49 protein-coding genes and 3 pseudogenes (1 of these 52 only partly in view) are annotated in these 57204 nt (G+C 61.6%); 35 read left to right on the top strand and 17 right to left on the bottom strand.

Features of this window, described 5'->3' with window-relative positions:
• The 4 genes from P3T42_RS10705 to P3T42_RS10690 form a co-directional block, all read left to right on the top strand.
• On the top strand, positions 1-877 hold the 3' portion of the coding sequence (locus tag P3T42_RS10705; RefSeq protein WP_429306007.1) for an LLM class flavin-dependent oxidoreductase. Its footprint begins 446 nt before the window's first position; the window shows 877 of its 1323 coding nt (coding positions 447-1323); the start codon falls outside the window, past its left edge; its stop codon occupies positions 875-877.
• Between the two features lie 31 nt (positions 878-908).
• Positions 909-2735, top strand: a complete 1827-nt coding sequence (locus P3T42_RS10700; protein ID WP_429306006.1) for an amino acid ABC transporter permease/ATP-binding protein — start codon at positions 909-911, stop codon at positions 2733-2735.
• 75 nt (positions 2736-2810) lie between these two features.
• On the top strand, positions 2811-3851 hold the full coding sequence (locus P3T42_RS10695) for an LLM class flavin-dependent oxidoreductase (protein ID WP_429306005.1): 1041 nt from the start codon (positions 2811-2813) through the stop codon (positions 3849-3851).
• A gap of 49 nt (positions 3852-3900) precedes the next feature.
• Positions 3901-4467, top strand: a complete 567-nt coding sequence (locus P3T42_RS10690; RefSeq protein ID WP_429306004.1) for a GNAT family N-acetyltransferase — start codon at positions 3901-3903, stop codon at positions 4465-4467.
• A gap of 34 nt (positions 4468-4501) precedes the next feature.
• Here P3T42_RS10690 and P3T42_RS10685 read toward each other — a convergent pair whose 3' ends face one another.
• The gene (locus P3T42_RS10685; protein ID WP_429306003.1) at positions 4502-4864 is read right to left on the bottom strand and encodes a VOC family protein; all 363 of its coding nucleotides are present in this window, start codon (positions 4862-4864) and stop codon (positions 4502-4504) included.
• Positions 4865-5083: 219 nt separating this feature from the next.
• Here P3T42_RS10685 and P3T42_RS10680 point away from each other — a divergent pair, with 219 nt between their 5' ends.
• A complete protein-coding gene (locus tag P3T42_RS10680) occupies positions 5084-6742 on the top strand; it encodes an ABC transporter substrate-binding protein (RefSeq protein ID WP_429306002.1) in 1659 nt (552 codons plus the stop codon).
• Positions 6743-6779: 37 nt separating this feature from the next.
• Here the strand turns inward: P3T42_RS10680 and P3T42_RS10675 are convergent, their stop codons facing one another.
• Together P3T42_RS10675 and P3T42_RS10670 are read right to left on the bottom strand one after the other, a co-directional pair.
• Positions 6780-7850 carry an LLM class flavin-dependent oxidoreductase gene (locus P3T42_RS10675; RefSeq protein ID WP_429306001.1) on the bottom strand — a complete coding sequence of 357 codons (1071 nt, stop codon included), beginning with the start codon at positions 7848-7850 and terminating at the stop codon, positions 6780-6782.
• A gap of 24 nt (positions 7851-7874) precedes the next feature.
• On the bottom strand, positions 7875-9062 hold the full coding sequence (locus P3T42_RS10670; RefSeq protein WP_429306294.1) for an ABC transporter substrate-binding protein: 1188 nt from the start codon (positions 9060-9062) through the stop codon (positions 7875-7877).
• Positions 9063-9399: 337 nt separating this feature from the next.
• Between P3T42_RS10670 and P3T42_RS10665 the strand changes: the two genes are divergently transcribed.
• Positions 9400-9801: an IS5/IS1182 family transposase gene (locus P3T42_RS10665; RefSeq protein ID WP_074295356.1), complete on the top strand. Its 402-nt coding sequence runs from the start codon at positions 9400-9402 to the stop codon at positions 9799-9801.
• Positions 9802-9832: 31 nt separating this feature from the next.
• On the opposite strand, the gene P3T42_RS10660 is transcribed toward P3T42_RS10665, so the two are convergent.
• Complete coding sequence (locus P3T42_RS10660; protein WP_074295357.1) at positions 9833-10738, bottom strand: LysR family transcriptional regulator; 906 nt, start codon at positions 10736-10738, stop codon at positions 9833-9835.
• 116 nt (positions 10739-10854) lie between these two features.
• Between P3T42_RS10660 and P3T42_RS10655 the strand changes: the two genes are divergently transcribed.
• Entirely contained in the window at positions 10855-14391 is a 3537-nt protein-coding gene (locus tag P3T42_RS10655) for an ABC transporter ATP-binding protein (protein ID WP_429306000.1), read from the top strand.
• A 6-nt stretch (positions 14392-14397) separates the two neighbouring features.
• Here P3T42_RS10655 and P3T42_RS10650 read toward each other — a convergent pair whose 3' ends face one another.
• Positions 14398-15417 (bottom strand): zinc-dependent alcohol dehydrogenase family protein, encoded by a 1020-nt coding sequence (locus P3T42_RS10650; protein WP_429305999.1) that lies wholly within the window; start codon positions 15415-15417, stop codon positions 14398-14400.
• A gap of 125 nt (positions 15418-15542) precedes the next feature.
• On the opposite strand from P3T42_RS10650, the gene P3T42_RS10645 reads away from it, so the two are divergent.
• Positions 15543-16451 carry a LysR substrate-binding domain-containing protein gene (locus P3T42_RS10645; protein ID WP_074295360.1) on the top strand — a complete coding sequence of 303 codons (909 nt, stop codon included), beginning with the start codon at positions 15543-15545 and terminating at the stop codon, positions 16449-16451.
• Between the two features lie 93 nt (positions 16452-16544).
• Here the strand turns inward: P3T42_RS10645 and P3T42_RS10640 are convergent, their stop codons facing one another.
• The gene (locus tag P3T42_RS10640) at positions 16545-17183 is read right to left on the bottom strand and encodes a TetR/AcrR family transcriptional regulator (protein ID WP_429305998.1); all 639 of its coding nucleotides are present in this window, start codon (positions 17181-17183) and stop codon (positions 16545-16547) included.
• Between the two features lie 53 nt (positions 17184-17236).
• Between P3T42_RS10640 and P3T42_RS10635 the strand changes: the two genes are divergently transcribed.
• Positions 17237-18730: an FAD-dependent monooxygenase gene (locus tag P3T42_RS10635; protein ID WP_429305997.1), complete on the top strand. Its 1494-nt coding sequence runs from the start codon at positions 17237-17239 to the stop codon at positions 18728-18730.
• 163 nt (positions 18731-18893) lie between these two features.
• On the opposite strand, the gene yghU is transcribed toward P3T42_RS10635, so the two are convergent.
• Positions 18894-19775 carry a glutathione-dependent disulfide-bond oxidoreductase gene (yghU, locus tag P3T42_RS10630; RefSeq protein ID WP_429305996.1) on the bottom strand — a complete coding sequence of 294 codons (882 nt, stop codon included), beginning with the start codon at positions 19773-19775 and terminating at the stop codon, positions 18894-18896.
• Between the two features lie 370 nt (positions 19776-20145).
• Here yghU and P3T42_RS10625 point away from each other — a divergent pair, with 370 nt between their 5' ends.
• The 7 genes from P3T42_RS10625 (at position 20146) to P3T42_RS10595 (ending at position 27363) form a co-directional block, all read left to right on the top strand.
• On the top strand, positions 20146-20517 hold the full coding sequence (locus P3T42_RS10625) for a DUF6697 family protein (RefSeq protein ID WP_074295364.1): 372 nt from the start codon (positions 20146-20148) through the stop codon (positions 20515-20517).
• A 295-nt stretch (positions 20518-20812) separates the two neighbouring features.
• A complete protein-coding gene (locus tag P3T42_RS10620) occupies positions 20813-22477 on the top strand; it encodes a fatty acid--CoA ligase (RefSeq protein ID WP_429305995.1) in 1665 nt (554 codons plus the stop codon).
• A complete protein-coding gene (locus P3T42_RS10615; RefSeq protein WP_429305994.1) occupies positions 22474-23001 on the top strand; it encodes a MaoC family dehydratase in 528 nt (175 codons plus the stop codon). The genes P3T42_RS10620 and P3T42_RS10615 overlap by 4 nt, the downstream gene beginning before the upstream one ends.
• Positions 22985-24691, top strand: coding sequence for an alpha/beta fold hydrolase (locus P3T42_RS10610; RefSeq protein WP_429305993.1), 1707 nt, complete (start codon positions 22985-22987; stop codon positions 24689-24691). The genes P3T42_RS10615 and P3T42_RS10610 overlap by 17 nt, the downstream gene beginning before the upstream one ends.
• Before the next feature lie 61 nt (positions 24692-24752).
• A complete protein-coding gene (locus P3T42_RS10605; protein ID WP_074295367.1) occupies positions 24753-25175 on the top strand; it encodes a phasin family protein in 423 nt (140 codons plus the stop codon).
• Positions 25176-25246: 71 nt separating this feature from the next.
• Positions 25247-26080 carry a poly(3-hydroxyalkanoate) depolymerase gene (gene phaZ, locus P3T42_RS10600; RefSeq protein WP_074295368.1) on the top strand — a complete coding sequence of 278 codons (834 nt, stop codon included), beginning with the start codon at positions 25247-25249 and terminating at the stop codon, positions 26078-26080.
• Positions 26077-27363, top strand: a complete 1287-nt coding sequence (locus P3T42_RS10595) for a DUF445 domain-containing protein (RefSeq protein WP_429305992.1) — start codon at positions 26077-26079, stop codon at positions 27361-27363. Before phaZ ends, P3T42_RS10595 begins: the two co-directional genes overlap by 4 nt.
• An 18-nt stretch (positions 27364-27381) precedes the next feature.
• Here P3T42_RS10595 and P3T42_RS10590 read toward each other — a convergent pair whose 3' ends face one another.
• The 4 genes from P3T42_RS10590 to P3T42_RS10575 all read right to left on the bottom strand — a co-directional run bounded on the left by P3T42_RS10590 (position 27382) and on the right by P3T42_RS10575 (position 33060).
• Positions 27382-30114 (bottom strand): LuxR C-terminal-related transcriptional regulator, encoded by a 2733-nt coding sequence (locus tag P3T42_RS10590; protein WP_429305991.1) that lies wholly within the window; start codon positions 30112-30114, stop codon positions 27382-27384.
• A 555-nt stretch (positions 30115-30669) separates the two neighbouring features.
• Positions 30670-31569, bottom strand: a complete 900-nt coding sequence (bufB, locus tag P3T42_RS10585; RefSeq protein WP_429306293.1) for an MNIO family bufferin maturase — start codon at positions 31567-31569, stop codon at positions 30670-30672.
• An 88-nt stretch (positions 31570-31657) separates the two neighbouring features.
• Positions 31658-31969 carry a BufA1 family periplasmic bufferin-type metallophore gene (locus tag P3T42_RS10580; RefSeq protein ID WP_074295371.1) on the bottom strand — a complete coding sequence of 104 codons (312 nt, stop codon included), beginning with the start codon at positions 31967-31969 and terminating at the stop codon, positions 31658-31660.
• Between the two features lie 170 nt (positions 31970-32139).
• Positions 32140-33060 (bottom strand): LysR family transcriptional regulator, encoded by a 921-nt coding sequence (locus tag P3T42_RS10575; RefSeq protein WP_074295372.1) that lies wholly within the window; start codon positions 33058-33060, stop codon positions 32140-32142.
• A gap of 164 nt (positions 33061-33224) precedes the next feature.
• On the opposite strand from P3T42_RS10575, the gene P3T42_RS10570 reads away from it, so the two are divergent.
• From P3T42_RS10570 to P3T42_RS10545, 6 genes are all read left to right on the top strand, one after another.
• The gene (locus P3T42_RS10570) at positions 33225-34583 is read left to right on the top strand and encodes a Rieske 2Fe-2S domain-containing protein (protein WP_429305990.1); all 1359 of its coding nucleotides are present in this window, start codon (positions 33225-33227) and stop codon (positions 34581-34583) included.
• Positions 34580-35068: a benzoate 1,2-dioxygenase small subunit gene (benB, locus tag P3T42_RS10565; protein ID WP_074295374.1), complete on the top strand. Its 489-nt coding sequence runs from the start codon at positions 34580-34582 to the stop codon at positions 35066-35068. Before P3T42_RS10570 ends, benB begins: the two co-directional genes overlap by 4 nt.
• 40 nt (positions 35069-35108) lie before the next feature.
• Positions 35109-36131: a benzoate 1,2-dioxygenase electron transfer component BenC gene (benC, locus tag P3T42_RS10560; RefSeq protein ID WP_429305989.1), complete on the top strand. Its 1023-nt coding sequence runs from the start codon at positions 35109-35111 to the stop codon at positions 36129-36131.
• Positions 36128-36922, top strand: coding sequence for a benzoate diol dehydrogenase BenD (benD, locus tag P3T42_RS10555; RefSeq protein WP_429305988.1), 795 nt, complete (start codon positions 36128-36130; stop codon positions 36920-36922). The genes benC and benD overlap by 4 nt, the downstream gene beginning before the upstream one ends.
• 232 nt (positions 36923-37154) lie before the next feature.
• On the top strand, positions 37155-38216 hold the full coding sequence (locus tag P3T42_RS10550; protein WP_074295377.1) for a catalase family peroxidase: 1062 nt from the start codon (positions 37155-37157) through the stop codon (positions 38214-38216).
• Positions 38213-38776, top strand: coding sequence for a cytochrome b (locus P3T42_RS10545; RefSeq protein WP_429305987.1), 564 nt, complete (start codon positions 38213-38215; stop codon positions 38774-38776). The genes P3T42_RS10550 and P3T42_RS10545 overlap by 4 nt, the downstream gene beginning before the upstream one ends.
• On the opposite strand, the gene P3T42_RS10540 is transcribed toward P3T42_RS10545, so the two are convergent.
• Positions 38773-39702: a cation diffusion facilitator family transporter gene (locus P3T42_RS10540; RefSeq protein ID WP_429305986.1), complete on the bottom strand. Its 930-nt coding sequence runs from the start codon at positions 39700-39702 to the stop codon at positions 38773-38775. The two genes, P3T42_RS10545 and P3T42_RS10540, sit on opposite strands and share 4 nt — an antisense overlap.
• Positions 39703-40324: 622 nt before the next feature.
• Here P3T42_RS10540 and P3T42_RS10535 point away from each other — a divergent pair.
• On the top strand, positions 40325-41638 hold the full coding sequence (locus tag P3T42_RS10535) for an Nramp family divalent metal transporter (protein WP_074295380.1): 1314 nt from the start codon (positions 40325-40327) through the stop codon (positions 41636-41638).
• A gap of 78 nt (positions 41639-41716) precedes the next feature.
• Here the strand turns inward: P3T42_RS10535 and P3T42_RS10530 are convergent, their stop codons facing one another.
• The 4 genes from P3T42_RS10530 to P3T42_RS10515 all read right to left on the bottom strand — a co-directional run bounded on the left by P3T42_RS10530 (position 41717) and on the right by P3T42_RS10515 (position 43849).
• Positions 41717-42256 (bottom strand): phosphate-starvation-inducible protein PsiE, encoded by a 540-nt coding sequence (locus P3T42_RS10530; protein ID WP_429305985.1) that lies wholly within the window; start codon positions 42254-42256, stop codon positions 41717-41719.
• A gap of 325 nt (positions 42257-42581) precedes the next feature.
• Positions 42582-42857 carry a BrnA antitoxin family protein gene (locus P3T42_RS10525; protein WP_429305984.1) on the bottom strand — a complete coding sequence of 92 codons (276 nt, stop codon included), beginning with the start codon at positions 42855-42857 and terminating at the stop codon, positions 42582-42584.
• Positions 42829-43110, bottom strand: a complete 282-nt coding sequence (locus P3T42_RS10520) for a BrnT family toxin (RefSeq protein WP_429305983.1) — start codon at positions 43108-43110, stop codon at positions 42829-42831. The genes P3T42_RS10525 and P3T42_RS10520 overlap by 29 nt, the downstream gene beginning before the upstream one ends.
• Before the next feature lie 409 nt (positions 43111-43519).
• Positions 43520-43849: a helix-turn-helix domain-containing protein gene (locus P3T42_RS10515; RefSeq protein WP_137957722.1), complete on the bottom strand. Its 330-nt coding sequence runs from the start codon at positions 43847-43849 to the stop codon at positions 43520-43522.
• Positions 43850-44486: 637 nt separating this feature from the next.
• Here P3T42_RS10515 and P3T42_RS10510 point away from each other — a divergent pair.
• From P3T42_RS10510 to P3T42_RS10470, 9 genes are all read left to right on the top strand, one after another.
• On the top strand, positions 44487-44708 hold the full coding sequence (locus P3T42_RS10510; RefSeq protein WP_429305982.1) for a hypothetical protein: 222 nt from the start codon (positions 44487-44489) through the stop codon (positions 44706-44708).
• Positions 44709-45093: 385 nt separating this feature from the next.
• On the top strand, positions 45094-45264 hold the full coding sequence (locus P3T42_RS10505) for a hypothetical protein (RefSeq protein ID WP_429305981.1): 171 nt from the start codon (positions 45094-45096) through the stop codon (positions 45262-45264).
• A gap of 98 nt (positions 45265-45362) precedes the next feature.
• A complete protein-coding gene (locus P3T42_RS10500; RefSeq protein WP_429305980.1) occupies positions 45363-47153 on the top strand; it encodes a replication endonuclease in 1791 nt (596 codons plus the stop codon).
• A complete protein-coding gene (locus P3T42_RS10495; RefSeq protein ID WP_429305979.1) occupies positions 47132-47431 on the top strand; it encodes an ogr/Delta-like zinc finger family protein in 300 nt (99 codons plus the stop codon). Before P3T42_RS10500 ends, P3T42_RS10495 begins: the two co-directional genes overlap by 22 nt.
• On the top strand, positions 47428-47640 hold the full coding sequence (locus P3T42_RS10490; protein ID WP_408469087.1) for an ogr/Delta-like zinc finger family protein: 213 nt from the start codon (positions 47428-47430) through the stop codon (positions 47638-47640). The genes P3T42_RS10495 and P3T42_RS10490 overlap by 4 nt, the downstream gene beginning before the upstream one ends.
• A gap of 953 nt (positions 47641-48593) precedes the next feature.
• Positions 48594-49178: a helix-turn-helix domain-containing protein gene (locus P3T42_RS10485; RefSeq protein ID WP_408469085.1), complete on the top strand. Its 585-nt coding sequence runs from the start codon at positions 48594-48596 to the stop codon at positions 49176-49178.
• Positions 49169-51004 (top strand): KGGVGR-motif variant AAA ATPase, encoded by a 1836-nt coding sequence (locus P3T42_RS10480; RefSeq protein WP_429305978.1) that lies wholly within the window; start codon positions 49169-49171, stop codon positions 51002-51004. Before P3T42_RS10485 ends, P3T42_RS10480 begins: the two co-directional genes overlap by 10 nt.
• An 891-nt stretch (positions 51005-51895) precedes the next feature.
• The gene (locus P3T42_RS10475) at positions 51896-52873 is read left to right on the top strand and encodes an SIR2 family protein (RefSeq protein WP_429305977.1); all 978 of its coding nucleotides are present in this window, start codon (positions 51896-51898) and stop codon (positions 52871-52873) included.
• 41 nt (positions 52874-52914) lie between these two features.
• Positions 52915-53685, top strand: coding sequence for a hypothetical protein (locus tag P3T42_RS10470; protein ID WP_429305976.1), 771 nt, complete (start codon positions 52915-52917; stop codon positions 53683-53685).
• A 225-nt stretch (positions 53686-53910) separates the two neighbouring features.
• Here the strand turns inward: P3T42_RS10470 and P3T42_RS10465 are convergent.
• Positions 53911-54864: pseudogene (locus tag P3T42_RS10465) on the bottom strand (phage portal protein); the annotation flags it as partial.
• On the opposite strand from P3T42_RS10465, the pseudogene P3T42_RS10460 reads away from it, so the two are divergent.
• From P3T42_RS10460 to P3T42_RS10450, 3 genes and pseudogenes are all read left to right on the top strand, one after another.
• Positions 54858-55043: pseudogene (locus P3T42_RS10460) on the top strand (phage tail assembly protein); the annotation flags it as partial. The pseudogenes P3T42_RS10465 and P3T42_RS10460 overlap by 7 nt on opposite strands.
• Positions 55044-55051: 8 nt before the next feature.
• On the top strand, positions 55052-55165 hold the full coding sequence (locus tag P3T42_RS10455) for a GpE family phage tail protein (protein WP_429305975.1): 114 nt from the start codon (positions 55052-55054) through the stop codon (positions 55163-55165).
• A 15-nt stretch (positions 55166-55180) separates the two neighbouring features.
• Positions 55181-56863: pseudogene (locus P3T42_RS10450) on the top strand (hypothetical protein); the annotation flags it as partial.
• Positions 56864-57204: the final 341 nt, after the last annotated feature.

The raw sequence follows: 57204 nt of genomic DNA, 5'->3' as shown, positions 1-57204 counted from the left end.
CGCCGACGAATATCTCGAAGTGGTGCAGGGCCTGTGGGACAGTTGGGACGATGGCGCTTTCGTGCGCGAGCGCGACAGCGGACGTTTCTTCGACCGCGAGAAGCTGCATACGCTCGATCACAAGGGCCGCTTCTTCGAAGTGGCAGGGCCTATCAATATCCAGCGCTCGCCGCAGGGGCAGCCGGTGATTTTCCAGGCCGGCGCATCGGATTCCGGCATCGCGCTAGCCGGCAAGTACGCGGATGCGGTGTTCACGCATTCGCCGTCGCTCGAAGAAACGCGGGCGTTCTCGGAGAGCGTGCGGCAAAGCGCGCTCGAGCATGGGCGCGCGGCCACCGACGTGAAGATTTTCCCGGGCATCGGCCCGATCGTCGGCGCGACGCTGGAGGAAGCCGAGGCGAAGTATCGTGTGATTCGCGACCTGATCACGGTGGACGAAGCGCTCGCGTATCTGGGCCGTTTCTTCGAACATCACGACTTCACGCAATATGCGCTTGACGAGCCGTTCCCCGATCTCGGCGAGCTGGGCAAGAACAGCTTCCGTTCGACCACCGATCGCATCAAGTCCGAAGCGCAGAAGAAGGGTTCGACGCTGCGCGAGGTCGCGCTGGAAGTAACGACGCCGAAGCCGCAATTCATCGGCACCGGCGAGCAGGTCGCGGACGAATTGATCCGCTGGTTCGACGCCGGCGCGGCCGACGGCTTTATCCTCGGTTTCCCGGTGCAGGCCGAGGGCTTCGACGATTTCGTTCGCTACGTGATTCCGGCGCTGGAGGCGCGCGGCCGCTACAGCCGCACGCTGGCCGGCGCCACGCTGCGCGATCATCTCGGACTGCCGCGACGAGAAAGCCGCTACGCGGCCGCGGAAACGGCATGACTGACGGCGCGCAGCGCAGGAGGACGGAATCATGAGCGACACCACTCAGCCGTTTGTCGGCCCTGGCCACGCGGGCCGCGTGAGCGACGATGCAGCCGGTCCGGAGTACGCACACTACCGGATCGTTCCGGCTCGACATCATGCGCGCACGGCAGGGACCGTGCTGGCGATCGCGCTGATCGTGATCGTGCTGAACTCGGTGCTGGGGAACCCGCGCTGGGGCTGGGGTGTCTTCGCGCAGTGGTTTTTCGCCGCGCCGGTGCTCGAGGGGCTCGGGCGCACGCTCGTGTTGACGGGGCTGGGCGCGCTGTTCGGCTTCGCGTTGGCCACGCCGCTGGCGCTGGCGCGCGTGTCGCGTTCGCCGCTGCTGGCCGGCTGTGCGTGGGCCTTCATCTGGCTGTTCCGCTCGATTCCGCCGATCGTGCTGTTGCTCCTGCTGAACAATCTCGGCTATCTGTACGAGACGATCTGGATCGGCGTGCCGTTCACGCATATCGCACTGCTGAACGAATCAACCACCGATCTCATCAGTCCGTTCTTTGCGGCCGTGCTGGGCCTCACGTTAAACCACGCGGCGTTTTCGGCCGAAGCGATCCGCGGCGGAATTCTCTCCGTCGACCACGGACAGCGCGAGGCGGCCGCGGCGCTCGGTTTGCCGGGCGCCCGCCAGGTACGCCGCATCGTGCTGCCGCAGGCGATGCGCGCGATCCTGCCCACCGCGTTCAACGACATCATTGGTCTCGCCAAAGGCACCTCGGTGGTCTACATCCTCGCGATGCCGGACCTGTTCTACACGGTGCAGATCATCTATCACCGCAATCTGGAGGTGATTCCTTTGCTGATGGTCGCGACCATCTGGTATCTGATCATCCTCACGGCCTTGTCGGCGATTCAGGTTCATATCGAACGCTACTACGCACGCGGCGCGACACGCGAGCAGGTGGCGGTGTCGCGGTTGAGCGCGCTGTTGAGGCGGTGGCGGAGCGTGCGCGCCGCGCGGCGGGAAGATGCGCTGAAAGCGGGGCCGCAAGCCGGCTCTGCAGCCGCTGCCGGTGCCGATGCCGATGCTGGCATTAGCGGCTGGGCGCAGCGGCGTGTCGGCGGCAAGGTGGGTATTCATAACGTGTCGAAGAGCTTCGGCACGCTGAAAGTTCTCGACGATATTTCGCTCGCGTTTCCGTCCGGCAGCGTCACGGTGATTCTCGGCCAGTCGGGCTCGGGCAAGTCGACGCTGCTGCGCTCGATCAACCATCTCGAACGTGTCGACGACGGCTTCATCGACATCGACGGCGAGCTGATCGGCTATCGCCGCGACGGACGCACGCTCTACGAGCTCAAGGAGAAGGATATCCTGCAGCGGCGCCGCGCCGATGTCGGGATGGTGTTCCAGAGTTTCAACCTGTTTCCGCATCTGAGCGTGCTCGACAATCTTGTCGAGGCGCCGCTGGCCTCGGGCGTGCCGCGCGCGCAGGCTCAGGCCGAAGCGCGTGCGCTGCTGGCGCGCGTGGGACTCGCCGACAAGGCCGATGCGTGGCCGCGCCAGTTGTCGGGTGGCCAGCAGCAGCGGGTGGCGATTGCGCGCGCGCTGGCGCTGAAGCCGAAGGTCCTGCTGTTCGACGAACCGACCTCGGCACTCGATCCTGAGCTGGTCAACGAGGTGCTCGACGTGATTCGCCAGCTCGCGCGCTCGGGCACGACGCTGATCATTGTCACGCACGAGATCGGCTTTGCGCGGGAAGTCGCCGACACGATCGTGTTCATGGACGACGGACGCATCGTCGAATCCGGTCCGCCGGCACGCGTGCTCGGCAATCCGGCTCAGGCGCGCACCCGCGAATTTTTGTCGAAGGTGTTGTGAGCGTATGCGCTACGAGAAAGGCCGCGACCAACCGGCTGCTTCGATGCTTCTCCAGAACAACCACCGAGGTAGCGTATGTGTGCTGTCCGCATTGATCACCTTGCTTTCCTGACGCCGGGCAATTACCCGGACGATGCGCCGCTCGCCGGCTTTGAGCGATCGCTCGATCTGTTCGGCGTCGGCGAGGCCCTTGGTTACGACAGCGCGTGGGTGCGTCAGCGTCATCTGGAACGCGCGGTGTCCTCGTCGGCCACCTTCCTCGCCGCTGCGAGCCAGCGTACTTCGCGCATCGGACTCGGCGCGGCGGTGATCCAGATGGGCTACGAGAACCCGTTCCGGCTCGCCGAGGATCTTGCCACGGTGGATGTCCTGTCTCGAGGACGCCTGAATGTCGGCTTGAGCGCGGGTGCGCCGGCGCATGGCATCCTGCTCGGCGACCGTCTGTTCGACGCGAATCCCGAACTGATCGATTTCTCGCACGCGCGCATCGAACGTCTGCGCCGCAATCTCGCGGGAGAATGGCTGGGCGATGAGGACAGCTTCATCGAATCGGCGGCAGGCCGCGTGCGGCCGCGCGTGACGCCCTATGCGACGGGTCTGACCGAGCGGCTCTGGTATGGCGGCGGCTCGCGGCGCTCGATCGAATGGGCCGGTCGCAACGGCTTCAATCTGCTGATCGGCAACATCACCACCGGTGAGGGGACGGACGATTACCGCACCGCGCAGTTAAGCCAACTTGAGTTGTTCCGCTCGCACTGGACGGAAGCCCGGGCGCCGCGGATCGCCTTGGGGCGTGTGATCGTGCCGGTCGACGGCGCCGATGCCCGCACGCGGCAGCGCTATCGCGAGTTCGCCGAGGGGCGCCACGCGCGCACGCTGACGCCGCACGGCGAGCGGCGCACGCTGTTCGTACCCGATCTCGTCGGGACGGCGGACGAGATCGTCAGCCGTCTGCTCGACGATCCGGTGGTGGCGCAGGTCGGCGAACTGCGCCTCGAACTGCCGTATGATTTGCCGTTCGAGAATTATCAGCAGATTCTCGAGGACTTCGTCACGCGCATCGCACCCGAACTGGGCTGGCGGCCCGAGGCCGCGCGCGAACCGGTCGCGGCCTAGTGGTTGCCTGGTTGCGGCGCGTTTTTTGATGGATCGAACGATTGACCTTATGACACACGCTACTTCCGCTTCTGTCGTTTCGCGGCCGATTCAAACCGTGCCCGACGAGCGCTTCGTTTACGTTTCGGTGCACGACCCGTTGGCCCGCCCGCTGTTCGATGAGCTCGCCTATGAATACAGCAGTCGTTATGTAGGCCTGATCGATGCGGAGGAGATCGCCCGGGAAATGCAGCGCTATCCGGTTGAGGCGTTCGCGCCGCCGCATGGCGCTTTCGTGCTGCTGCTGCGCGACGGAGTGGCGATAGCGGGTGGGGCGTTCATGCGCCATGAGGATCCGGGCACCACCGAATTCAAGCGCATCTGGACCAGCCGCGACCATCGCCGTCAGGGCCTGGCGCGTCGCATTCTGGCGGAGCTGGAGGCGCAGGCCGTTCGCCAGGGTTATACGCGGGTGTACCTCGGCACGGGACCGCGTCAGCCGGAGGCCATCGCGCTGTATCGGACCCATGGCTATACGTTGCTGTCGGCGCATGACTTTGGTGAGGATGAGCCGCCAGGGTATCTGTTTGAGAAGGACCTGTCCACGGTGGCCGTAGGCGGGAGCGCTAAGGCGTAGCGGCGCGCGCCGAGCCTACGGTCGTCGCTCCGCTTTAGCTTCGTGCGGGTTTGGCGTTGTCCGTGGACAGCAGTTCGAGACCGACGCCATGCGTCAGATTGAGCGGCAGCCCGCGCGGTGGAGCACCCGCCGCGCCGTGCTCCGGCAGCAGCGCAAAATCGACCAGACCGTCGCCAACCCGATAGTCCGCATCCCACCAGCGATGTTCCGGTGCGTCGCGCAGAAAGGCAATCAACTCGAAGTAGCTGCCGTCCGCGAAACCGATCAGCGCATTGTGCGTGGCGCCGTCGGCGTGCGTGCCGCCGCGCTGGACGGTGAAGCCGAGTTCGTTATAGTCGGCAATGGTCTGCTCGAGATCGCGCACGCGGATCACAACGTGGTCAAGGGAAAGCGTCATGGCATTGGAATAGGGAAGTTGAACGCAACGAGTATGCAAATGGCTGTCGGCGCGCGCCAATATCGATTTCTCGAATGCATAGCGTGCACCTGGATTTCAGCGCCTTAGCTTCATCTCGCATATCGATCTACGGATTTATTCGTAGTACTTGAACGCCGTCGGAATGAAAATTTCCGGCCACGGTCGCCCGACCGCTTAGCGTTTTCTGCCCAATCCCACATGATCAAGCGTTCTTTCCAGCATGCCATGCCTGTCTTGCGCCGCGCGGTTCGCGCGTCTTTAGCGATCGTATCTTTCAGCCTGGGTGTCACGGCATTCCCGGTTTGCTCGCCGGCAAACGCGGCCGGTAACAACACCCTGGTGTTCTGTACCGAAGGCAGCCCGGCGGGCTTCGACCCGGGCCAGCATACGACCAGCACCGATTTCGACGCCAGCAGCAACGCGGTCTACAACGAACTGGTGCAGTTTCGCCGCGGCACGCTCGACCTCGAGCCCGCGCTCGCGACCAGTTGGGAGGTGTCCGACGATCAGCGCACCTACACGTTCCATCTGCGGCATGGCGTCAAGTTTCACACCACCGCGTGGTTCAAACCCACCCGCGATTTCGACGCGGACGACGTGCTGTTCACGTTCAACCGCATGCTCAATCCCGACGATCCGTTCCGCAAGGCTTATCCGACGAGCTTCCCGTACTTCAGCGATCTGGGCTTCGACAAGAATCTCGAGCGGATCGACAAAGTGGACGACTATACGGTGCGCTTCCAGTTGAAGCAGCCGGACGTGATCTTCGTGCGCAATCTGGCGATGGCCTTTGCCTCCGTCCTGTCCGCGGAATACGCGGCGCAACTGAGCGCCGCGCATCGCGAGGCCGACATCAACCAGTTGCCGGTGGGCACGGGTCCGTTCGTGTTCCGCTCGTATCAGAAGGATGCGCTGATCCGCTACGACGCCAACCCCGACTATTGGCGCCCCGAAGACGTGAAGCTCGCGCATCTGATCTTTGCCATTACGCCGGATCCGGGTGTGCGCGTGCAGAAGCTCGCAAGCGGCGAGTGCCAGGTGTCGGCGTTCCCGCGTCCGGCGGATCTGGAGGTCGTCAAACGCAACCCCGATCTGACGCTGATCTCCGGGGTGGGCTTCAATGTCGGCTTTGTCGCGTACAACACGCAGCACACGCCGCTCGACCGCGTCGAAGTGCGACGTGCGCTCGATATGGCGATCGACAAGCCCGCCATCATCAAAGCCGTGTTCGCCGGCAACGCCACCGTCGCGACCAATCCGATGCCGCCGTCCCAGTGGTCCTACGACAAGCAGTTGAAGGATGCGCCCTACGATCCTGCGAAGGCCAAGGCATTGCTGGCGCAGGCGGGATTTCCGAACGGCTTCGACATCTCCCTGTGGGCGATGCCGGTGCAGCGCCCCTACAACCCGAATGCCCAGTTGATGGCGCAGCTCATCCAGCAGGACTGGGCGAATATCGGCGTGCGCGCGAAGATCGTCAGCTATGAATGGGGTGAGTACAATCGCCGTGCGAAGCAGGGCGGCGAGCACGACGCGATTCTGTACGGCTGGTCGGGCGATAACGGCGATCCGGACAACTGGCTCGGCACCTTGCTAGGCTGCGACGCGGTGCATGGCAGCAACGTGTCGAAGTGGTGCGATCCCGCCTTCAACGCGCTGATCGTCAAAGCCCGTTCGAGTTCGGATCCCGCCGTCCGCACGACGCTTTACGAGCAGGCCCAGGTGATCTTCAAGCAGCAGGTGCCTTACACGCCGATCGCGCATTCCATTGTGTCGCTGCCTGCTTCGAAGCGGGTGAAGGGGCTGGTGTTTTCACCGCTCGGCAGTCACCGGTTCGACGGTGTCTGGCTGGAGTAAGCAGTAAGCGCGCGATAGATCCAACGCCGGGGGCGTCTTACCCGGCGTTGAGCGCGTTCAGCGCATGGACACGCGGCATCACCTGTTCGGCGAAGGTCCGCATATCGGCTTCGAACGGCTGGAACTGCAGCATGAACAGTTCGATGCCGGCGTGCTGAAACGCGGCGATGCGCCGCGCCACCGTGTCGTAACTGCCGACCAGACCCGCAGCCGTGCCGCCGTTCGAGCCGACGCGCGGTGTTTGCGCGAACGTCTGGAACATCACCGCTTTCGGGTCGATATTGGCTTTTTGTTGCGCGCGCAACGGTGCGTCTTTGGCGGCCAGGGCGAAAAGATGGGCTAGGTGCTGCTGGGCTTCTTCATCGGATTCGCGGGCGATTACGAAGGCCGACAAGCCAAAGCGCAAACCGGCGAGCGACGCCGGGCGCGTTCGGGCGGACACGTCCGCGATCAACCGCGCGACGTCTTCGAGCGGCTGACCGTTGATGAACCAGACATCACCCTTGTCGGCCACCAGTTGCCGGGCCGGCTCCGATTCGCCGCCGACGTAGATGCGCGGCCTTGCGCGAAACGGATCGGCGGGCCGCAGCAGATAGTCGTCGATATGGAAGTGCTCTCCGTTGAAGCTTGTGCGTTCGCCGCGCAGCAGCGCCTCAACGACGGTGATCCATTCGCGGCCATAGGCGTAGCGCGCGTCGTGTTCCGCAAAGCCGATGCCCGCACGCTCCAGTTCAGGCCGGTTCCAGGCATTGACGAGGTTGATCGCAAAGCGTCCCTGACTGATGTGCTCGATCTGCTGCGCCATTTTGGCGAGCACGACCGGGTGATACAGATACGGCTTGATGGCTGCGATGATCTCGATGCGCTCGGTCAGCGCGGCGAGTGCGGCCGACGCGGTCCATGCTTCGAGCTGGTCGAGATTCGGATCGTGCGGATTGATGGTGTGCTGCGCGACCAGCACCGAATCGTAGCCGAGCCGCTCTGCTTCGAGCACCAGCGCCTTGTTGCGCGTCCAGGACGCGTCGTAGGGTTCTTCGGGGTCCTGAAGGGCGGCACGGCTGCCGTGAACGAGCGCCCAGACGCCGAAGCGGGCCAAGGGTATCGACATGAAGCAAAAATCTCCGCGAGAGGGTTACTTCGACGCGACGGCGGCGTTCTTGTCGAGCAACACCCACTGACCGTCGTGGGCCACGAGGTTGATGCTCTTCACGCCGATCACGCGCCGCGTCGTGGGATCGAAGGTCGCCTTGCCGAACACCACGCTCGGGATGTCGCGAAGCTTCAGCAGCGCGTCGCGCGCACCGCGGCGATCGGCGCCGCCCGTACGCAACGCGTAAGCGGCGATGATCGTCGCGTCGTATGCAAAGGCGTTGAAGGCGTCCGGCTCGCGATGATATTTCGCCTCGAAGGCATGCACGAAGCTTTGCACTTCGGGCCGCGGATCGCCGGGGAAAAAGCTCGTATTGGTGGTGACGCCGTTCACGGCGGTGCCGCCGAGTTCGAAGAACTTCGGCGAATAGACCGAACTGGCCGCGACGACCGGCAGGTCGATGCCGCTCGCACACGCCTGCCGGACGATCTGGGCGCCGTCCGAGTAGTAGGCAATCAGCACGAGCGCGTCTGGATGGGCGGCGTTGACGCGCACCAGGGTGGCGCGAAAATCCTGGTCGGTGGGCTGATAGCCTTCCGCCGCCACGACCTGCACGCCGCGCGCGGCCGCCGACTTGACGAACACGTCCTTGCTCGCGCGGCCCCAGTCGGTGTTCTGGTAGAGCACGGCGACGTGGCGGAAGCCCTGTTTGGCCGCGAGATCCGCGAGCAGCGGCTGCGCATCGGTCTGGCTGACCGACGGGCTCCAGATGAAGTCGCCGCCCTTGGTGAAGTCAGGGTGAGAATTGGTGAAACCGAGTTGCACGAGTCCGGCGCGCTGATAAATCGGCGATGCCGCCATCGAGGCCGGGCTGGAGAAGTCGCCCAGTTCGATCAGGATGCGCGGATCCGCCACGAACTTCTGCGCGATGCTGACCGCCTGGCGCGGATCGCTCTGGCTGTCCTCGAACACGTATTGCAGCGGGTGTCCGTCGATGCCGCCGCTTGCGTTGATCTGGTCGAGCGCGAGATCGAAGCCGGCTTTCCATTGGGCGCCGTATTGCGCATTGGGTCCGGTCAGCGGGCCGCTGACGCCGAAATACACAGGCTCGCCGGTAGCGGTGCCTGACGCGGCCCATGCTGACGGTGCTGCCAGGACGCCGGCGATTCCCAACGAGACGAAGGCGGCAAGCCCCCTCAGTAACTTCCGGCGCGAAGCGGTCGAGGACATGCACTGCCCGACCAACGGCACGGCGGCGTTTTCCGTGGCTTGATCGAGCGCTCGTTGGGGTTGATACGCGAATTCCTTCATGGCGGTCTGCAGGTCGATTTCAACCTGTCGAGTGTCCGCATTCATGCGACCGGGTCGAACCAATTTTTTCGCATATCCATAGCAGGACGGCGTCTTTGCGACGTCGCGCGTGGGCCGTTGCCCTGGCGCGGCGCAAGCCAATCGGCGCCTATCCACGCCCGCAGCTTTGCTTAACGCGAAACATCATTTCGATGCGCGGCACACGGCCCCTAAGATTGCGGCGTCGCGGGAAAGATGAGCTTCGCTGAGAAAAAACATGATTCAGTTTGACGACTTGAGGGACAGCGAATGGGCCCTGATCGAAGGGTTGTTCTGCCATGAGGCGGTAGCGCCGGACCGGTCGGGCCGACGTCGCGTGGAGCCGCGCGCGGTGGTCAATGCGGTGCTGTGGGCGTTGCAGACTGGGCATAGCTGGTCGAGGGTGCCCGGATGGTATCCGTCGCGCCCGACCTGCCAACGTCGCTTCGAAGAGTGGCAAGCCGACGGCACGCTCGCCGAGATTATCCGGCGGCTCGATGCTGCGGGCCGAAAGGTGTCGTTGCGCGGACCTGTAGCCGATGCGCTCAACCAGCGTGCCGCGAACCCGGCTCACGAACGCCTGAAGGGCCTCTCGTGGGCCAGTCCGCAGACGTGGCGCGCGCCGCTCGATATGGCCTGAGATGCACTGAGTTGTCCCGGCAATTGACGCGTCAGGTCGAGAGAACCGGAGGCGTCGCGGGTACGGCAGCCTCTGCCTGAAGGAATTCGATCAACGGATCGAGCATCCGGTGCCGGCGCGCCGGCCCTTTGCGCAGGACGAAGCGCCAGGAAGCCGGGCGCGACAGATCCGGGAAGAGCCGCACGAGGCGTCCGCTGCGCAGTTCCGGGTCGATCAGCGGCGAGCGGCCCAGCGCGAGTCCCGCGCCGCCGATCGCCGCGCCGATGACCTGACTGAAACTGCTGTAGCGGACGATCTTGGTTTCGAAATCGCCGGGCAGGCCGAAGCGCGCCGACCATGTGCGCCAATCGATTTCAGGGGAATTCTGGTGCGACTCCTGCAACAGGCGGCACCGGCACACCGCCTTGGACGCGAACGGATGCAGTTCGGGGCTGCACACCGGAAACACCTCCTCCTGCAGCAGGATCACGTCATCGGGACGCAGCGCGCGCTCCGGCACATGCACGACCGCGAGGTCGATGTCGAAGCGGGCAAAATCCGGTTCGCCATCCTGAATGATCGCGTTCAACGGCGTCTCGGGATGGCGGCTCGAAAACTCCGCCAGACGGCGCGCAAGCCACATGGCCGAGAACGGCACGTTAGCCGAGACGGTCAGCTGCTTCGCGACGCCCTTGATCTGCGAACACGCGTCCTCCAGCATCGACAGCGCCGCGCTCGCGGCGGGCAGCAGGCTCTCCCCAGCCGCGGTCAGGCGAATCCCGCCCATGCCGGTGCTGCGCTCGACGAGGCGAGCGCCCAGCAGTTCTTCCAGGTTGCGGATCTGATGACTGACGGCGCTGGTCGACACGTTGAGCTCGACCGCGGCACGGGCAAAGCCGCCGAGCCGCACCGACGCCTCGAAGGCGCGTAACGCAGTGAGTGGAGGGATGTTGGACATAGCTGGGTATTGTAGGATATTCAACACCCCTTGAAAAACCATCTTTTGCCTGACCCTGCGGCGCACGGTAAGGTCTCGTTGAACCGATGTGACATCGAACCGATTGGAGACCAGGGATGTATTTCGACAGCAGGTTGTGGTTGATGATGGCAGGGTTGCGCCTGCGCGTGGCCGGCGCAGTGGGCCTCGGATTGCTCGCCATGGGCCTGGGCGTCTTGCGCTTCGTCTTCCTCGGCCGGGTCCTCGCGCTGGCCTTCAAAGGCGCGCCGGCGCAGCAAGTGGCGCTGGCGGCGGCCGGCACGGTGGCCTGCATGTTGCTGCGCGCGTGGCTCGATCATCGCCGGATCGTGCTGGCGCAGGGCACGGCCGGGCGCGTGCAGTCGGTGCTGCGCGCGCGCCTGTTCGACCGCATCGCCGAGCTTGGCCCGGCGTGGTTCGGCGCGGAGCGCACCGGCGGCGTGATGCTGGCGGTCATCGACGGCGTGGAGCAGTTGCAGACCTTCTTCGGCGCTTACGTGCCGCAGCTCGTCATCGCCGCCTGCGCGCCGGTGGTGATCTTCGCCGTGCTGGCTTGGTGGGACGTGCCGACTGCAGCCGTGCTGCTGGTCGCCGCGCTCGCGACGCTCGCATTGCCGATGCTGGTCCACAACGCCGACAAGCACGCGGCCATCGCCCGCGCGAAAGCTTTCAAGGCGTTTGGCGAAGAGTTTCTCGACGCGGTGCAGGGCCTGCCGACGCTCAAGGCCTTCGGCCAGAGTGCCGCCTTCGCGCAAAAACTCGCGGGGCGCGCCCGGGCTTTGTCCGACAGCACGTTCTGGGTGCTGGCGCTGGGCCTGCTCACCCGTTTCTTCACCGATCTCGGCACTGGACTGGGCGCGGCCGCCGCCATCGCGCTCGGCGCGTGGCGCGTGAGCCATGGCGCCATGAGCCTCGAAGCGCTGCTGATCATCCTGATGGCCGGAACGGAAATTTTCCGTCCGCTGCGCGATCTGCGCTCCGTGCTGCATCAGGGGATGATCGGGCAATCGGCGGCGAACGCCATCCATACGCTGCTGGAAGCGCGCAGCGACGCGCCGGCCGGCGGCGCGGCCCACGTGCCGGAGTTGCGCGCCAGCATCACGTTCGACAACGTCGGCTTCGCCTATCCGGGCCGTCGTGCCGACGCCCATGCCGGACTCAGCTTCGAGATCGGCGCCGGCGAGACCGTCGGCATTGTCGGGCCGAGCGGCGCTGGCAAGTCCACCATCCTGCGCCTGTTGCTGCGCCAGCACGATGCGCAGGCGGGCGCGATCCGCATCGGCGGTCACGACATCCGCACGCTCGACCCGGACCAGGTGCGCGGCATGATCGCGATCGTCTCCCAGGACAGCACGCTGTTCGACGGCACGATTGCCGACAACCTGCGGCTCGGCCGTCACGATGCCGGCGACGTGGAGATGATCGCCGCAGCCACGGCCGCCAATATCCACGACTTCATCATGGCGCTGCCGGACGGTTACGCGACCCGCATCGGCGAACGGGGCGCCACGCTGTCCGGCGGACAGCGCCAACGCATCGCGATTGCCCGCGCGTTGCTGCGCGACGCGCCCATCCTCCTGCTGGACGAGGCGCTGTCCGCCGTCGACGCGCAAAACGAGGCGATCATCCAGCAGGCACTGGACCGGCTGATGCAAGGCCGCACCACCTTGATCCTGGCGCATCGGCTGTCGAGCGTGATCGGCGCCGACCGGATCCTCGTGCTGGATCAGGGGCGCGTCGTCGAAAGTGGTACGCATACCGAACTGATGACCCGCTCCGGCGCCTATCGCCGTCTGATGGGACCGCAGGTCGCGGCGACCGCCGAACGTCCGGTGGCGATGGAACAACTGCGTGCCGCGCCGGCGTCGTCGGGACCGCAGGTGAGGGCGCTTGCCGAGGACGCGGCGGACATCGGCTGGGGCGATACCTTGCGGACCCTGTTGCGCTTCGTCTGGCCGTGGCGCGTGAAACTCGCGCTGACCGTGCTGTGCGGCGTAGGCCGGGTGCTGGCTTTTATTGGCGTAGGTGTGCTGGGTGCGCTCGTGGTGGCCGGGGTCGCGTCGGGACGACCGGTGCTGGGACTGACGGTGGGGTTATTGCTCGCGGCCCCCGCTGCGGCGACGCTGCACTGGCTGGAATCCTGGCTGGCGCACGACATGGCTTACCGGCTGCTGGCGGAAATGCGCATCGCCTTGTTCGCCAAGCTCGAGCGCCTCGCGCCCGCTTATCTCCTGCGCCGGCGCTCCGGCGATCTGGTGGCGCTGGCAACCCAGGATGTGGAGACGGTCGAGTATTTCTACGCCCACACCGTGGCCCCGGCTTTCGTCGCGGTGCTGATCCCCGCCGGTGTGCTGGCGCTGCTGGCCTGGGCAGCCTGGCCGCTCGCCCTGGTGCTGCTGCCTTTCCTCGCCTGGGCAGGCCTGACGCCGTTGTTCGCGCGCGGCAAGATCGATCGCCTGGGTGGTCAGGCGCGCGCGGCGCTGGGGCTATTGGGCGCGCATCTCACGGAAACGATTCAAGGCCTCGCCGAACTCGCCGCCTTCCAGGCCACCGGGCGCCGCCGCGAGGTATTTCTCGCCGATACCGCTACCTATCAGAAGCAGCGCTCGGCTCTGCTGGATGACCTGTCGCGCCAGAGCGCCGCGCTCGAGGTGGCGACCGGCCTGGGCGGTCTGGCCGTCGCGTTGCTCGGAGCCGTGCTGTCTTCGCGCGGCTGGTTTGCGCATGAATGGCTGCCGCTGCTGGTGCTGGTCTCCGTGGCCGCCTTCATGCCGGTGGCCGAGATTGGCCAGGTAGCGCGTCAACTGGCGGACACGATCGCGTCGACGCGGCGCCTGCATGTCGTCGAAGCGGAGCCTGAACCGGTCACCGACGGCGACCTCCCGGTCCCCACGAATCCGCAGGTGCGACTCGACGCGGTGAGCTTCGCTTACCCGGGGCGCGGCGCACCGGCACTGGAGCGGGTCAGCTTTGCCGTGCGTCCCGGCAGCACCGTTGCGCTGGTCGGTGCGTCGGGCGCGGGCAAGTCGACGGTGGCCAATCTGCTGCTGCGCTTCTGGGATCCGCAGCAAGGCGCCATCACGTTAGGCGGCGTCGACTTGCGCCGGTTGCGCCTCGACGACTTGCGCAGCCATATCGCGCTGGTCGCGCAGGACACCTATCTGTTCAACGACACACTCGAGGCCAACATCCGTCTCGCCGGGCGCGATGTGTCCGACGCGGACGTGCGTCGCGCGCTCGACCGGGCCGCGCTGAGCGAGTTTGTCGAACGCTTGCCGGACGGACTGGCTACCCAGGTGGGTGAGCGTGGCGTGCAGTTGTCGGGCGGGCAACGTCAGCGGGTCGCGATTGCCCGCGCGTTCCTGAAGGACGCGCCGATCCTCGTGCTCGACGAGGCCACCTCGCATCTGGACACGATCAGCGAGCAGCAGATCCGCGCCGCGCTCGACGAACTGATGGCGGCGCGCACCTCCATCATCATTGCGCACCGCCTGTCCACGATTCAGAACGCCGACACGATTCTGGTGATGGATGCCGGCCGGGTCGTCGAGGCCGGCAGTCACGACGAACTGCTGGCGACCGGCGGGGCGTATGCGCGGCTGGTTGCGCATCAGTCGGGTGTGGTGGCCGCGTAGCGGTTTTTAGCGGTCGAAGCGAATCACCACCTTGCCAAAGTGCTGGCCTGACTCGAGATGCCGGTAGGCGGCGGGGGCGTCGTCAAAGCCAAACACGCTATCGACAACGGGCCGGATCTGATGGAGGCCCACGAACCGGGCCACCTCATCGAGCATCGAGCGGCTGCCTACCATGATGCCGTGCAGCCGCTTGATGCCGCCAATCACGGATAGCAGTTCGAGCTGCGGTCCGCTAAAGCCGCTCACGCCGCCGATGATCGACACCAGTCCGCCCATTTTCGTCGCCGCAACCGACCTCGGCAGCGTGTCCCGTCCACCGACTTCCACGACGATATCGGCGCCTGCGCCCTCGGTCAGGCGGAGGACTTCGTTCTGCCATTCGGGCGTGGCCCGGTAGTTGATCGTCGCGTCGGCGCCCAGTTGGCGTGCGCGTTCCAGTTTTTCGTTGCTCGACGACGTAATGATGGTGCGCAGTCCCGCCGCGTGCGCCAGTTGCAATGCGTAGATCGACACGCCGCCTGTGCCGAGCAGCACCACCGTCGAGCCGGGTTTGGCATCGCCGTCCGCGAACAATGCGTTCCATGCCGTGACGCCGGCACACGATAACGTGGACGCCTCGTCGTAGCTCAAGTGAGCCGGGATCGGCACAAGGGCCGCTTCATCGACCACGAACCGCTCGGCCAGCACCCCGTCCGACTGCGCGCCCGGCGAACCGCCGACCTTCCACGGCGCGGGGCCGCCATCTATCCAATGCGGGAAATACGTATTGATGACGCGATCGCCCGGTTTGAAGCGGGTCACGTTGCGGCCGACCTCGACTACTTCGCCCGCGCCATCGCACAGCGGGATCAGTGGAGCATCGGCGAGGCCGAGATAGTCGCCGCGCGCGAACATCAAATCCCGATAGTTCAACGACGCTGCGTGAATCCTGACGACGACGTCGTCCGGCCCCGCCGGGCGGGCCGTCGCATCGCTTCGCTGCAAACCGGCGATACCCGCGCCAGGTTTCAATGTCCATGCATTCATAGCGACCTCTCGAGATAGAAAGAAGTCCCTATGGTAGTGTTGCCTCAAAGGACGCATTGGCGAGATATTGACGACTTACCGTCGCCTGGCAGGAGACAAAGGCGGCAGCGATGGAGGGGCATGCGATGGACGACCGGCTAAGAGGCGTGGCCGAGTTTGTGGACGTGGTGGATGCCGGCAGTTTCGCCGCTGCGGGCGAACGCCTTGGCGTCACGCGCTCTGCGATAGCGAAGATCGTGGACCGGCTCGAGCAGCGTCTCGGCGTGCGCTTGCTGCAGCGAACCACGCGCCGTTTGAGCCTGACCGACGAGGGGCACGCGTACTACGACCAGTGCCGTCGCGTTATGGCTGAACTCGGCGCGGCGGAGGCCGCGCTCGATGCCGGCCGCCGCGAGCCGTCGGGAAGGCTGCGGATTACCGCGCCCGTGCTGTTCGGCCGGCAGTGTGTCGCACCGGTGATGCTGAAGCTGATCGAGCGCTATCCGTTGCTCGACGTCGAGATGTCGTTCAGCGATCGTGTCGCGGATCTGGTTGAAGACGGCTTTGACATTGCGGTGCGAATCGGAGCGCTGCCGGACCATGCAACGCTGGTCGGGCGCCGGCTTGGCGTTCAGCGGATGGGCATTTGCGCGTCGCCCGGCTGGCTTGAGCGAAACGGCCAGCCGTCAGGCCTCGCCGAGCTTGGCTCGCTCGTCGGCGTTGCCTACGGGCGTGGCGGACAGAGCATGCCGTGGCGCGTGCTCGGGGCAGACGGCGAAGTGCAGGAGGTCCGTGTTGCCTCGCGCCTGCGCTACGACGATCTCCAGGCCATTGCGGACGCCGCCGCGGCTGGCGCGGGCCTCGCATGGTTGCCGTGCTGGCTCATGGCGCCGTATCTGCGCGACGGCCGCCTCGCGCTCGTGATGGACAGCAACAGCGTGCAGGGCGCGGAGGTGCACTTATTGCGCTCGCAGTCGCGGCACATCCCGTCCAAGGTACGCGTCGCAGTCGATGCGCTGGTCGAAGAGATACCTCGGGTGCTGGCCAGGATCTGAGCGCGGTGCGGGTTTGGTCAGGTTGGGATTCCTAATCGGCTCCATAGGAGATGCAGAGAGTATCGGCGAAAACGTATCGGCGCACGCGGGCGTTCACGCGTAAGGCGTGCCCGCCAACGCGGCCTTCAGGCCAACGCTTCCCTTATCGACAATCGCGAGAAAGACGGCCTTTGCCTCCTCTGCATCCTGCTTCTGCCGAAACGTCCGGTGCGCCTGGATGAGGGCCACGGTCCACGTTGCGAGGAGCAGATCGGCCGCCAGATGAGCGTCGGGATCGCCAGGTTTTCGCCCGACGCATTCGGATAGCGCCACCGTGACGACTTGCGCAAGTTCATCGCGTATCGCTCTCGCTCGAGCCTTGAGGGTTCCGCTGCCCTCGATCGTCTCGATGAAGCCCTGGCTCGCCACAGAAAATTCGATGAACGGGCTCCGTTCCGCAACCAGCCGATGAGCGAGCAGACGCAAGGTCTCGATCGGAGCCACGCCGGGATCGTGCCGCCGCAACGCTTCGCGCAGCATCTCGCGACCCTCTTCGTCGCGATCGAAGAACATGTCCTCCTTGCGCGGAAAGTGATTGAACACCGTCATCCGTCCGACGTCGGCGGCGGACGCGATCTCGTCCACCGTCACGTTGTCGAAGCCCCGCTCGAGGAATAGGCGCGTGGCGGCATTGGAGATGCCTTGCCGCGTGGCAAGGCGCTTACGGGATCGGCGATCGGCTGGGATTGACATGTCGCCATTTTACCGCATAATAAATGTACTGAGTACACATTTGGATTAAGTATATGTCAACAACAGTTGATGTCGTTGTGGTGGGTGCCGGGCCGGTCGGACTCCTGACCGCCATTGAGCTGACCTTGGGCGGCGTGCGCGTCGTCGTGCTGGAACGGCTCGCCGCCGCGAGCGAGGCCATGAAGGCCATGGCGGTCGGCCCGCTTGCATGCGAAGCGTTACAGCGTCGCGGGATGGCGGCGGGCATCGTCACCGAAGAGGCGCGCAGTTTCGCGGTGATGAAGCAGTTCACCGAGCAGACCGGCGCGGACCTACGCGTCCGGGCGGCGAAGTTCAGCGGCCATTTCGCGGGCCTGCTGATCAGAAAGGACGCGCAGAACGAGCCGGAACGGCGCGCCTGCGCGGTGGGTCAGCAGGGGCTCGAAGCCATCCTGGCCGACCGCGCGCGTGCGCTTGGTGTCGAGGTTCGCCGCGAGTGCGATGTGACGCGCTTCGTCGAGCAGGCAGATGGCATCGACGTCGAGTGGGCCTCTCCGCGAGGCCCAGGCCGGATCCGCTGCGCCTGGCTCGTGGGTTGCGACGGGGGCCGCAGCTTCGTCCGCAAGATGGCCGGCTTTGATTTCCCCGGCACGGCTCCCACCTCGACGTTCTACCAGGTCATCGCCGAGATCGACCATCCTGAGCGTCTGTTGCCTATTGGTTGGCGTCGCACATCGGATGGCGTGTTTTCTTATGGGCCTGTTCCTGGCCGGCTGTTCATGCTGGACTTCATCGGTACGCCTGAAGATCGGCAGGCGCCTGTCACACGCGAGGAAGTCGAGGCTGTGCTACGCCGCATCAGCGGCGGGGACGTCCGTGTGACAGCGCTCGAAAGCGGCAGCCGATGGGCCGACAACACGCGGCTTGCCGATACCTACCGCCGGGGCAGAGTGCTGCTTGCCGGCGATGCGGCGCATGTCCATTCACCGTTCGGCGGTCAGGGCCTGAGCCTTGGACTCGTGGACGCGGCCAACCTCGGCTGGAAGCTCGCCGCGGTCGTTCGCGGCGAGCTGCCCGACAGCCTGCTCGACACCTACACGGCCGAGCGGCGCCCCGTCGCCGAGGCCGTGCTGGCCAACACCCTGGCCCAGGTCGCGATCTTGCGGCCCGATCCGCAATCGGGTGCGATGCGGGACCTCATCGCAAACCTCATACAGCTCGATGACGTCAATCGCCTCATCAGCGAGATGATGCGCGGTCTTTCCACCCGTTACGATTTCGGCTCGGAGCGGGACGACGTCGGACGGCTGATCGGCGACAGGCCGATCGGCCAAGGCGGTGCGAACGTCTCGCTGTACGACGTCATGCAGGACGGCATGGGTGTGCTTCTCGACGCCTCAACCGGCGGCAACGCTTCCACGCTCGTTGCAACCACCACGCAGAGAGTGCGTTGCGTCGCCGTCGATACGGGCCCATCGATGCTGATTCGTCCCGATGCCTGCGTTGCCTGGGCCGGCGAGGGGAACGGCATCGACGGCCTGGAGGAAGCGCTGCGTCGCTGGTTCTAGCGCTGTCTTTCGCAAAGCGCCGCGATCTCCACAGTCGAGGCGCTTTCGTGCGCGAGGGTGCGCCGGTCCATCCATTCGCGCACGACGTTCTCGACGCGCCGTTGGGCTCTCAAGCCCAGCGACATCCAGCAGTAAAACCCGGCGGCGTCCTGGTTTTGTCTCGTCAGAGCTTGTCGGCGGATTCGACAAGCTTATCCTGCGTCCGCGTATCGAAGTCACTGGCCGCATGGCGTTCATGCAACTGATCCGCCGGCTCGCCGAACACGCGATTGACCTTGCGTCCGCGCCGCACGGCCGGGCGTTCACCGATCGCATCCGCCCAACGCTGGACATGCCGATAATCCTGCACCGAGAGAAACTCGCCCGCCTCATAGAGCCAGCCTTTTACCAGCCCGCCGTACCAAGGCCAGATGGCCATATCGGCGATCGTGTACTCGCTTCCCGCGATGTATTCGTTATCGGCGAGCTGCTTGTCGAGGACGTCGAGCTGACGCTTTACCTCCATCGCGAAGCGGTCGATCGCGTATTCGAATTTGCTGGGGGCGTACGCATAGAAATGGCCGAAGCCGCCGCCCAGATACGGCGCGCTGCCCATCTGCCAGAACAGCCATGACAGGCATTCGGCGCGCGCGCCGGCTTCGGTCGGCAAAAACGCGCCGAATTTCTCGGCGAGGTATTGCAGAATCGCGCCGGACTCGAACACCCGGATGGGCTTCGCACCGCTGCGATCGAGCAGCGCGGGGATCTTGGAGTTCGGGTTCACGCCCACGAAGCCGCTGCCGAACTGTTCGCCGTCGCCGATCCGGATCAGCCACGCGTCATATTCCGCACCGCTGTGGCCGAGCGCCAGCAGCTCTTCGAGCATCACCGTGACCTTGACGCCGTTGGGTGTTGCCAACGAATAGAGCTGCAGGGGATGCTGGCCGACCGGCAAGTCCTTGTCGTGCGTCGGTCCCGAGATCGGGCGGTTGATGTTGGCGAAACGGCCGCCATTGTCCTTGTTCCAGGTCCAGACCTTCGGCGGCTCGTAGTCGGCTGTGCTCATGCTTCACGCTCCTTGCATCGTGGGAATAGGGGTGTCGAAGCGAGATTAACAAATTGCCGGAGAACGTGCTGACGACGTGAGAACGCCGCAAAGCCGCACGACGCGGAATCCGCCCGGCAACTCGCGCAACTGCATGTTGTCGTGAACGCCGGGCAAGCGGCGAAGAGAATGCCTGAGGAATCCGAACAAAAATATGGAAAAGCCGACACCATCCGGTGGATGGCAAATGCGCAACGTGCGGAAACGGCTTTGCATACTTCCTTTACTCAACCGCTCACACTCTTTACAACGGATTTAGATGGAGGCCGATATCATCGCTCCGCTTGACGCCGCTAGGCCTTAGTCAGGCGTTATTGTCAGGAGCGAACTCATGTTTGAAATCGGCAAGGAATATTCCCGGGAAGACATTCACAGCGTAACGGGGGGATGCAAGCAGGCCTTCCTGCCCGTGAAAGGCGGCAAGGTCGTGGCCGCGCGATTGCGCCAGGATCTGAACCCGTATGCCCCGGACGTCATTGTGTGCGACGGCAGTGCCGCCGCCCGCGCGGCCGGTCGAACGCTTGCGCGGCAGACAGACCCGGTTCCGGTATTCGTGCGAACGGCATCCGACCGCTTTCGCTATATGGGCGAGTACGTCACGGACGAATCGCTGACCGCTCCGCTCGACTACGAAAAGTACGTCAGGAACAGTGGCTTTACGCTGGGCCAGATTTCGCGCGTGATCAAGATGAAGCGCCGTTGAATCATCGCATTTGATGCGCTGAATGGCGCGTGTCCGGCCGGTCGGCGCTGCCGGCGCCGACCGGATGCACCGTTCGATCGTTTCTCCGCTCCCCGCATTACTCTCAGAGGCCTGCTATTGGGGTTCCATCGGACCCCGGGCCCATGTACTCCTCGCCCCACCAGGCTCCCCTGTTCAGGGGATGGCCGTTTCTCCTGCCGGATTTCATGATGGCGTCAATCGGGGTGCCACCGTGCGTGATAAGCCTCGTTGACCTGTGTCAGCCCGACTTATTTCCCGCTTGAAGGAGACATCTATGCAGGACGCCGCGCAGCACTCGACGCCATCACCCTATGCCTATCCACTGCTGATCAAGCAGCTGCTTCATACGCCGTTCGTTCAGGCGCAGCAGCAGGAGATCGTCTACCGCGATCAGGTGCGGATGAACTATGCCACCCTGCGCGAGCGCATCGCGCGCCTTGCCAACGGGCTCCATCAGTTAGGCGTACGGTACGGCACGACGGTGGCGGTCATGGATTGGGATAGCCACCGTTATCTGGAGTCGTATTTCGCTGTGCCGATGATGGGCGCGGTGCTTCAGACCGTCAATGTGCGGCTGTCGCACGCGGAGATTGCCTACACCATCAACCATGCGGGCGCAGAGGTGCTGTTCGTTCATACCGACTTCCTGCCGGTAGTCGAGGCGATCAAGGATCAGCTTGAGACAGTTCGCACCTTCGTGTGGATCGACGAACCGGGCAGCGATAGCTGCGCTCATTCGATCGCCTTCGCGACGGAATACGAAACGATGCTCGCGCAAAGTCCGACGAGTTTCGACTTTCCGGACTTCGATGAGAACACTCGCGCCACCACCTTTTACACCACGGGAACGACAGGTCTGCCCAAGGGCGTGTACTTCTCGCATCGGCAACTGGTGTTGCACACCATCACGTTGATGGCGGCGTTGTCGAGCCCGGAGTCGGGTCAGCGTTTCCACCGCGGTGACGTGTACATGCCGTTGACGCCGATGTTCCATGTGCATGCATGGGGAATGCCGTACATCGCCACGGTCCTCGGCGTGAAGCAGGTCTATCCGGGCCGCTACGTGCCGGAGCGTCTTCTGCAGCTCGTGCGCGACGAGGGCGTCACGTTCTCGCATTGCGTGGGCACGATCCTGCACATGCTGCTGTCCGCCGACGACGCAAAGCAGACGGACTTCAGCAAGTGGAAAGTGATCATCGGGGGTGGGGCGTTGCCGCATGGTCTCGCCCGCGCGGCGCTCGATCACGGCATCGACGTATTCACCGGCTATGGCATGTCGGAGACTTGCCCCGTGTTGAGCCTTGCCCAGTTGCCGCCGCACAGCGGAACGCTCGATCCCGAGGAGGAAGTGCGGCTGCGTTGCAAGGCCGGGTATCCCGTTCCGCTCGTCGATCTGCGCATCGTCGACGACGCGATGGACGAGGTCGCACACGACGGCAAGGCGTTCGGTGAGATCGTCGCGCGCGCTCCGTGGTTGACACAGGGCTATCTGAACAATCCTCAGGCATCCACGGACCTGTGGGCAGGCGGCTATCTGCATACACAGGATATCGCCAACATCGACCCGACCGGCAGCGTTCAGATCACCGACCGCATCAAGGACGTCATCAAGTCGGGCGGGGAGTGGGTCTCGTCGCTTGAAATCGAGAGCCTGATTTCACGGCACCCGGGCGTTGCCGAAGTCGCGGTGATCGGGATCAAGGACGAGAAGTGGGGCGAGCGGCCGGTTGCCCTGGTAGTGCTCAAGGCGGGCACGGTCGTCACGGAAGACGAGATCAAGCAGCACGTGATGGAGTTTGCCACGACGGGACGCATTTCAAAGTATGCGGTGCCGCAGAAGGTCAGGTTTGTGGACGCGCTCGAGAAAACCAGCGTGGGCAAGACCAACAAAAAGTGGTTGCGCGAGCAGTTCACTTCGCACCAGGAGTCTGCACGATGAGCATCGAAAACTACAGCGTCGCGACGCTCGAAGACTTCATTGGCCGTGAGCTGGGCGTGTCGGACTGGATCGTGGTCGATCAGGCCCGCATCGACAACTTCGCGGCATGCACGGGCGACAGGCAGTGGATTCACGTCGATGTCGAGCGTGCGAAACGCGAAAGCCCCTATCGCGGCACGATCGCCCATGGCTACCTGACGCTTTCGCTGCTGGCGGGACTCGCCATCGAAATCGGCATTGTGCCCGCGGATGCATCGGCAGGCGTGAACTACGGTCTGGACAAGGTGCGTTTCATGGCGCCGGTGAAGGCCGGAGCGAGGGTGCGCAGTCGCGTGACGCTGGTGTCGGTCGAACGTAAGGACGGCGGCCGGATCATCGTCAAGACGATGAACGAGTTGCAGATCGAAGGCGAGGACAAGCCCGCGTTGATCGCGGAGACGCTGGCGATGCTGGTCGTCCAGGCACCGTCGTTCAAGAGTCGGAAAGAGATGAGTGAGGAGCAGCAGCATGGCGGCAAGCACTGAAGGAAACACAGGGCGTCAGAACCCGGACGATGTCGCGGCGTCTGCCGCCGAGGGCATATTGGGACCCAATCCGTTTGTCGGGTTGCGGCCGCGCGACGTGCTTGCCACCGCACAGCAGATCGGCGCGCAAGCACTACGGCAACCTGCCTTGCTGGTGGAACAGGAGGCGGCGCTGGTCCGCGATCTGCTCGCGGTGCTGGGAGGCAGCGCGAACTGCGTACCGCCTCAAGGCGACAAACGCTTTGCCGACCCTGCCTGGCAGGACAACTCGCTGTACCGCATGACGCTTCAAGGGTACATGGCATGGCGTAACGCGCTGACCGGGTTTGTGGACCGCTCCGCACTCGATGCGGCGACCAAGGAGCGGGCGCAGTTCGTTCTGTCGCTCCTCACCGATGCCTTGTCGCCGACCAACACCTTGCTCGGCAATCCGGCAGCGCTCAAACGGATCATCGATTCGGGCGGCGCGAGCCTGCTGGGCGGCGTGAAGAACCTCGTGACGGACATGCTTCAGAATCAGGGCATGCCGGCCCAGGTCGACAAGACGGCGTTCAAGGTGGGCGAAAACCTGGCCACCTCGGCGGGCGCGGTGGTGTTTCGCAACGAAGTGCTTGAGCTGATCCAGTACGCGCCGGCCACGGAGCAGGTGTACGCCCGGCCTCAACTGATCGTGCCGCCGCAGATCAACAAGTTCTATGTCTTCGATCTGTCCGAAGGCAAGAGCATCGTCAACTATCTGGTGAAGAACGAGTTTCAGGTCTTCGTGGTGAGCTGGCGCAATCCTACCGCCGCGCAGAGTCATTGGGATCTCGACACCTATGTCGCGGCGTTGCTCGAAGCGCTCGAGGCTGTGCGCGACATCACCGGTAGCGAGGACATCAATCTGCATGGCGCCTGCTCCGGTGCGATGACGATTTCGGCGCTTCTCGGCCACCTCGCAAGCCGGGGAGAGCAGCGCGTCAACGCCGCGACGCTGATGGTCGCGGTTCTCGACAATACCGCCGACTCGCAACTGGGTCTCTTTGCCACGCCCGAGGCCATCGCGGCCGCGAAGCAAAACAGCACGGCGAAAGGCGTGCTGGCCGGCGAAGAAATGGGCCGCGTGTTCGCATGGATGAGACCGAACGATCTCGTCTGGAACTACTGGGTGAACAATTATCTGCTGGGCAAGGCGCCGCCCGCATTCGACATCCTGTACTGGAACAACGACGCCACCCGGCTGCCGGCACGCATGCACGGCCAGTTGCTCGATATTTTCACGGGCAATCTGTTCAGCAAGCCTCGTGCGCTGACGGTGTTGGGCACGTCGATCGACCTGTCCGACGTGACGTGCGACAAGTACGTGGTGGCCGGCATGACCGACCACATCACGCCGTGGATGGGTGTCTACAACACCGCGCGCGCATTCGGCGGCGACACGCGCTTTGTGCTGAGTTCGAGCGGCCATATACAAAGCCTGATCAACCCGCCCGGCAATCCGAAGGCGAAGTTCTTCCTCAATCCCAACCTGCAGGGCAGTGCCGACGCCTGGCTCGCCAATGCCCAGACTGAAAAAGGCACGTGGTGGGACAACTGGTGCAAGTGGCTTGCGGACCGGTCCGGCGAGCGCCGCCTCGCGCCGGCGTCGCCTGGCAGCGAACGGCATCCGGCCGGCGTGAAGGCGCCTGGGACCTACGTCATGGAAGCGTGAGCGCAACGATTGCCACGCAATGAAAACGTTTTTTTAACGCAGTTACTATGGAGTATTGATCATGGATGCAACCAATCCGAATAGCATTTTCGCCGAGTACAAGAAAGTCATCGGGCAATTCAAGCTGCCCGGCGTCGACGTCGGGGCCATCCTCGATTCGAGCCGTAAGGATATCGAAGCGATTGCCGAAGCCAACACCACCGCGCTCGCAGGCGTACAGTCGCTGGCTCAGAAGCAGTCGGAGATCCTCCGTACGACGCTGAGCGAGTTGCAATCGCTGGCCGGCCGCGTGCCTCCGTTCGGCGCCCAGTCCGCGGCAAACGCGGGCGAGGTGGTCCAGCAGGCGCTGCACAAGGCGCTCGTGGATATGCAGGCGCTCGCCGAGACGGCATACCGCGCGCAGTCGGACAGTTTTGCCGTCGTCACGAAGCGCGTGGCGGAGCATGCTGAAGAACTGAAGGCGCGTCTTCAACCTAAGCAGTAATCCGGCATGCCCACCGGCTTGCCCACTTTACTCACCCAGTGTCCTTCCAGAAGATCATCCGGAACATAGAAATGCATACGAGCTCTGAGTCCGCTTGCAGCATGCAAATCCAGACGATCGATCTGGATGGGCAGAGGTTGCGCGTGGCGACATGGCGTGGCAGCGACGCCTCGCCCCCGTTGCTCATTTTCAACGGCATCGGCGCCAATCTCGAACTGGTGGAGCCTTTCGTCACAGCGCTTGACGATGTGGGTGGAATTGTCTTCGACATTCCGGGTGTTGGAGGGTCGCCTGCGCCCGTGGTGCCCTATCGTTTTTCGACCTTGTCCGTGCTGACGGACAAGCTGCTGTCGCGGCTCGGTTATACCGGCGTGGTCGACGTGCTGGGCGTATCGTGGGGCGGCGCGCTTGCGCAGCAGTTTGCGCGCCTGTACCCCGAACGTTGTCGCAGGCTGATTCTCGCGGCCACTTCACCTGGCGTCATCATGGTGCCGGGGAAATGGTCGGTGCTGTCCAAGCTGATCGGGCCGCGACGGTACACCGATCCCGCCTATCTGCAGCAAATCGGCGCCGAGATATATGGCGGTGCTTACCGGCGCGATCCGGCGTTGCTGGCGGCGCACAGCAAGCACATCCAGCCGCCGCGTGGCCGTGGCTATTTCTATCAGCTGTTTGCCGTTTCGGGCTGGAGCAGCTTGCCCTGGCTCGGCGCGCTGCGGCAGAGAACCCTGGTCATGCACGGTAGCGACGATCCTATCGTGCCGCTGACCAATGCGAAGATTCTGGCCGCCCGTATCCGCGATGCGACGCTCTACGTAATTGATGACGGCCACCTGTTTCTCATCTCGCGAGCTAGCGAAGTCGCGCCGGTGGTACGCAAGTTTCTCCTGCTGGAGTCGAGTTGAGTTTCTTCGCGGACAGCGGCGGGAGTGCGCGGCCGGCGGCGGACGCGCGCGAAGAGCAGGCCTTGCGACGTCTCAAGCAGATGCGCTGGACGGCGACGAGCCTGCTGGCCTTGATGATCATCGTGTTGGTGGCGTGTAACCTCTACCAGGGCGCTCACGGCTGGCTCGTCTGGCCGCGGGCGTTTGCCGAGGCGGGCACGGTCGGCGCGATCGCGGACTGGTATGCGGTCGTCGCCTTGTTCCGTCGTCCTTTGGGATTGCGCGTTCCTCATACGGCCATCATTTCGCAAAACCAGCAGCGGATCGCCGAGCGCCTCGGCGACTTCGTCCATGAAAATTTCCTCGCGCCGGACTTCCTGATGCTCAGGCTGGCCGGCTATAACGCCACCCAGGCGCTTGGCCGATGGCTCGCGCGTCCGAGCAACAGCCGCGGTGTGGCCGATGTCGCCATGGACTCGCTGGTGGAATTGCTCGACGGCATGGATGAGGACGACCTGCAGCGGCTATTCGAAGGGTTCGTCATACCGCATTTGCGCACACTCGATCTGTCGCGCGCAACCGGTCGTCTTTTGCAGTTGCTGACCGATGCCGGTCGACATCAACCGTTGCTGGATTGCGGCCTCGAGGCGCTGAAGGCATGGCTGACGTCGAACGCGGGCGTGATCAGGGCCAAGTTCAGCGAGGCGTCGCTTTACACGCCGGCGCCGCTCGACGCCTATATCGTCAGGAAGTTTATCGAAGGCATCGTCGCGCTTCTTGGGGAAGTGGCTGGCAATCCTGAGCATGAGCTTCGTCGCCAGCTCGACGCTGCGCTGCAGGCGCTCATTTCGCAATTGCAGACCTCTTCCCAGTACCGGCGCTTCGGCCACATCCTGATGCGCGACTGTATCCGCCATGTCAGGAAGGCAGATAGTCGCCGCGCGATGCTCGAGCATGTGCGTGCATGGTCAACCACCCGACTCGGCCCCAAAGATGCGGAGAGTCGCAACGCGCTGGCGGTTCTGCTGGTTTCGTTCGGCAGGACCCTCCGTCGCGATCCTGCGATTCAGCGCAAGCTGAACGCGTGGTGGCTTGCGCTGGCCGACAAACTCGTCACGCGGTACGGACGTCAGTTGTCCGCACTGATTACCGAGGTGGTGCAGAGCTGGAAAGCGGATGAAGTCAGTCGCAAGATCGAAACGGAAATCGGTCGCGATCTGCAGTTTATCCGCATCAACGGCACGTTCGTCGGGGGGATGGTTGGCGTGCTGCTCCATGCCGCCACGCTCGCGCTCGCAAGATGAAGAACCCGCCGCACCGGGCTAGACGGTGGCAACCAGCCCCATGGCCTGGGCTCGTGCGACAGCTTGCGCCCGCTTGTCGACAGCCAGTTTGATGAACATGTTCTTGACGTGGGTCTTGACCGTCTCGGGAGCGATCCCGAGGGTGCGGGCGATTTCCTTGTTCGACTGGCCTTGAGCGATGAGTTCGAGAATGCCGCGTTCCCGCGCGCTCAACGGTTCATATTCGATTTCGCGCGCGGGCTTGATTGCCGGTCCGTACAGCGCTCGCCAGCCATCCAGCAGACGATCGATGTAGGCGACGGTCGCCTTCGTTTGCGGCGTGACACGCGTGTCGTCGCGCACGGCCTGCAGAAGCGGTCCGACTTCCGGTCCCTGATCCAGAATCGAGCGGTAAATGTCCGTGTTGGCGTTCAGGACGCCGCGAAAAACTTCGACGGCGCGCGCCGGTTCGTTCCCGCGCAGCCAGATGAGGGCTAGCACCGTCCGCAACCGGAGCGCAAGGTAATCGCCATGCCGCTCTTCGACGCTGTGCAAGGCCGAGGTCAACGAGCCGACCGCGTCTTCCGTGCGGTTCTGGGCCATCGCCAACCATCCGACCGCGAGGGCGCGAAACGTGTCAATCTCCGGGGAAACCGGATCTGCAGCGGCCATTAGAGCGGCTACGAGCTGCTCCAGTTGACCCACACATGCCGCGGCCTCCGTGATTCGGCCTTCCTTGAGGTAGAGCCGTGTCCGTTCGACGGCGACGCCTGCAAGCAGCCTGTTCCAGCCGCGGGCGTAACCCAGGGTCTGGGCCTGATTGAGTAGCGCGTGGGCCTGTTCCAGATTGGACCGGGCGATAGCGATGCGAACCAGCACGCGATACGCGATGAATACGCTGTCGAGCAGCACCGCGAGGTCCATCGCAGGCATCAGCTCGACCAGCAAGGCTTCCGCATCATCCAGACGGCCCTGTTCGTACCAGATGTGCGCAAGCATCGGCGCACAGAGTGCGGCTGAAATGGACTTCGGACCGGCATAGCGCTCGGCTAGCTGCATCGATTCGCTGAAATAGCGCTCGGCGAACCCGAAGTGCATCTGTTGCATCTCGGCGTGGCCGAGCAGGCACAGCCGGTAGACAGACGCGAACACGTTGCGCTGGTCTTCGTCTATCGAATCGGGGATCCAGGGCGTCGCATACAGCGCTTCGAGATTGCCTGCTTTCCAGTGTCCGAAACGTGCAACGTTGGACGCCGCGTTGGTGGTCCAACTGTCGGTGGAGGGCCGCGCGAGACAGCGCTGGGCCAGTGCCAGCGCGCGCGGCGCATCGTCCTGCAAGCCGGCGACCACCGAGCGGATGCCAAGGCATTCCCAGCGCGTATTGTCTGCTTCATCGCCTGCGCCTGCGCCGGCGTCGGCTTCGATCGTATCCAGCATCGCGAGCGCTTCGTCGAAGCGCATGGCGAGCGCCAGCCCCCATGCGATCGCAAGGCTGATCTTGACTTGCCCACGCATCAGCGCCGCCGGAAACTGCCTTTGCCAGCCAAGCAGCGTCAGCAGATCGCCTTTCCTGACGAGTGCCATTGCGCAATGGCCCATCAACGAGACCGCCTTTTCCGTGTCGCCCGCCGCAATGGCGTGTTTGACGGCGTCCGTCCATAGCGACTGTCCGGCGTACCACGCGCACGCACGGCGATGCAACTCCGCCAGTTCGTCGCGATGCTGCGTTTCCAGGCGGCGGCGCAAGTAGTCGCCCATCAGATGGTGATAGCGGAACCAGCGTCCTTCGATATCGAGCGGCTCCAGCAGCAACTGGCGCGCGGCAATCGTGTCCAGCAAGCCTTGCCTGGCGTCGAGGCCTGTCACTGCTTCGCATAGCGGCGCGGTGAGACGCTCGAGGATGGAGGTGCGCAACATGAAGCCGACCATGTCGGCGGGCAAGCGCCTCAGCATGTCTTCGAGGTAGGCGGCGAACGGCCGCGACGCGCCCGTGGGCACGCTAATGTCCGAATCGCGCTTGTATTCGTCGCGCGATAACGCCGACGTGGAAATTCGCAGCGCGGCGGCCCAACCTTCCGTTCTGGCGAACAGCGATTTGACGCTGGCCGCCTGCAGCGCACCGGGGCACTCGTGTTCGATGAAGCACTGTGTTTCGTCGAAATTGAAGCGGAGTGTCGACGCGTCGATTTCGAGCAGATCATTGGCCGCTCCGAACCGCGCAAGCGGGAGAGGCGGGTCGGTCCGCGTGCAGATCACCACGTGCACGTTCGACGATGCATTCGCGATGAAGAACGACATCGCGTCGTGAATGACGGGCTGGCCGATCAGGTGATAGTCGTCGACAAACAGATAGACCTCTTCGTCGACGTCGATCAGTTCGTTGATCAGCGTCGCCACCACGGTTTGCGCCTGCGGCAGCGAGGCCTCCGACGTGAGACTGATTGCCGACGCACCGACGCTCGCGCATGCATTGTGCAAGGCGCGCGCCAGGTGATGGAAGAAGCGGGTGGGTTCGTCGTCGTCGGCGTCGAGCGACAGCCAGGCGGCAAGCGCTCCACCTGAACTGAAGCGCTTGAGCCACGTGAGCGCCAGCGACGTCTTGCCGTATCCGGCCGGCGCCTTGATGACGGTCAGCCGTGCGTATTCCGCCTTTTCGGAGAGCAGGACGAGCCGCGGCCGGTCGATCAGCCCGGCGCGCAGGCGTGGCGGAAGGACCTTCGTGGCGAGAAAGAGCGGGGCGCTATTGGGACGAATCGCTTCTGTCGCGTGCATCGGTTGCTCCAGACATTCGGGTTGACCCTGACTACCGTTTCCCGTCTATACGATTGCGCTCCCCTTAAAGGGGGATTCTGCGTGGGGCAGCGCTGAGACACCATAGGTTCATAAATCATACGCCCAACCTCCGTAGGCAGGGCCCTATGTCATGGATGGAATTGCATTGCAGTGCACAAACCCATGGGTCTGGCGTGCCGCTTTCAACTGAACCTGACTGAAGCGGAACAGCGCGCGACGCACGGATCGCACTCATCTGAGCAGGTACACATGATATTTCGGATTGCATATTAACTGGAGTGAGACGATGAAGAAGACGGTATCCACGGGCCTTGCGATAATATCGGTCGCGCTGTGTTCAAGCGCGATGGGACAGAGTGCGGGTAGCTTGATCTCGACAATGGGCGGGACGTGGCTCGATTTCGGTTCCTCTTCGGCAACCTCGTTGCGCAGCAGTTCGGCTGCGGGCGTGTTTACGTCTTCGGGTCAAGACAAACGCGACGATCGACTCCGTCGCGGCCAACGGTCAGACGGTGTTGTCCAACAAGACGCGGATCACGGCCGATCCATGGATCGGGTTCGTGGGGATTGGGTACCGGTTTTGATAGTCCGGTTCGCTTGAGCGCAGCCAGGAGACATGATGTGCCGCGCCAACAGCGCCTGAGCGCGCAACACGGGCCAACTGGGAAGGTTGCTGTCCCACTCGACCAGCGTCGGCTTCGCGCCAATGCGCGAAACGACATCCCGATAGAGGTCCCAGACGGAACTGGAAATGGCGCAGTCGTGGCTATCGATCAGCAGCGGTTCGTTTTCGTCGTCGTGTTGTTCGCTATGTCCCGCGAGGTGTATTTCACCCACCGCTTCAAGCGGCAATGCATCAAGATACGCTGCGGCGGAAAAACCATGATTGCTCGCTGAAACAAACACGTTATTGACGTCCAGCAACAGACCGCAGCCGGTCCGTTGAACGACCATGCGGATAAATTCGGCTTCGCTCAGGGTCGAGGACGCGAAAGCGACATAGGTCGACGGATTCTCAAGCAGGAGAGGGCGTTTGATCGCATCCTGGACCTGATCGATGTGCTCGCACACCTGTTCGAGCGTGGCTTGCGTGTACGGCAAAGGCAGGAGATCGTTGAAGAACTGGCCTCCGTGCGACGACCACGCGAGGTGCTCGGAAACCAGCATGGGCTCGTAGCGGATCACCAGTTCGCGAAAGCGCGCCAGATGCGCGACGTCCAGTACGTCAGGCCCGCCGATCGACATGCATACACCGTGAAGGGAGAGCGGATAGTGCTCGCGGATGGCCGTCAGTGCCCGGTGCGGTGGGCCGCCGGCGCCCATATAGTTTTCAGCGTGAACCTCGAAGAAGCCATCCTTCAGTCCGTCCGCGAGAATCGCGGCCAGGTGTTCGTGCTTGAAACTGGTGCCGGCCGGCCCCCGAGCACCACGCATGACGCCATGGTGACGGCCCGACTCGCCCACCGCGGTGATGCTGGGGATATTGTTCATGGCCGCACCCTTGCTTGCGTCGTTGCTGGGATCAGGACTTCAGCGGAGTGAGCGAGCCATGGCCACCGCCCGGCACTTCGATGCTCGTGCAGGTGCCGCCCTGGACGAACTTCCACGAGTTACCCTGGAAGTCCGTCGCGGACGTTCCCTGGCAGGTCGTGCCGGGACCGGCGGCGCAGTCGTTCTGCCCTTTGAGGGCGACGCCATAGCACTTCTCCTTGTGAGCGGCGACAGCGGCGCTCGCTTCGGCCGGCGTAAGCGGCGCGGCGTGAGCGACCGAAGCGAGCAGGCTGGCGACGACGCCGGCGAGCAGCGTGGAACTGACGGTGGTCTTTGCGGACATGGAATTTCTCCAGGGTTGGAATGGAAGGTACCCGTGGTGGATACAACCGTTAATTCGTCGATGACGAAGCCCTGGTTACAGCGAGGAGCAATTTTTTTCAGCCGGTTGCCGGCTGCGACGGGGACCGTCTCCATCCCTTCGAGCCGCGCCCTTGTCCTGGCTCCTTGCCTTCAGGACGTGGCGATACGAGGTACATGGGGTATCTGTGCTTCCTCGTACAGCCGGTAGATCAGTTCAAGCATCTCGCGGATGTCGCGCGACTCGTCGAGCGCACGCATGCTCATGATGATGGGCGATACCAGTGTGGGATCGTCCAGCTCCTTGTAGCTCACATCGTCGCGCTTCAGGCCGTACACGCTGCTCGGTACGACAGCAATGCCTTCTCCCGCTGCGACGAGCCCTAGCGCAATCTGCAGCTCTCGCACCTCATAGATCCGCCGCGGCTTGAGCGCACGGTCCTGGAACGCCGCAAGCACCTGGTCCGCGTAACTGGGTCTTGGCGCCTTCGGGAAAATGATCAGCGTCTCGTTGACCAGATCGCCAAGCGCCAGGACCGGCTTGGCGAGCGAGAGCGGATGGCCCTCCGGAAGGGCAACGATCATCTTCTCCTCGCGAAGAATCACCCGGCGGATGCTCGCGTCTTCGAGTCGAATCCGGCCAAACCCGACATCGATCCGGCCATCCTTCAACGCGCGGATCTGGTCCATTGTCGACATCTCATGGAGGCTGAGTTCGACCGTGGTGTTCTCGTCGCGGAAGCGGCGGATGATTTTGGGCAGCATGCCGTATAGCGTCGAGCCCACAAACCCGACGGAGAGACTCCGTTCGATATTGCCCACGCGCCTCGTCATGGATTCGAGTTCGGCGGTCTGAGCCAGCAACTGCACGGCATGCGAATAGAAGAACTTGCCCGTCTCCGTCAGCTTCAACGGGCGCGAGTTGCGCTCGAATAGCTGCACGCCAAGCGTTTCTTCGAGCTGTTGTATCTGGCGGCTCAGAGGGGGCTGAGCCATGTGCAATCGCTGCGCCGCGCGCGTGAAATTGCGTTCCTCGGCCACCGCGACGAAATAGCGAAGATGTCGCAACTCCATCTCAATACCTCCAGGATATAGACCAATACTAAATCGGTGTTGGACGGGCCGTTTTGACGTCCATTATTCTGCCTTCACACGATGTTTCAGCACCGAATTATACCTTTCAGGCATGAATGGCGGATGCTGAATCAAGGGTTAACCCCGGCATACGGAGCGCACACATGGCCGCCACTACCGACAAAGCCAGGCAACTGGATGAACTGCTGCACACCGCCGTTCAGGACGACAGGCAGAGCGGTGTATTCCGTTGCCGCCGCGACATCTTCACCCACGCCGATTTATTCGAGCTCGAGATGAAACACATCTTCGAGAGCAATTGGGTCTACCTGGCGCACGAAAGCCAGATTCCCAACCCCAACGATTACTACACCACGTGGATCGGCCGCCAGCCCGTAGTGGTCACCCGCGACAAGGGCGGTGAGCTGCACGCGGTCATCAACGCCTGCGCGCACAAAGGGGCGATGCTGTGCAGGCGAAAGCACGGCAATAAAGGCAGCTTCACCTGTCCGTTCCACGGCTGGAGTTTCTCCAATACCGGCAAGCTGCTGAAAGTGAAGGATGCGAAGACCACCGAATATCCGGTGCAATTCAACACCAACGGCTCGCATGACCTGAAAAAGATCGCGCGTTTTCAGAGCTATCGTGGCTTCCTGTTCGGCAGCCTCAACGCCGATGTGCTGCCCTTGGAGGACTACCTCGGCGAGACCCGGGTCATCATCGACCAGATTGTCGACCAGGCGCCGGACGGGCTCGAAGTGTTGCGCGGCAACTCCTCGTACATCTACGACGGCAACTGGAAGATGCAGATGGAGAACGGTTGCGACGGCTACCACGTTAGCACCGTGCACTGGAACTACGCTGCGACGATGGACCGGCGCAAGGTCGACGGCACCAAGGCGGTGGATGCGAATGGCTGGAGCCGGTCGGTAGCCGGCGTGTATGGGTTCGAACACGGCCACATCCTGCTGTGGACCAACACGATGAACCCGGAAGTGCGTCCGGTTTATCAGTACCGCGAAGAAATCGGCGCACGCGTCGGCGAAGCAAAGGCGAAATTCATCGTCAACCAGACGCGAAACCTGTGCCTGTATCCGAACGTGTTTCTGATGGACCAGTTCAGCACCCAGATTCGTGTGGTGCGTCCGCTCTCCGTAGACCAGACCGAAGTCACCATCTTCTGTTTTGCGCCAAAGGGCGAGAGCGCCGCCGACCGCGCCACGCGTATCCGCCAGTATGAGGATTTCTTCAACGTCACGGGAATGGGTACCGCCGACGACCTGGAAGAGTTCCGCGCGTGTCAGGCCGGTTATGCCGGTACCACCGCGTTGTGGAACGACCTTTCGCGCGGCGCGCCGTTGTGGGTCGACGGCCCGGACGCAAACGCGAAGAGCATGGGCCTCAAGCCGCTGATCTCCGGCGAGCGGAGCGAGGACGAGGGCCTCTTTGTGTGCCAGCACGAATACTGGCTGCACGTGATGCGCGAGGCGTTGAAAAAAGAACAAGAGGGAGTCTCGGCATGAGCTTCGACTACCCGACAATCTGCGCCACGCTGTACCGCGAAGCGCGTCTGCTGGATGACCGTCAGTGGGACGAGTGGCTGGCCTGCTATACGGAAGACGTCACCTACTGGATGCCGGCGTGGGATGACGACGACCAGCTTACCGACGACCACGAGAGCCAGATCTCGCTGATGTATTACCCGGACCGTGGCGGCCTGGAAGACCGCGTGTTTCGCATCAAGACCGAGCGTAGCGGGGCGTCGATGCCCGAACCGCGCACCAGCCATAACGTGACGAATGTGGAAGTGCTGGCCGAACGCGGCAATGAAGTCGACGTGCGCTACAACTTCAACACGCTCAATCACCGCTACAAAACCACCGATCATTTCTTCGGCACGATGTTCGTCACCCTGCGAAAGGTCAATGACGGGCTGCTGATCGCCAGCAAGCGAATCGTGCTGAAGAACGACTACATCCGCCAGGTGCTCGACGTCTACCACGTTTGAGGTCGAGTGCCGGAGAGAGATGAGAAGGGAAGGAGACAGTATGTCCAGCTACACCATTGCACTGAATTTCGAGGACGGCGTGACCCGCTTCGTCGAATGCAAGGCCGGCGAGAAGGTGCTCGATGCCGCCTTTCGCGCCAGAATCAACCTGCCGATGGATTGCTCCGACGGCGTGTGCGGCACCTGCAAGTGCCGTGCCGAAAGCGGTCGCTACGATCTGGGCGACGACTATATCGAGGACGCCCTCAGCGACGACGAGAAGAGCAGCGGTCTCGTCCTTACCTGCCAGATGGTGCCGCAAAGCGACTGTGTGATTGCCGTGCCGGCCTCGTCCAATGTGTGCAAGACGGAGCAGAGCAGGTTCGCCGCGACGGTATCGAAGATCGAGCCGCACAACGACGCAGCCGTCGTGCTCGAGCTCGACGTGGAGGCCACGGCACCGGTGTTCCTGCCGGGTCAGTACGTCAACATCGATGTTCCCGGCAGCGAACAGCATCGTTCGTATTCCTTTTCATCGGCGCCGGGTGAGTCGAGAATCCGCTTTCTGATCAAGAAGATTCCCGGCGGTGTGATGAGTACCTGGCTCGAATCCGCATGCCCCGGCAACAGGGTGGAACTGACCGGACCGCTGGGGAGTTTCTATCTGCGCGCCGTGGAGCGGCCGTTGCTGTTCCTCGCGGGCGGCACGGGCCTTGCACCGTTTCTGGCGATGCTGGAAGTGCTGGCGCGCGTCGCTTCGCAGCAGAAGGTTCATCTGATCTATGGCGTGACGCGAGACCTTGATCTCGTGCAGGTGGACGCCCTCGATGCGTACGCGGCGAAGCTGCCGAATTTCAGCTACGCCACGGTCGTCGCCGATGCGGATTCGGCGCATCCGCGCAAGGGTTGGGTGACGCAGCACATTCCAGCCGAGGCCTTGAATGAGGGCGATGTCGATGTGTACCTGTGCGGACCGCCGCCGATGGTCGATGCCGTGCGTCAGTATTTCGACGACAACGGCATGAAACCCAACAGCTTCCACTACGAGAAGTTCACGCCCAACGCTTCGCCGAGGACCGCATGAACACGCAACGATTCGCCGGCAAGGTCATGGTCGTCACCGGCGCGGCGCAGGGCATTGGTCGTGCTGTCGCGCTGCGTGCGGCCGCCGAAGGCGGCAAGGTGCTGTTGGTGGATCGCGCCGACTTCGTCTGTGAAGTTGCCGCCGAAGCGCAAGGCACGCACACCACTCGCACAGCCGACACGGCCGGGTTCGTTGCCGACCTCGAAACGTATGAAGGCGCGGCATCGGCGATGGCGTTTGCCGTGCGGCAGTTTGGCGGTATCGACATCCTGGTGAACGGCGTGGGTGGGGCGATTCGCATGCGTCCGTTCGCGGAGTTCGAACCGGCGCAGATCGATGCGGAAATTCGCCGCTCGCTGATGCCCACGCTGTACGCGTGCCACGCGGTGCTGCCGCACCTGCTCAAGCGCGGCAGCGGAACCATCGTCAATATCTCATCGAACGCCACCCGTGGGATTCGCCGCGTGCCGTATTCGGCGGCCAAGGGCGGGGTCAACGCGATGACGCAGTCACTGGCAATGGAATACGCGGCGCACAACATCCGCGTCGTCGCGACCGCGCCCGGCGGCACCGACGCGCCTGCGCGGCGCGTGCCTCGCAATACGGCCGGCGACAGCGAGCAGGAAAAAGTCTGGATGGGCGAGGCGGTGAGGCAGGTCACCGAATCGACCTTTCTCAAGCGCTACGGCAGCATCGACGAGCAGGTCGCTCCCATTCTGTTCCTGGCTTCGGACGAGGCGAGCTATATCACCGGCACGGTGCTGCCGGTCGCGGGCGGGGATACCGGCTGATCTTTCCGTGCGATGCTCTTCCACACTGCCGCCGGCCCTGGGCGAAGCCTGCCGCGCCTCAGGCCGGTTGCGAGGCAAGCACGATCGAGTGTGATCGTGCCAAAGCGGGCAGTGGGGACAACCGACGAATTCGAGTGTATTGTCTGGACTGCAACGGCTCCATGCAACCTGACCAGATCGTTCTACACTTGTGCCGGCAGGTGTTCCCGGCATTCGCCATCGGGAGAGATCGATGACCGACAGACCGACTTCCAACCCATCCACCGTTCGTTCGCTGGCGCTGATTGCAGTCGTGGTGGTCGTGCTGGTCGCCGCCTTCGCCTTTACGGCCGGCTGGCTCTCGCCGGGGCGCCTGACGCCGGCAAAGATCGTCAACGCGCTTGCGCCCCCAGGGGGCGCGGCGCTGGGCTTCCGGCGCAACCACTCGAAGGGTATCTGCTTTACCGGCAGCTTCGAATCGAATGGGGCGGGTGCGGCCTTGTCGAAGGCGCCGATGTTCGCCCCTGGCTCGTATCCGGTCACGGGCCGTTTCAATCTCGCTACGCAGGATCCCAAAGCGCCGGACGCTACGGTTCGGGTCAGGGGCCTCAGTCTGCGCATCGTCGCCCCGGATGGAAGCGAATGGCGCTCGGCGATGATCGACGCACCCTTCTTCCCGGTCGCCACACCGCAGGCCTTCTACGGACTGCTGCAGGCCTCGGCCAACAAGAGCGACCCGGACGCCATGAAGAATTTTGCTGCTGCGCATCCCGAACTCGGCAATTTTGGCGCGTGGGCCGGCAGTGCACCGTGGACGGCCTCATACGCGCAAGAGCGCTACAACAGCCTTAATAGCTTCATCTTCACCAATGCCTCGGGACAGGACCAGGCCGTACGCTGGTCCTACGTGCCGGCGGCGCAACCCGAGGCCGTCTCCCCGGATCAATTGAAGGCGAAGGGGGCCGACTTCCTCGCCGCGGATATTACGCAGCGGGTGCAAAGCGCGCCGCAGCGATGGACGCTGGTGGTCACGCTCGCCAATCCCGGCGATCCGACCGCGGACCCCAGCAAAGCCTGGCCGGAAGATCGACGCAAGGTGGAGGCGGGGACGCTGGTGGTCAGCGCCATCGAGCCCGAGGCTGACGGGCCGTGTCGTGATCTCAACTTCGATCCAACCGTCTTGCCGCCAGGCATGCACGTCTCGGACGATCCGTTTCCCGCCGCGCGCTCCGCCGCCTATTCCGTATCGTTCAACCGGCGCACCGCCGAGGATAAGGACTATCCGCACCATCCGGCCGGAGGAGACACGCCATGAGCCCGATCCGCAATCGCTTTACACCGCTGCAGCGCGTGCTTCACTGGCTCATGGCGGTTTGCATTCTGGCGATGCTGTTCATCGGCGTCGGGATGGTGTCCACCGTTCGCCCGGATTATCTTTCGCTGGTGTCCATCCACAAGCCGCTGGGCATCACGATTCTCGTGCTGGCGCTGATTCGCCTGGCGGTGAGGTTGACGCGCGGCGCGCCGCCGCTGCCGGCCTCGATGCCCGAACCGATGAAGCTCGCCGCTCGTCTGTCGCATCTGGCGTTCTATCTGTTGATGATCGGGCTGCCGCTGATCGGCTGGGGCATGCTGTCGGCCGCGGACTATCCCGTCGTGGTGTTCGGGATGCGCTTGCCGTCCTTCCTGCCGCATAGCAACTGTTTGCACACGCTGCTGTGGAACGCACACAGGGCGCTTGCGCTGTGCTTCTTTGCGCTGATTGTGGTTCATCTGGCGGCGGCGCTGTTGCATGCGCTGGTGAGACGCGACGGGGTCTTTGAGGCGATGGCGCTGTGGCGCTCCGGGGGGAAGGCGGAGGGTTCCGGGGATTAGTGGGCTTTGGGTGTGTTTGACCTGACCAGGTCGTCGAGACGTTCGTCGTCGATGCCGGCGGGCTCCAGGTGGGCCGTCACGTCGGCAGCCTCGAACAGGCGTTGCACTGTTTTTTCCGCACGATCGGCGATGGTGTGACCCGTCGCGACAGTGAGCGCCCCGTCGACTTCCACGTGGAATTCGATAAAAACCCGGTCGCCGCCGTTGCGCGTCCGGATATCGTGAACGGCTTGCACGCCGTCGCATGCCAGCACGGCAGCCTCGACGCGTGCCCGCTCGGCGAGATCCAGCTCACGATCAAGCAACTGGAGCAACGCTTCTGCCGCCATGCCCCGCGCATTCCACAGCATGTAGGCGGAAATGGCCAGTGCGCCGAGCGCGTCGGCCCGGGTCCAGTCGAGAAAGCGTTCGAGCAGCAGCGCAACCAGCACGGCAAGGTTGACCGCCACATCCGTCACGTAATGCGCCCGGTCTGCGGCAATGGCGGTTGAGCCGGTGCGCCTGACCACGAGCGTTTGCATAGCGACAAGTCCGGCCGCGGCCAGGGTGCTTGCCACGATCACCCAGATGCCGAATCCCGTCTGGTTCAGAGACTGAGGAACCAGGAGACGCTGAACCGATTCGACGCCGAGCCCAACCGCTGCCGCCGCGAGCAGCAGCGCCTGGACGAAGGCCGCGACCGCCTCTGCCTTGCCGTGCCCATAACGATGCCCACGGTCGGCAGGGCGCGCCGCATAACGCACCCCGGCAAAGGTGACGGTAGAGGCGAGGACATCGACGAGGCCATCCGCGGCAGAGGTCAGCAATGAAATGGAGCCGGTTGTGAGCCACGCCCAAACCTTGATCACGACCAGTCCCAGTGCAACCACGAGCGCAGCCATTGACGCCATTCGCCGAAGCGCACCATCGGACATGTGTTCGGACATCGATCCAACCTCTCTGGCGATACGTTGATTGGGGGCGTTGTCCGGGTACGAAATGGTTTTCCACCGTGCGAACGTTCCGGTACGCAGCCGAGTGGTTAAGGTATATCCTCCGCGTGAACGTGCGCAAGTCTGCGCATGCAAACAGGCTAGTAGCCGCCAGAGAGCAGTTGAACCAGATGTACGGCGGCCACTGCGAATCCACCGAGCACAATCGCAAACCCTAGCGCCATTCGGGCGAGGGATCGGACGGGCATATTCGGCGTATGACCGACGGGGAGGGTAGTGATTCTGCTCAACATGATTCATTTCCAGAACGTTTTGCGTAAGGCAATGTTGCCGGGAATCCGCCGGAAAGAACATTCAATAATTCGAATCGTTTCGATAAGGTTTCGTTAACTGACGACACCGCCGCAACACTGCCCAGGTTACATTGACCTTTCTGCGATTCGAGGGCGTCCCGATCCGATCCGTTTCGTTAGTCCGATTGATAAATATTTGTTCACTTTGCGGTCATTCCGGCCCGGTGGTCCGGTGTCATATCCTCAGGCTTATCTGAATCCATGCGCGCTCGCCGTGGTCGGGAGCAGCCAGACATGAAATTATTTTCTAGAAGGATTTGATAATGAACGGTGGACAGGCCTCAATAAGGATAACGGATCGGACCGTAAGTGCAATCAATGAAGTGCTGGCCGGTCGAAAGGCGGGTGGCCTCAGCAGATTATTTTTATTTGCTGGCCCAGCCGTCGTGGCATCCATTGCCTACATGGATCCAGGCAACTTTGCCACCAATCTTCAGGCAGGCGCGCAGTACGGCTATTCCCTGCTGTGGGTCGTCATGGCGGCCAACGTCATTGCCATGCTGTTCCAGGCGCTGTCGGCGAGACTCGGTATCGTGACCAACCGGAATCTCGCCGAGATGTGCCGCGAGCATTTCCCGATGCCGGTGGTGTATGCAATGTGGGGCGTCAGTGAAATTGCCGCGATGGCAACGGACCTGGCGGAATTCCTTGGCGGGGCAATCGGTCTGTCGCTCCTGTTCCATCTGCCGTTGATCGACGGCATGGTGGTGACCGGGGTGGTCACCTACGCGATATTGCTGGCGGAAAAGCAGGGATTCCGACCAATCGAGCTGATCATCGGGGGCCTCGTTGCTGCGATTGCCCTGTGCTATCTCGTCGAGCTGTTCATGGTTCACGTATCGTGGGCGGCAGCCGCTCACGGCACCTTCGTGCCAACGTTGCATTCGAGCGAGGCGGTGACAGTCGCAGTCGGCATTTTCGGCGCCACCGTCATGCCGCACGCCATCTATCTGCACTCAGGCCTGACGCAGAACCGCGCGCCCGCCCGGACCGATGAGGGTCGCCGCAAGCTGCTGCGGTTCTCCAATCGTGAGGTGGTCATTGCCCTCTCGGTTGCGGGTCTCGTCAATATGGCGATGGTCGTGATGGCGTCCGCTGCATTTCACGTGGGGCATCCCGACATCGCGGAAATTGAAACGGCCTATCACATGCTGACGCCTTTGCTCGGCGCCGGTGCGGCTGCGGTATTTCTCATTTCGCTGCTTGCCTCCGGCGTTTCCAGTTCGGTGGTGGGAACGATGGCGGGACAAATGATCATGCAGGGTTTTGTCGGCTTTCACATTCCAGTGTGGTTGCGCCGCATGGTCACCATGGCGCCGGCATTTGTCGTGGTCGCGTTAGGCGTGAATGCCACCGATGCGCTGGTCTATAGCCAGGTTGTCCTGAGTTTTGCGCTTCCCGTGCCGATGATTGCGCTGGTGATCTTTACCCGCAGACGCGACATCATGGGCGCGTTTGCCACCAGCCGGCTGGTTAGCGCGGCGGCGATTCTTGGAACCGTGGTCATTCTGGTGCTTAACGTTATTCTGATTCTTCAAACGTTTGGTGTGAGCATCCCGGGGTTGCCCAGCGCTTGAGACGCGAGGGCGGAAAGCACCCTGCGCCGTGGCCGCATCTGTGGTGGCGTGGGGGCGACGAGGTTCAACAACCTCCGCTCAGTGGCCGCCATCCTCAGGTCGTTCGTTGGTATGACTCGGATATTTCGACTGACCGTAGCGAATCAGCAGTACCCCTAAAGCTATGAGCACAATAGCGCCGGCTGATGCAACGAGATGCAGATTGGTATTCGTGCCGGCGCGCAGGATAACGTCGCGCGCGATCGAAACCATCGCAATGTAGAGCGGAAAGCGCACGGGCAGTTGCCCGGCCTTCAGGTATTGCCCCACCATGGCGAACACTTCGAGGTAGAGAAACATCAGCAGCAGGTCCGTCAGCGTGACGTCGCCGGAGTTCGCCATCGTCCAGATCAGATGACCCATTGCCAGCGCGGTTCCGATTCCGGTGACCAGCAAGCCGATCAGTTCGGCTGTTTCTATTATTTGCTCGAGCCGTTCCTTGATGCGCTTGCGAAGCGTGCCTTCGTACTTCACTGGCGGTGCTCCGTGCAGCGTTGAAATAGTGTCGTGAGGTTGCGGTTCATCGGTATCGGTCTGTGTGGTTAAGCGATTAAGTGTGGCGACGCGTGCTGACGACATGGCATGGAGCGTTAGCTATACGCGGGGAGGGCGGTAACTGCAACGAACGGTTGCCTTCCGCTTCTCCGGCGAGGGCATGCGGAAAGCGATTGGCAAACTTAGCATGTTGGGGTAGCTAATAGATGCGTCATGTCGTCGCTCGATCTGGACAGCAGAACAGGCCGACTTTGCCGACTGTGGCTGGCTTGTGAGGCTTGAGATGGGACGCGCGTCCTCGAAGCTGGCTTTTCGGTTGCCAGTCGTTCAGGGCAGATGCGACGTCAGCAACGAACATTTGTACCGTGACGATTAGCGCCCTCTGGCCCGCATCGAGCGCCACCGATATTTACGCGCGGTGAGTCTTAAGCCAGTCGCGCAGCGCGTCGTTCATGCGTGTTTGCCAACCTTCGCCGCTTTCCCTGAATTGCTCGATGATTTCCGCGTCGTACCGGACGGTGACAGCGACTTTGGGGTGTGCGAGCTTTGGACGGCCGCCGCGTCGCTTCATCTGCGCGAACTGCTCATCGGTCGGCTCGAACGTGTCCGGGTCGGCCGCGATGCCGCGCTTGATCGCCGCTTCTTCTTCTGGCGTGTTACGGATCAATCTGGGTTGCTTTTTCATAACGTTCAATCTCCCGGTTGTTGGCTTTGCGCAGACTGATAACCCTGAAGGTTTCACCGCGCTGCGTGAACACCACGCAATAGAGGCGGGCGTCGATCACGGTGTAGCCAATCTCGCGCAATTCGCCATAGTCTTTCCGGTCGTCTGGTGTGCACCAGACGGAAGGCCAGTCGATCTCTTCGGCGAGAGCTAGGGAAACGCGGTGTTTCTCCTCGTTGGTTCTGCTTTTGGCTGGATCGTGGGTTGTTCTCATAAATGAACTTCACATGGTTATTGTAGTTACAAAAACACACCGCTGCAAGGTGTTTTTGTAACTACGTTATTTGCCGTATTCTGGGCATCTGAAGTTCAGGCCGCTGTTTTCTCATGCACGTATGCCGGCGGGTCACTGCCCGCAAACATCCGGCCTGAGCGCCACATTCGCGGCGGCTCGACCGCCAGCGCGCGAGCACGGTCGAAAACGTGCCATCCCCGGACGTACAGCGCGAAGCCGCGCCGGCTCGACAGAAAATGCGGCGCGTGAACGTCGACCCACGTGAGCAGTTCGGCAGGCGGAACGTTAGGGGCAGCCGTATCGGGCTCGATACGGGCGACGACAGTAGATGAGGTAGCGAAACTTAATTTGACATAATATAAACAGCTTAGCTAACTAATAGCTGGCGTTACACCTGCGGGAACCAAGCCCCACAAGCGTTAGCGGGTAGCGCCAGCCACCGAAAACCCTTGGAAAAATTTTCCAAAGCGTCCATCCAAAAGTCGCGGTGACGATCATCGCGGGCGCGCTCAGCGTGCGTCGCCGCGACGACTTCAAAAGCCCTTACTCCCAGAATCTCCGCGACCCGAAAGCAGGTGTCTTCGTCGAAGGTGGATTTGCCGTTGCGATAGGCGCTGACGGTTGAGCGCGTGACGCCCAGCGCCTTAGCGGCAGCATAGTCAGAAGGCAATTCCAAAGCAGCCTTAACGGCATCAAGCCATTCAATCGTTGTTTTCATTGACAACCCCAGTTAATTCAACCCGCCGTCAAGACTATCCGAACGCTCGACCAGAGGCAACGTTCGACGTAACAAAACGTTCGACCGTAGTTGACATGTTCGACCGTGTCGAACTATAGTCCACCCGTCGCCCCGGCAACCGGTTCCCAACCCCGCCGGTGTTGGATTAGCTACCCAGCCGCCGGGCGACTTTCACTAAGTGCATCGTTCAAGGGGTTGAACAAGGGGAGGTCAAATGCAAGTTTCGTTGCAACAAACGCTTACACCTTCGGCGTTTGCACGTCAGCCCATCGCACCTTTTTGTTCTCAAATGGACTTGGATTGTCATTTAGTCCGCAAGTGGACTGCGACGTCCGGGGTGACGTGTGCTGGATGGACAGAATGAAAACGATCGAGTACGCAACCGACACGAACGCTGCGTTCGAATAGCCAGAACCAATCAATATCGCAGTGGAGATTTCATAATGGATATGAATCGGACTACTAACGTAATGGGTGACGAGTCGGACGCGATTCGTCGCGAGTTGAATGCACACAACGAAGTGCAACGCGCGCGCTACCGGGCGCGTTCAGCAAGCTGGCATGTGATACATGCGCGCCGACAAGGGTGCCCGCACCTGAGCGCCGTAGGTGTCGCATGACGGATGTCGATGTCGAACAGGCGAAGCCGCGAGCAGTGGCCCCGGGTGTCGTGGAGTGTGGTCCGTATTTTGAGCAGCACGCACGCGGCGGCTACTTCATGGTGGGGAAGCGCCAGATTCACTGGTACGAAGAAAACATCCCGCTGGGAGATACGTACCTGCTTACGCGCGACGAGGCGCTTGGTGCAGCGTTGCATGAGACAACAGGGCGCGTGTGACTTCGGCGATCCCACCCAACGAGCTGAGGCAGGGACTCGGCGAACTGATTGAAGACCTCGCCGCGTTTGGCGTTGGCGCCGGGGTGATGGTCCCCCCGTTCGTCCTGTACGCCCCGGCGCGTACCGCGCGCGGAGATCTGGCCGCAGCCCGTGCGCTGGATGAGCTGCGGCCCCTCCTGAACAAGATGGCGGCGCGGCGCCGGGTCATTCGATAGGAAATTCCATGGAAAAACCGAAACGCGACAGACCTATGCCCCTGTGGGCGATCTGGCTGATTTCGCTACTTGCCATCCTCGCATGGTGTGGCGTGCATGGAGAGCCGCAAGACGATTACACCGTACCGGCTCGGCCGGTTGTTTGTAGTTGATTGACCAGAGGACAAGAAATGTACGTCTATATTGAAGCAGAGCGCTCCCGTGACAGCGAAGGATTTAGCAGCGTGAACTACACCGTAGGTTTCTACGATCCGTCTGGCCAGTGGCGCCCAGAGTCGGACCATGGTTCGCCAGAAGAAGCGGCCGGCCGTGTTGCCTGGCTGAACGGAAAACTTGACTGAGCCGGGTATATCGCGATGACTTACGGCTCTGTCTGTTCGCGTATGACCTGGAAGGGAGAACGAATCCACCAGGTCGACTCACTAGCGGCGGGTGAGTAATGTGGATCTACGCGAACGCGGCGGAAACCGAACTGCCGAAACTGCCGGCCGCGCTAAAAGCCCGTAAGCGCCTCCCGTACAAATGGTATCGACGGGCATATCGCAAGGCGGAGAGCGCAGGTCGCGAAAGCGCCCGCAAGATGGGTGCGCCGTACATGTTCGACATGAACGCCGCCGAGCGCAGCATGAGCGCGTTTGTTGGCGAACACGCACCGGACTCGATGCCGGTGCGCCCCGACGCGTCCGACTACGAAATCTGCATGAAGGCGCGCACGCTCGCTAATGATGTTGTGCTTCGTGCGCTGGGTCTCGACGTTGCCCAGGCGTTCGTGGTCGCGGCGCGCACCTGCGCGGCATATGGCGTGCCGATGCCGGCGTTTGATGATCCGGCGCAACAGGTGCTGCGCGTGAAGTGCGAACTGTGGTGGCGCCGCCAACTGCGACGGCTGCATATCCGCACGCTGGAACATTCAAATATCCGCCTGCATTACGTTCACTATAAGGCCGAGCCGTATGCGAGCGATGAGGCCGTGCGCCGGCGCATCGCGCAGAACTGGCGCAACGCGGCCACGCTCGAATCGGTCACGCTGGAAAACGAACTCGGCCACCGTTTCACGCTCGCCGAGCTGGCAGCAAAGAGCATTTCCAATAAGGCGCTCAAACGGGGCGAGCTGATGACGCGTCTGCGCGGCTGCGAAGATCTCGCCGTCGCGGCGCGTTTTGAGGGTGTGATGTTCACGCTTACATGCCCAAGCCGCTTTCACGCGATCCGGCAATTGGGCAACGGCTCCCGGTTCATTCCAAACAAGAAATACAACGGCGCATCGGCTCGCGACGGGCAGGTGTATTTGCGCAACGTGTGGGCACGGATTCGCGCGCAACTCAAACGCGAGGGCGTGACCTACTTCGGGATGCGCGTGGCCGAGCCGCACCACGACGCCACGCCGCACTGGCACGGCCTGATTTTCTCGAACAACGTTGATCGCGTATGCGCGGTGATGCGCGCCCATGGCCTGCGCGATTCAGGCAACGAAGCCGGCGCGCAGGAACGGCGCGTGAAGTTTGAGCGGATCGACAGCAGCAAGGGCTCGGCAGTTGGCTACATCGCCAAGTACATCGCGAAGAACATTGACGGCCACGCGGTCGGTGACCACAAGACGCAAGAGGGCTACATCGTCCAGGCGGATATGTGGGGCGAAGACGAAATTACACCGTCGCAGCGCGTCGAAGCGTGGGCTGCGCTTTGGGGTATCCGCCAGTTTCAACAGTTCGGCGGTGCGCCTGTCGGCGTGTGGCGCGAGCTGCGGCGTGTGAAGGCCGAAGACTTGCCGCCCGCCGAGGAATCGCCGGAAATCGTGGCGGCGTGGCATGCGGCGCAGAAGACCGAAACCCATAAGGCGGACTGGGCGCAATACGCGCGGGCGATGGGCGGCATCGCGGGCGAAGAACGCCTGATCTACGTTAAACGCACCACACAGCACCGCGAAGGCCGGTACGGCATTGCGCCAGTCAAGGTGCCGCACGGTGTTGCAGCAACGGGCATTGCTTACATCGTAGACGGTATGTGCGCGTACTCGAAGGAAACAGAGATATTCGTTCCGGCCACCCGCTACGAATGGCGGAAGGTTCAGCGCAGCGGCGAAGCCGCGAGCACTCGGACTTGTGTCAATAACTGTACGCGGAGCGTTCGGCTAGGGGTAGCCGATCCGGTTGCGCCGCTGGATCGCAGCAACGAAATTAGCGCTTGTGGGGAAGGGGGCAGCGCGAAATGGGGCCAATGGAACCAATAGAGCGAGGAACTCCCATGACACAAATGAAGATTGATTGCCCTTGCTGCGGCGGCGAAATTGACGCACGCCATACCGAAGGTCTGTCGACAACGCTGCGGCGCATGTACTTCGCTTGCGAAGACTGTGGCTATCGCACCCCGGCAGGTTTCGAAATCCTGTTCTCGTTGTCCGCGTCATCCCGCCCGCGCGATGGCGTGTCGCTGGAAGTGCGGCCATCGCCGATGCTGCGCGGAGCCGTGAATGCGCGAACGACGATGAATCGGGAGAACCGCCCGTGAGATTCACGATCGCTTGCCCGCATTGCGGCGCTCGCGGTATCGCGCGAGCGATGGAAAAGAAATCAGAGACTGACTGGGAGATCGACTTTCAATGCGACGACGTTACGTGCGGTCACACATATCGCACAAAGCTCGAAATGTTCCCGCCCGAACTGCCAATACCCAAACGAGAGAGGCGAAGCAATACCGAGTTGCAGTTTGAACTTTAACCAGTTTGGGGGAGCGATGAACAAAGAAAAGACACTCCGTGTCGTTTCGCGTAGCGGCGGAAAGGACAGTACAGCGACACCACTCCTTGCGCTGGAGCTCTACCGACACGACAACGTAAGGGCCGAGCGCTCAGACGAATCGGCTGTCAACGCGACAACGTGATGCGCCTGCATCCGCCTCGAGATGGGCCAGCTAGGACCTCCAGCACTACGATGCGCCATCGGTATGGAGCAATCGCTCGCCGTTCTATGGAAGATTCGGCCGCATGTCCGGAATACGCGCTTCGCGGAGTCGCTGCCGAGACCGCGTGACGGCCACTAGCCACACTGAATCGTCCGTACGCGATCTGTAATTGCATGCATTCCGCATATTGTTGCGACAACACGCCGTTTTCGGTTCTGGACTGAAAGGGTCGGATGCGGTTTGTGGCAAACTTTGCCGCGAACCTCGCATCCGGTCAGTTTTGCTTTGCATGCAAGCCGTGATCAGTTCATACTTCCGATCAATTGATCAATTTGCGAAGGCAGGTTGATTTTCGTCCAACCATCGTTATCATATGAGTGACAGCGAGTGCCCCTCAAATATTCGCTCCGAGTTGATCGCCAACTGTAGGCGATCTAAGTGTCGGACGTCGGCCTTCACGCCGGAGAGCCCAACCAAGTGGCGCCCGACGACGGTCATCGACCCAACCGATGCGGAGGGCCGTGCGTTCACCGACTCCACCGCATGGGAGTACGTTGCTACCTTGTTGGAGCAAAACGTGGACGTAGAAGTGATCATTCTCACTAAGCCGCGAGGCAAAAAGGCCTTTGTGATAAAGGTGCAAGCGCCACAGGGGGAGATCTACATCAAGCTGCAACTAGGACCGCCCGGTGTAAAAGGCCGCAGTTTTCACTACAGTGAGTACAGTGGACGCTGACATTCAATCCGGCACATAGAAACATATCGCTATATGAACGAATTCCTGCTGAACACAACTGCCGAGCCTCGCTTAGTATGTCCCGATTGCGAGTCAGACCAAGTCGAGACGCGCTATGAGCGGCAGTCTTTCGAGTACGGTCCGCCAGGGCAAAGCGTAACGCTGACCGCAACAGTGCCGGTGCACTACTGTCGAAATCCGGACTGCGAAGAGGCTTTTTTGGGCGAGACTGCAGAGCGGATTCGTCATGAGGCGGTGTGTGCGCACTTGGGGTTGCTGACTCCCGGGGCAATCAAGGAGTTGCGGATTAGTAAAGGTGGTTCTGCGTCAGCATTTGCTAATGCCACAGGAATTGGAACAGCTACGTTACAACGTTGGGAGAGCGGCGCGCAGCTGCAGAGTAGGAGCCAGGATAATTTCCTTCGGCTGCTCGGGATTGGCGATAACTATCAAATGTTGATAGCAATGCGGGAGGGGGGTAGTCCCTCGTCGAGGTCGACCTCAACTGAAACACAGGTCCGAAAATTTAGATCCCTTTCAGAGCGCAATATTGAATCACTTGCGATTCAGCAAGACGTCTTTGAGTTGCGTTTTCATGGTCAGCGCAAATGCATGTAGTCACATTTTATTCATTTAAAGGCGGCGTTGGTCGGTCAATGGCTTTGGTGAACGTCGCCGCCGAGCTGGCTAAATTGGGTCGGAAAGTACTGATTGTCGATTTCGACCTTGAGGCTCCGGGGCTTCGATCCTTTAACTTCCAATCGGTTGTGCCCACATGCCCAGGCATAGTTGAATACGTTTCGACCTATATTGAGACACAAGTTGCCCCGGACGTTCAGAATTACGTCTATCAAGCTCACTCGTTCCCGGAGACGGACGGTTCGATATGGTTAATGCCTGCGGGTCTGGAAGATTCGGGATACGAGCAACGATTTGCGAGCATCAATTGGGAGACTTTATACGCGGAAAGGGATGGATATCTGCTAATGGAGGACCTCCGCAGTCAGTGGGAGCTGACTTTGCGGCCCGATTATGTCCTGATCGACTCACGAACGGGCTTTACTGACGTTGCAGGAATCTGCACTCGTCAATTACCTAATGCTGTTTGTCTTGTCTTTACTCCTAACCAGCAGAACTTATTCGGCTTGAAAGAAATCTGCGCAGGGATTGAGCGGCAGCGGCAAACCCCAGGACTTCGCCATCCTCGAATTCATTTCGTTGCGTCTAACGTCCCGAACTTGGATGATGAAAATGAAGTTCTGTCGCGCACTCTTGAAGAGTTCAGGAAAGATTTGAATTACGCAAAGCTTGCCGCGACAATTCACCACTACAATTCGCTAGCGTTGGTGGATCAAAGTATTTTTGTCTTGGATCACCCTAAGAGCCAACTTTCCCGCCAGTATGGACATTTAGCAACCGCGATCGCGAGAAGCAACCCCGAGGACAAACGGTCCGCGATCTCTTTCTTGCAGGCAGTGTCGAGAGATTACCCGGAAGGCCGCGAGGGATTGAGAGCCAGTGATGTGGAGGTTCGCATCGAAGAAATACTTTCCTGCTTAGGTGAGGATAACGAGGTCTTGTTTTGGCTTTCTCGTGTCTATCGATCGGCTGGAAAATGGGACGTGAGCCGCGTCCTTCTTGAGCGTGTGATTTCCAATGGATATCCGGATGTGCGGGCTCGCTTGGATCTTGCGCGCATAAAAATGCACGGTCGTTGGGACGAACGTGACGGCGCGATCACTGATTTGGCTAGTGTATTTGATAGAAGTGAGTCGATAAAAGTTAGCGATCTTTTGTTTGCCATCCAGCTTCGACTAGAAGATGGTCGCGTCGAGAGTCGTGAGATTTCGTCGTCTAACGCAATTAATTTTTCGTCTATTGAGGATATTCGTTATCTTGCCTCTGAGCTAAACAAGGATAGAAAAACACTCAGTATCTCCAAAGAAATCCTAGAGGTGGCTCTGAGGCGGGACGGACTTTCGGACGATGAAAGACACAATTTAACTCATGCACTTGCCATCGCTTTAATCGGACTCGGCGAGCTTGCTTCCGCAATCAAGCTATTTGAAGAAGCTGGGGTGGATGCGAGCACGCGGGAGATAACGGACGCGTTTAATTTTGCTGTGGCTCTTTATTGGCACGGAGATTCGAGAAATACTGCTCTATTCAAGCGGGCAATTGAATTGGCTCCTTCAATTGATGAAATGTCTGATTTGAATAGATTGCAATGCCTGGCGTTTTCGAATTGGGCGGCTGGAAATACGGCCGCCGCACATCAGTATTTGACGAAAGCAAATTTTGTGGCAAGGACAAAATTTCATCCCTTCATTTTCAGCTGTTGGAGCTATCGCGACGTTCAGTGGGCGAATTACATTCGAGATCTCGATGATTTAAATGATTTGTTTTTGGGTGAAAATAAGATTCCCCCATTTTTAATTGTATAAAAAAATACTACTTGATCGAGAAAGACATTTTAATTATCAAACCTGCCCAATCGTATAGCTGTGCGTGGGTGAGGTGACGAACGAGAAGCCGTCTACGCGTTAAGCGTAGACGGCTTCTCAACATCTGACTGGGAAATCGTCGGAAATAATCGCGCGTAAATGCCATGGGACATTGTTACTCGTCTGCGTGTTTCTAATTGTCGGCCCGGTTTGAGATGGCCTCGGGGAGCGATCCCGCGGTGGCCGCTGTGTCGCGGTCCTATCACCCGCCCCAAGAAACCGGGCCAGCCCCTCATCTGAACGCCTACGCGTTGTTGCGGCGCAACCAACCAGCGGCGACCCTCCGGGCCGCAAACTCCATATGACGGTTCTGAGTTCGCTGACGCCTGATAAATTTTCATGCAGTATCATTTTTGCGCTTGACTCAATCTGATCCGAATATGCGAGGCGCTCAAACCAACGTATCCGAACACGTGAACTTCAAAAAGCATTTACGCGCACCAAAACGCATCAACGTGATGCGTCGAGAATCCCTCTCTGCCCTTTGTGGCGCGGGTGCGAGCGGCCGGCTGCCCCTCGCACTAAAACTTGCCCTCCAAGAGACGGGCAGGCGGGGAGGGGGACTGCGATCTTGAAGTCACCGGGACCGCCCACGCGCCCCGAGGCCCATTGGTGGTCGCATTACTGCCCGCGCGCCGTTGGACCGAAGTCAGGCAGCTGTTGGCCCGGGAAAGCGCGCCGGAGGCCTAACGTTGCCACGCCAATACCACTGTCCAGTAAAGGTGATCCGGCGATTGGTCCGAGTCCGGACGTAAAGTGACACATCTACTGTCAAGGTCTTGACAGTTTTGATACCCTCTACGCGAGCCGATTGTCGGCGGGAGCATCGACATGCCGCGTTTTCTCTTGCTTGGGGCGGGCTTCAGCAGAAATTGGGGCGGCTGGCTCGCTAGTGAAGTAGCGGACGATCTTCTATGGCGACTTCGAGCGCGGCCCCAGATTTGCCAAATCCTCGTGGACCGAGGTTTCGAGGATGCTTTTCATGAGATGCAGACTCGGTTCCGGATTGACAATGGCGTCTTGGATGATCTGCTCGCGCTGCAGACTGCGATCGAGCAGACATTCAGAGCGATGAATATGGCGTTCGTAAAACGCGCCGCGCTGAATTTTTCCAACGAAGGCGTGTTTTCTGTTATCGAGTTTCTCGCGCGCTTTGATGCGATCTTCACCCTGAACCAAGACCTTCTCTTGGAAATGCATTACGTCGGGGTGGAACTCGCCAACAGCCGGCGGTGGACTGGAGTCCAGTGGCCAGGGGTACACGGGCGAATAGGTGCCGGACATGCGGGCACGCCGCTAGTCAGGCAGGAAATGCTCGATCAGCGGTCCACCACTGCCCGGGAAGCGCCGGCGATAGAAAACGGCTTGCAGCCTATCATCAAGCTTCACGGATCTTCGAACTGGTACGACGGCGAAGGCGTGGACCGTGCACCGACTATGGTGATCGGCGGTGAAAAACGCCAGGCGATCCAAGCGAATCCGTTACTTCGCTTCTACGGGGAATATTTTCGTGACCGGTTGAGTGAGGAAAATGCCTTGTTGATGACCATCGGATATGGCTTCGCTGATGAGCATATCAATGATGCGATTTGCGACGCTCATGAGGTGGGAAACAACTTTGGCTTATTTGTAGTGAACCCGTCGGGTCGGAAGGTTCTCGACAAGCGCAATCCGCATGCGCAGATTCAAGACCATCCCGGGCGATTGATGGATGTCCGCTATGTCGGGGGTTCCTCTCGCCCGCTCAGTACTACGTTCGCGGGCGACACGCTGGAACACGGGAAACTTCTGCGCTTCTTCTTGGACTAGCTCGATAAAAAGTGGATCCATAAACAACAATGACAGACACAATGCAAGAGCCAGCGCCGAATGAAAAGATATCCACGTACCTGTACTTCTGCTCGCTGTATTTCATCTCGGTGGGAGTCCTATACCTTTGGGGCTATTGGTCAACGTTCAATGTGAACATCCTCGAATACCTGACCCTCGCAGACATAGTCAAGTCAACTGCTTATCCAATCGCCTCCACATTGGTTTTTTTTGCAATAGGGGCAGTTGTCGGCGAGCTTCTGGCTGGGGGAAATAGACTACCCCCCGGCGGTGGTCGAAACACTCGAGTTGGTAATGTTCTTCACAAGATTCGCCCGATCCTAGTTGTGATGTATGTGGTCATTACGCTCGCAGTTCTCCAGTTCGGCCCGGTCGAAAAGTGGCGTGTCTTGGCACTACTGTTCGCCGGCCCGGTCTATTTTGCGGGTAAACAACGTGGGATTTTCCAGTCGATCATCCCGGACGAGAGCTCACGGTCCATTGTTTTGTTTTTGATGGCAACGATCCCCACCTTGGCGTATGGCCAAGGTCGCCTAAACGCCGACCAGATTTTCAATAGCGTCAAGTTTCAGTATGTCGTCTCATCGATTGATTTTGTTGGAGTCGTCAATCAGGTTGACCCGACCCAGCGCCCGAGATACCTGGGACATACAGGCGATTTCTTATTTTTTTTCGAGCCAACGAAGGGCGCGTTGGTAATCGCTAAGTTTGACGATACAAAGACGCTTGAACTCAAGCAATTTGAACGCCAACGCCCAGTTTCTGTGGGGATCTCCCCCCCTCCGTCGTAGGGGCCGACACCGGCAAGTGCGTCGGTCCCTCATCTGAATCGATAGCGCTGTTGCTCTCCAGTGAGCACCTTCATGCGAAGGTCCGGTATAACAGATGGCGCCGGTTAGATCGTCTGTGCACGAACGTATGTTGTTAATCTAGACCGACATTCGAAAGGCGCTAGGAAAGCGTGGTCCAGCATCAGCAGATGTCCGGACGCAGCGCGTCGCGACGACGGAAGCTGCCTAATCTGCGGCGCCCGTCCGCTTGATACTGTACGCATTGAACCGTACGACCTCATCTCCGATCCACTCGTTGATCTGAGTAAAGCGGCGCTGTAGCGGTTCGATTTCGTTCGCACCGAATACCTCGGCCGCCGTGTCTGCGGCCCCAAACCCACCCGTATTGCTCGGGACAACGCCGATAAGCTGCGGCGGCACGCGATGCGCGGCGAGCAAATCGTCGCGCGTCACGTTCTTGATGTTGAAAAACTCGTCTTTTGCCGTGACCTCGGACACCGGGATTAGCTGAATCCCTTCCTTTTTTCCGTTCGGCGCGTACATGAACAGGTTGCGGAAATTTCCCGGTCCCTTGCTGTTTTTCAGCGCCTCGCGCAACGCGTCTACGTCTTCCTGCTTCTGCGCTGCATCCGTCATGTACAGGATAAAACCGGCGTGCGATCCGTTCTCATAGTAGCGACGACGAAACAGCGTAGCCGACTCGTTCAACCATGCCGCGTGCAGTGCGCCGAGATACTCGGGCAGGCCATACACTTCCTGATTGATATCCGGTTCCATCAAATTAAAGATCACACCCGGTTCGAATTCGTGCCTTTCCTGTATGCCGTTGACCTGAAAGAAGCGTTGCAAATCGGTCGCACGCCGCATGTATTTCGCCGGCGCCCGCTTGAGGGCGAGCGTGCCGCCGAGTCGGTTCCTTTGCTTCTCAATCGGGCCATTGCCGAACACCAGGAAATCAAGCGCCCACTTGTCAAACTCCTCGCGAGTAAGCAACTTGTGTGGAATGAATGTGGACGACAGTACATTGCGCTTGAAGTAGATCGCGGAGCTGTGATGCACGCCCGCGCGGAACGACTTCGCCAGGCCGGCGAACGACACCGGCGGCTCGAACCACTCGCCGGCCGACCAGCTCTCGACATAATCCAGAATCTCGGCCCGATCCATAACTGGCATCGGGTCTCGTCAATCTCGACGTCGCCGCGCTGCAAAAGGTTCTGCCGCGCATCACCACGCCGACGCTCACGGAACAGGACGTCGCCAATATCGACCCGGCTGACCTCGTGCAACTGGGGGGTATCTTTGCCGGTTTTTTAATGCCGAAGGCGGTCAGATTGAAAATGGAATCCCTGACCGCGTAGAAGATCCGATGGCCGATATCGCGACGGTGTTTCACTGGCCGCCGTCGACGATGGACGCTTTCAGCCTCACCGAACTGATGGAATGGCGCGAGCGTGCGAGGGTGCGCGCCGGAAACGAATAAGGGAAGCGGACAATGATGGATAACGCCCTGAAACTGCGCGTGATGTTCGACATGGTCGACAACATGACGAAGCCCCTTAAAAACCTGCTGGCTGGTAACAAGGGCCTCGCCACTTCCCTGAAGGAGACGCGGCGCGAGCTGGCCGACATGGTCAAGGCGCAAAAGGGCGTCGCGTCGTTCCGCGAAATGCGGTCCGGTCTCGCCGCGACCGCGACGCAGCTCAACACAGCGCAAACCCGCGTAAAGGAACTCGCCGGCGCGCTGCGCGCATCCGGGCCGCCGTCGCGCCAGATGATCGCCGACTTCGAAAAGGCAAAGGTCACGGTGCAGCGGCTCACCACCGAACACGGCAAGCAGGCCACGAGGGTAGGGGAACTGCGCGAGCGGCTTGCCTCGGCCGGCATCAGCACGCGTAACCTCTCGCAGCACGAGCGCGACCTGCGCACGAACATCGCGGCCACCACGGCAACGATGAATGACCAGATGCGCAAGCTCGAGTCGCTGGCCGATCGCGAAAAAAGGGTGGCGACCGCACGCACGAAGATGCAAACCATGCAGGGTGTCGCGGCCGGCATGGCGGTCGGCGGCTATGCTGCGCGCAGCACCGGCATGCATGTGCTGAGCGACATGCATGACTCCCTCGAAGAATCCAAGAAATTCGAGATTGAAGCCATGCGTATCAAGGCGCTGGGTCTCGGCGACCACGCCACAGCGGACGCCGTGAAGTACGCACGGGCGATGAAGCAATACGGCACGAGCACGACCGACAACGTGCTCATGATGCGCGACGCCCTGACCATCTTTGCCGACGAACACCACGCGCAGATGGTGATGCCGACCCTCTCGAAAATGAAGTTCGCCAATGAATCGATGTTCGGCGCGGAGGATGCGCACGCGAACGAAGAAAAGTTCATGAACATGCTCAAGGTGATCGAGCTGCGCGGCGGCACCAGGAACGAAGCCACGTTCAAAGACGAGGCGAACATGGTGCAGAAGGTGCTTACGGCGACCGGCGGCCGCGTGGGCGGCGACGAGTGGCGCAACTTCATCCAGACGGGCGGCGTCGCCGCCAAGCAGATGCGCAAGGATGCCTTTTACTATCAGATGGAGCCGCTGATTCAGGAGATGGGCGGCCACGCTGTCGGCACCGGACTTATGTCGGCGTACAGCAACGTCTACCAGGGCAAGACCACCGTGAAGGCGGCCAAGGTCATGATGGGCCTTGATCTGCTCGACAAGCGCATGGTCGAATACAACAAGATCGGCATGATCAAGCAGATTCGACCGGGCGCGCTCGCCGGCGGCGACATGCTCAAGGCCTCGCCGCTCGAATGGCTCGAAAAGGTGCTATTGCCGAAGCTGGCCGCGAAGGGCATCACCGACCCGGACAAGGTCAAGGACATGATCGCGACGATTTTTACGAATCGCACTGCGGCGAACCTGTTCACGACCATGTACATGCAGCGCGACCAGATTCACAAGAACGAGCACCTTAACGCGGGCGCCGATGGTATCGACGAAGCGACTGCCAAGGGCCAGCAGCTCACGCAGGGCCGCGAAGTCGCAGCGCTCGCCCAGTTGCGCGACCTCAAGCTCGAAATCGGCGAGAAGATTTCGCCGATCTATAACGCCGCACTGCAGGCCACCGCGACGGCTACCGAAAAGGTTGTCGGTTTCATGAAAGAGCACAAGACGGCGGCCACATGGTCGAGCGACTCCGATTGGCTGGCGAGTCGTTCAGCGTTGCGTCCGAGTTGCTGGTGTTCCCGGTCATGAGAGACCTGACGTTCCTGACCCGTCTGTTTACCGATGGCTGGCGGCTGGACTATCGTAGCCCGATCGTGCGAGGCATTTTCGACGTGTGCGAAAATCACTTGCTCACGCCGTTGGATGTTCGGAGAGATAGCGGGCACCGCCGGTAACCCGAGCCTGCGTCTGGCGCCAATCGGCCGAGGCTGTGTCAAAACGTGCGACTTCGACATCGAGCGAGAAAGTCGACCTATCAAAACGCTCTGTATCGGCTTCGCGGCACGTCGGGA

Origin of the sequence: Paraburkholderia sp. GAS38, assembly GCF_050434965.1 — a bacterium.
GTDB classification, from domain to species: Bacteria; Pseudomonadota; Gammaproteobacteria; order Burkholderiales; family Burkholderiaceae; genus Paraburkholderia; species Paraburkholderia phenazinium_A.
This window is presented reverse-complemented; position numbering and strand designations above follow the sequence as displayed.

Bases quoted from the DNA above. Each gene is read 5' to 3' on its own strand.
- P3T42_RS10655 (WP_429306000.1), top strand. From the start codon at position 10,855: ATGTATTTCGACAGCAGGTTGTGGTTGATGATGGCAGGGTTGCGCCTG.
- P3T42_RS10590 (WP_429305991.1), bottom strand. From the start codon at position 30,114: ATGCACGCGACAGAAGCGATTCGTCCCAATAGCGCCCCGCTCTTTCTC.
- P3T42_RS10515 (WP_137957722.1), bottom strand. From the start codon at position 43,849: ATGAAAACAACGATTGAATGGCTTGATGCCGTTAAGGCTGCTTTGGAA.
- P3T42_RS10495 (WP_429305979.1), top strand. From the start codon at position 47,132: ATGGGGCCAATGGAACCAATAGAGCGAGGAACTCCCATGACACAAATG.
- P3T42_RS10615 (WP_429305994.1), top strand. From the start codon at position 22,474: ATGAGCATCGAAAACTACAGCGTCGCGACGCTCGAAGACTTCATTGGC.
- P3T42_RS10635 (WP_429305997.1), top strand. From the start codon at position 17,237: ATGTCAACAACAGTTGATGTCGTTGTGGTGGGTGCCGGGCCGGTCGGA.
- P3T42_RS10605 (WP_074295367.1), top strand. From the start codon at position 24,753: ATGGATGCAACCAATCCGAATAGCATTTTCGCCGAGTACAAGAAAGTC.
- P3T42_RS10695 (WP_429306005.1), top strand. From the start codon at position 2,811: ATGTGTGCTGTCCGCATTGATCACCTTGCTTTCCTGACGCCGGGCAAT.
- P3T42_RS10665 (WP_074295356.1), top strand. From the start codon at position 9,400: ATGATTCAGTTTGACGACTTGAGGGACAGCGAATGGGCCCTGATCGAA.
- benC (WP_429305989.1), top strand. From the start codon at position 35,109: ATGTCCAGCTACACCATTGCACTGAATTTCGAGGACGGCGTGACCCGC.
- benB (WP_074295374.1), top strand. From the start codon at position 34,580: ATGAGCTTCGACTACCCGACAATCTGCGCCACGCTGTACCGCGAAGCG.
- P3T42_RS10650 (WP_429305999.1), bottom strand. From the start codon at position 15,417: ATGAATGCATGGACATTGAAACCTGGCGCGGGTATCGCCGGTTTGCAG.
- phaZ (WP_074295368.1), top strand. From the start codon at position 25,247: ATGCATACGAGCTCTGAGTCCGCTTGCAGCATGCAAATCCAGACGATC.
- P3T42_RS10520 (WP_429305983.1), bottom strand. From the start codon at position 43,110: ATGAGAACAACCCACGATCCAGCCAAAAGCAGAACCAACGAGGAGAAA.
- P3T42_RS10525 (WP_429305984.1), bottom strand. From the start codon at position 42,857: ATGAAAAAGCAACCCAGATTGATCCGTAACACGCCAGAAGAAGAAGCG.
- P3T42_RS10675 (WP_429306001.1), bottom strand. From the start codon at position 7,850: ATGTCGATACCCTTGGCCCGCTTCGGCGTCTGGGCGCTCGTTCACGGC.
- P3T42_RS10570 (WP_429305990.1), top strand. From the start codon at position 33,225: ATGGCCGCCACTACCGACAAAGCCAGGCAACTGGATGAACTGCTGCAC.
- P3T42_RS10700 (WP_429306006.1), top strand. From the start codon at position 909: ATGAGCGACACCACTCAGCCGTTTGTCGGCCCTGGCCACGCGGGCCGC.
- bufB (WP_429306293.1), bottom strand. From the start codon at position 31,569: ATGCGTGGTGCTCGGGGGCCGGCCGGCACCAGTTTCAAGCACGAACAC.
- P3T42_RS10580 (WP_074295371.1), bottom strand. From the start codon at position 31,969: ATGTCCGCAAAGACCACCGTCAGTTCCACGCTGCTCGCCGGCGTCGTC.
- P3T42_RS10540 (WP_429305986.1), bottom strand. From the start codon at position 39,702: ATGTCCGAACACATGTCCGATGGTGCGCTTCGGCGAATGGCGTCAATG.
- P3T42_RS10575 (WP_074295372.1), bottom strand. From the start codon at position 33,060: ATGGAGTTGCGACATCTTCGCTATTTCGTCGCGGTGGCCGAGGAACGC.
- P3T42_RS10480 (WP_429305978.1), top strand. From the start codon at position 49,169: ATGCATGTAGTCACATTTTATTCATTTAAAGGCGGCGTTGGTCGGTCA.
- P3T42_RS10645 (WP_074295360.1), top strand. From the start codon at position 15,543: ATGGACGACCGGCTAAGAGGCGTGGCCGAGTTTGTGGACGTGGTGGAT.
- P3T42_RS10470 (WP_429305976.1), top strand. From the start codon at position 52,915: ATGCAAGAGCCAGCGCCGAATGAAAAGATATCCACGTACCTGTACTTC.
- P3T42_RS10685 (WP_429306003.1), bottom strand. From the start codon at position 4,864: ATGACGCTTTCCCTTGACCACGTTGTGATCCGCGTGCGCGATCTCGAG.
- P3T42_RS10510 (WP_429305982.1), top strand. From the start codon at position 44,487: ATGACGGATGTCGATGTCGAACAGGCGAAGCCGCGAGCAGTGGCCCCG.
- P3T42_RS10530 (WP_429305985.1), bottom strand. From the start codon at position 42,256: ATGTCGTCAGCACGCGTCGCCACACTTAATCGCTTAACCACACAGACC.
- P3T42_RS10640 (WP_429305998.1), bottom strand. From the start codon at position 17,183: ATGTCAATCCCAGCCGATCGCCGATCCCGTAAGCGCCTTGCCACGCGG.
- P3T42_RS10505 (WP_429305981.1), top strand. From the start codon at position 45,094: ATGTACGTCTATATTGAAGCAGAGCGCTCCCGTGACAGCGAAGGATTT.
- benD (WP_429305988.1), top strand. From the start codon at position 36,128: ATGAACACGCAACGATTCGCCGGCAAGGTCATGGTCGTCACCGGCGCG.
- P3T42_RS10500 (WP_429305980.1), top strand. From the start codon at position 45,363: ATGTGGATCTACGCGAACGCGGCGGAAACCGAACTGCCGAAACTGCCG.
- P3T42_RS10455 (WP_429305975.1), top strand. From the start codon at position 55,052: ATGGCCGATATCGCGACGGTGTTTCACTGGCCGCCGTCGACGATGGAC.
- P3T42_RS10680 (WP_429306002.1), top strand. From the start codon at position 5,084: ATGATCAAGCGTTCTTTCCAGCATGCCATGCCTGTCTTGCGCCGCGCG.
- P3T42_RS10660 (WP_074295357.1), bottom strand. From the start codon at position 10,738: ATGTCCAACATCCCTCCACTCACTGCGTTACGCGCCTTCGAGGCGTCG.
- P3T42_RS10670 (WP_429306294.1), bottom strand. From the start codon at position 9,062: ATGTCCTCGACCGCTTCGCGCCGGAAGTTACTGAGGGGGCTTGCCGCC.
- yghU (WP_429305996.1), bottom strand. From the start codon at position 19,775: ATGAGCACAGCCGACTACGAGCCGCCGAAGGTCTGGACCTGGAACAAG.
- P3T42_RS10485 (WP_408469085.1), top strand. From the start codon at position 48,594: ATGAACGAATTCCTGCTGAACACAACTGCCGAGCCTCGCTTAGTATGT.
- P3T42_RS10475 (WP_429305977.1), top strand. From the start codon at position 51,896: ATGCCGCGTTTTCTCTTGCTTGGGGCGGGCTTCAGCAGAAATTGGGGC.
- P3T42_RS10690 (WP_429306004.1), top strand. From the start codon at position 3,901: ATGACACACGCTACTTCCGCTTCTGTCGTTTCGCGGCCGATTCAAACC.
- P3T42_RS10620 (WP_429305995.1), top strand. From the start codon at position 20,813: ATGCAGGACGCCGCGCAGCACTCGACGCCATCACCCTATGCCTATCCA.
- P3T42_RS10610 (WP_429305993.1), top strand. From the start codon at position 22,985: ATGGCGGCAAGCACTGAAGGAAACACAGGGCGTCAGAACCCGGACGAT.
- P3T42_RS10550 (WP_074295377.1), top strand. From the start codon at position 37,155: ATGACCGACAGACCGACTTCCAACCCATCCACCGTTCGTTCGCTGGCG.
- P3T42_RS10625 (WP_074295364.1), top strand. From the start codon at position 20,146: ATGTTTGAAATCGGCAAGGAATATTCCCGGGAAGACATTCACAGCGTA.
- P3T42_RS10535 (WP_074295380.1), top strand. From the start codon at position 40,325: ATGAACGGTGGACAGGCCTCAATAAGGATAACGGATCGGACCGTAAGT.
- P3T42_RS10545 (WP_429305987.1), top strand. From the start codon at position 38,213: ATGAGCCCGATCCGCAATCGCTTTACACCGCTGCAGCGCGTGCTTCAC.